Origin of the sequence: Pseudomonas sp. 7-41 (assembly GCF_021233075.1) — a bacterium.
Lineage (GTDB): Bacteria > Pseudomonadota > Gammaproteobacteria > Pseudomonadales > Pseudomonadaceae > Aquipseudomonas > Aquipseudomonas veronii.
In genome coordinates this window covers 5,152,435-5,209,770 of sequence record NZ_CP089551.1, presented here as the reverse complement: position 1 = coordinate 5,209,770, position 57,336 = coordinate 5,152,435, and the positions used below count along the sequence as shown (strand labels likewise).

The window sequence follows — 57,336 nt, the reverse complement described above, 5'->3', positions numbered from 1 at the left end:
GGTGTTTGGTGATGATGTTGTTCAGCCAGGTGCCGCGCAGGGTCAGGCCGGTGGCCAGGTCGACGCCCACGCCGATCGCGCCCTGGTGCAGGTTGGCCTTGCCGCCGGACTGGCGGGTCGGCAAGCGCAGCATGGCCATCACCGGGTAGCCCATCAGCACGATGATGCGGATATCCGGCACGCCTTCGTAGCTGATGCTCTTGAAAATCTGGTCGGGCACCACGCGGTACTCGATCAGCGCGCGGTCGCGGTGGCCGCCCAGGGAGTACAGGCCGGTGAGGATGCTGGAAATCTGATGCTCGATTTCCTCATGGCTGATGATCTTGCCGGAGACCGTGCGATAACGCCCCTCAAAGCGGTCGGCGATAACGAGGATGCCGTCACCGCCGGCGCCCTGGGCCGGCTTGATCACGAAGTCGTTGCGTCCACCGATGATCTCGTCGAGCTTGTCGATTTCCTTCTCGGTGGAAATCACCCCGTACATTTCCGGCACATGGATGCCGGCCGCCAGCGCGCGTTCCTTGGTGATGATCTTGTCATCCACGATCGGGTACAGGCTGCGCTTGTTGTACTTGAGCACGTAGTCCGCATTACGCCGGTTGATGCCCATGATGCCCCGCGCTTCCAGGGCCTTCCAGGTCTTCCAGAAGCCGAACATTACGAGTCAGCCTTGAGGAAGGCCTTGAAGCGCACCAGCTCGGTCAGGCGGTAGCCGCGATAACGCCCCATGGCCAGCATGAAGCCCACCAGGATCAGCAGGATCGCCGGGAAGGTGAACACAAAGTAGACCAGCTCCGGCACGCTCATGATCAGGTGCGCCAGGGACGCCGCGAACAGCGTGCCGATCGCCACTTTCAGCGCATGGCTGGCGCCGCGTTCTTCCCAGGTGATCGACAGGCGTTCGATGGTCATGGTCAGAATCACCATCGGGAACAGCGCCACCGACAGCCCGCGCTCCAGCCCCAGTTTATGGCTGAACAGGCTGATGGCCGCGATCAGCACCACCACGAAGGTCAGCACCACCGACAGCCTCGGCAGCATCTGCAACTTCAGGTGTTCCAGGTACGAGCGCAGCGACAAGCCCAGCGCGGTGATGATCGTAAACAGCACAATCCCGAAGCCCAACTGAGTCTCGCGGAACGCCAGGGCGATCAGCACCGGGGTAAATGTGCCCAGGGTCTGCAGGCCGATCAGGTTGCGCAGGATCAGGATCACCAGCACGCCGATCGGGATCATCACCATGATCATGAAGGTCTGCTGGGTTTGCAGCGGCAGGCCGTACAGCGAGTATTCGAGGAAGTTGGCGTCGGTGTTTTCGTCGGTCAGCTTGGCCAGGCGGATCGCGTTCATTTCGCTGTTGTTCAGGCTGAAGGTGACCATGGCTTTCTTGCCGCCATCGACGGTGATCAGGTTTTCATCGCCGGTCCACCACAGCAGGCGGTCGGCGGGCAGGCCTGGTTCGCCGGTTTCCGGGTTGAAGTACAGCCAGTCATTGCCATTGAAGCTGCGCAGCCACAGTTCCGGGGTTTGCGGCTGGTCGGCGACGAGGCGGATGGTGTGGACCTTTTCCACCGGCACGTGGGCGATGGACAGCAGCAGTTCGACGATCTTGGCCTTGTGCGGTGTCGACGGGTCGCCCGCCAGCAGCAGCTTGACGTTGTCGTCGTTGAGGTTGTTGGTGCGCTTGATGGCTTCGGTAATAAAGGTTTCCACATCGGCCGAGTGCTGGCGGATCGGCGCGAGCAGGGCTTCGGCGGCGATTTTTTCCGGGCCTTCCACGGCGATGCTGTCGCGGAAGGTCGGGCCCTTGATCTTGACCTTTTCACCGCTGTAACGCTTGGTCAGCACCAGGCGGTAATACAGGGTCTGCTTGCCCTTGGCCCGGCGCGCCGACCAGGTGACCTTGCGGTTGCCATCGATGCGGTTGACGCTGACCCCGTAGTTATTCGAGATGAAACTCTCATTGAGGCTGACGAAGTCGCGGCTCAGGGGCGGCACGAACATCTGGATCTTCACCGGGTCTTTCGGGTTGGCGACGAACTCGACCTTGGCGTCGATGTTCCACAAGTCGTCGGTGGCGTCCTCGGTGACGGGAATGCCCAGCACGAAGATCTGGTAGGCGGTGACCGAAATACCCAGCACCACCAGGAGGGTGATGAGGATTTTCAGGTGCAGGGTCAGAGAGCGCATTCGGTTTACTCGGCGGTATGAGCGTCGGCGGCGCAGGCAGGTTTGCCCGCTGCGTATTTAAGACTGGGGTCGACCAGCGCATCAAAGCGTTTCAGCGCTTCGGAGCCGATCAGCAGCGGGTATTGGAAAGCGCTGCGGTCAGTCAAGTTCACTTCGATGCTGCGTAAAGCGCTGCCCATGCAGATATCCAGGGCAATCACCGGACGGGCGGTGTAGTTCTTGTCCTCATCGGGGTCGTAATCACCGGCGCGGCGCTTGATCTTGCTGACGCGGGCCAGTGGGCGTTCGATGGGGTGGGAATGGGCAGTGTCGATGGCCAGGTAGAAGCGTACCCAGGATTCGCCGTTGCGCTTGAAGCGTTTGATATCGCGGGCGCTCAACGAAGCGGTCTTGGCGCCGGTGTCGAGTTTGGCCGCCACTTCCAGGTCGATATCCGCCAGCTTGGCGTATTCGTTGAGGCCATACACGGTCTTCTCGGCGGCAGCGCATAGCCCCGGCATAAGTCCTGGTATGAACAGTAGGCAAAACAATCGGGGGAAGGGCTTGAGTCTCATAAATCCTGAGGCGGTGCAGTGCGATGTTCAATTCAAGGCGACTGGCATTGCTGCGCAAGCTCCCTCGTGCGCCGTTTCATCAAGAGATGTCAGGCAAAAGCGGCGTCTATTCTAACATGATGCTTTTTTGGCGCCAGCGCTGGCAGGCGGCCATGCCCTTGTTGCTTATAACGGTGGTTATTAGACGATTGTCGACAATGTTGATTTATTCTTTGACTAAGTAGGGCTTATTGGCTAGTTTTTGCGGCATTGCTTTTAAAGGTGTCGACAATATGCTGGATCAATCGGAAGCTCCGGTGGTCTCCCCGGAAGAATCCCAGACAATGTCGGAGAACGTCTTTAGGCGTATACAGGCCGCTATCGTCAAAGGCGAGATCGCCCCCGGCAGCAAGATCTCCGAGCCGGAACTGGCGCGCACCTACGGCATCAGCCGCGGCCCGTTGCGTGAGGCGATTCACCGTCTCGAAGGCCAGCGCCTGCTGGTGCGCGTGCCCCATGTGGGCGCTCGCGTGGTGTCGTTGAGTCACGCGGAACTGATCGAACTCTATGAAATCCGCGAATCCCTCGAAGGCATGGCGTGCCGCCTGGCTGCCGAGCGCATGACCGATGCGGAGATCGAAGAACTGCGCCAGGTGCTGCACACCCACGAACGGGATGCGGCGTTCCAGGCGGGTGTCGGCTATTACCAGCAGGAAGGCGACTTCGACTTTCATTACCGGATCATCCAGGGTGCGGGCAACCGCACCTTGACCCAAATGCTCTGCGGCGAGCTGTACCAGTTGGTGCGTATGTACCGCATCCAGTTCTCCGCAACCCCCAATCGTCCACGCCAGGCCTTTGCCGAGCATCACCGTATTCTTGACGCGATCGCCGATCGCGACGGTGAACTGGCCGAGTTGTTGATGCGTCGTCACATCGGCGCCTCCAAACGCAATATCGCCCGCCACTTCCCAGGCGGTGCTCCCCAGACAGCCACTCAGCGAGGTGAGTCATGAGTTCCAATAACAACCGCACTCCAGGCCAGCGTTTCCGTGACGCGGTCGCCAGCGAACACCCATTGCAGGTGGTCGGCACGATCAATGCCAACCACGCACTGCTGGCCAAGCGCGCCGGTTTCAAGGCGATCTACCTGTCGGGTGGCGGGGTGGCCGCGGGCTCCCTCGGCGTGCCGGACCTGGGCATCACCGGCCTCGATGACGTGCTGACCGACGTGCGCCGCATCACCGACGTGTGCGACCTGCCGCTGCTGGTGGACGTGGACACCGGTTTCGGCTCCTCGGCGTTCAACGTGGCACGCACCGTCAAGTCGATGATCAAGTTCGGTGCCGCGGCCATCCATATCGAAGACCAGGTCGGCGCCAAGCGCTGCGGTCATCGCCCGAACAAAGAAATCGTGTCCCAGCAGGAAATGGTCGACCGCATCAAGGCCGCCGTGGATGCGCGCACCGATGACAGCTTCGTGATCATGGCGCGTACCGATGCGCTGGCCGTCGAAGGCCTGGAATCCGCCCTGGACCGCGCCGCCGCCTGCATCGAGGCCGGCGCCGACATGGTGTTCCCGGAAGCCATCACCGAGCTGGACATGTACAAGCTGTTCGCGTCAAAGGTAAAGGCGCCGATCCTGGCTAACATTACCGAGTTCGGTGCAACCCCGTTGTACACCGTCGATCAACTGAAATCTGCCGATGTTTCCATCGTGCTGTACCCGCTCTCGGCCTTCCGCGCCATGAACAAGGCCGCCGAAAACGTCTACACCGCGATCCGTCGCGACGGCACCCAACAGAACGTGATCGACACCATGCAAACCCGCATGGAGCTTTACGATCGCATCGACTACCACACCTTCGAGCAGAAGCTCGACGCGCTGTTCGCCGCCAAGAAGTAACGAACGCGCCTCCCGGATAACTACAAAATTGGAGAGTAACCATGGCTGAAGCAAAAGTACTGAGCGGCGCTGGCCTGCGTGGCCAGGTGGCCGGGCAGACCGCACTGTCCACCGTGGGCCAGGCCGGTGCCGGCCTGACCTATCGCGGCTACGACGTGCGCGAACTGGCCGCTGATGCGCAGTTCGAAGAAGTCGCCTACCTGCTGCTGTACGGCGAATTGCCGACCAAGACCGAACTGGCTGCCTACAGCGCCAAGCTGAGCAAGCTGCGTGACCTGCCCCAGGCGCTCAAGGAAGTGCTCGAGCGCATCCCGGCCGACGCCCACCCGATGGACGTGATGCGTACCGGTTGCTCGTTCCTCGGCAATCTCGAGCCGGAGCAGGACTTCAGCGTACAGCGCGATGTCACCGACCGTCTGCTCGCTGCCTTCCCGGCGATCATGTGCTACTGGTACCGCTTCAGCCATGACGGCAAACGCATCGACTGTGTGACCGACGAACCTTCCATCGGCGGTCACTTCCTGCACCTGCTGCACGGCAAGGCGCCGAGCGAGTTGCACGTCAAAGTGATGAACGTGTCGCTGATCCTGTACGCCGAGCACGAATTCAACGCGTCGACCTTTACCGCGCGTGTCTGTGCGTCGACCCTGTCTGACTTGTATTCGTGCATCACCGCCGCCATCGGTTCGCTGCGCGGCCCGCTGCACGGCGGCGCCAACGAAGCGGCGATGGAAATGATCGAGCGCTTCTTGTCGGCCGAGGACGCCGTCGACGGCACCCTCGCCATGCTGGCGCGCAAGGACAAGATCATGGGCTTCGGTCACGCGATCTACAAAGACAGCGACCCGCGTAATGAAGTGATCAAGGGCTGGTCGAAACTGCTCGCCGAAGAAGTGGACGACAAAGTGTTGTTCCCGGTCTCCGAAGCCATCGACAAGGTCATGTGGGAGCAGAAGAAGTTGTTCCCCAACGCCGACTTCTACCATGCCTCGGCGTACCACTTCATGGGCATCCCGACCAAGCTGTTCACCCCGATCTTCGTGTGCTCGCGCCTCACCGGCTGGGCCGCGCATGTGTTCGAACAGCGCGCCAACAACCGCATCATCCGTCCAAGCGCTGAGTACATCGGCGTCGAACAGCGCAAGTTCGTGCCAATCGAACGTCGCTGAAGGCCGACGATTCCAGGATTGAAATGAGGTCAAAAGGTGGGAGGGGGCTTGCCCCCTCCCACATTTGAATCGCATTTCAAATCTGGATCAGTGGGTTCCTTTTGTAATCACCGTGACCGAGTCCTGACGATGAACACTGAATTTCGCAAATCGCTCCCCGGCAGCCGCCTCGATTACTTCGACGCCCGCGCGGCTGTCGATGCAATCACCCCCGGCGCCTACGCCACCTTGCCTTACACCTCCCGCGTACTCGCGGAAAACCTGGTGCGTCGTTGCGACCCGGCCACCCTCAACGCTTCCCTGAGCCAACTGATCGAGCGCAAGCGCGACCTCGACTTCCCTTGGTTCCCGGCGCGGGTGGTGTGCCATGACATCCTCGGCCAGACCGCCCTGGTCGACCTCGCCGGCCTGCGCGATGCCATCGCCCTGCAAGGCGGCGACCCGGCCCAGGTCAACCCGGTGGTGCCGACCCAACTGATCGTCGACCACTCCCTGGCCGTCGAAGCCGGTGGTTTCGACCCGGACGCGTTCGAGAAAAACCGCGCCATCGAAGACCGCCGCAATGAAGACCGCTTCCACTTTATCGAGTGGACCAAAAAAGCCTTCAAGAACGTCGACGTGATCCCGCCGGGCAACGGCATCATGCACCAGATCAACCTGGAGAAAATGTCTCCGGTGATCCAGGTGCGTGACGGCGTGGCCTTCCCCGACACCTGCGTCGGCACCGACAGCCACACCCCGCACGTGGATGCCCTCGGCGTGATCGCCATCGGCGTCGGCGGCCTCGAAGCCGAGAGCGTGATGCTCGGCCGCGCCTCGTGGATGCGCCTGCCGGAAAGCGTCGGCGTGGAGCTGACGGGCAAGCTGCAACCCGGTATCACCGCCACCGACATGGTGCTGGCGCTGACCGAGTTCCTGCGTCAACAGAAAGTGGTGGGCGCATGGCTCGAGTTCTTCGGCGAAGGTGCATCGGCACTGACCCTGGGCGACCGCGCGACCATCTCCAACATGGCCCCGGAATACGGCGCCACCGCGGCGATGTTCTACATCGACCCGCAGACCATCGCCTACCTGAAACTCACTGGCCGTGAAGACGCACAAGTCGCCCTGGTCGAGCAATACGCACGCCAGACCGGCCTGTGGGCCGACGACCTCAAGGGCGCGAAATACGAGCGCGGCTTGACCTTCGACCTGTCCAGCGTCGTGCGCAACATGGCCGGCCCGAGCAACCCGCACGCCCGTGTCGCCACCAGCGACCTCGCCGCCAAAGGCATCTCCGGCCAGTGGGAAGAAGTACCGGGGCAAATGCCCGACGGTGCGGTCATCATTGCCGCGATCACCAGTTGCACCAACACCAGTAACCCGCGCAACGTGATCGCCGCCGGCCTCCTGGCGCGCAACGCCAACAAGCTGGGGCTGAGCCGCAAGCCGTGGGTCAAGTCGTCCCTGGCGCCCGGTTCGAAAACCGTGGCCATGTACCTCGAAGAAGCCGGCCTTGGGCACGAACTGGAAAAACTCGGTTTCGGCGTGGTGGCCTTCGCCTGCACCACCTGCAATGGTATGTCCGGTGCGCTCGACCCGGTGATCCAGCAAGAGATCATTGACCGCGACTTGTACGCCACCGCCGTGTTGTCGGGTAACCGCAACTTCGACGGGCGTATCCACCCGTATGCTAAGCAAGCGTTCCTGGCTTCGCCGCCGCTGGTGGTGGCCTATGCGATTGCCGGCACCATCCGTTTCGATATCGAGAAGGACGTGCTGGGCCTCGACGCCAACGGCAAGGAAATCCGCCTGAAAGACATCTGGCCGAGCGACGAAGAAATCGACGCGGTGGTCAAGGCGTCGGTCAAGCCGGAGCAGTTCCGCAAAGTGTATATCCCGATGTTCGCGATCCACGAAGACACCGGCCCGAAAGTCGCGCCGCTGTATGAGTGGCGCCCGCAAAGTACCTATATCCGCCGTCCGCCGTACTGGGAAGGTGCGCTGGCCGGTGCGCGGCCGCTCAAGGGCATGCGCCCGCTGGCAGTGCTGCCGGACAACATCACCACCGACCACCTGTCGCCGTCCAACGCGATCATGCTCGACAGCGCCGCCGGCGAATACCTGGCGAAAATGGGCCTGCCGGAAGTCGACTTCAACTCCTACGCGACCCACCGCGGCGACCACCTGACCGCGCAACGCGCGACCTTCGCCAACCCGAAACTGTTCAACGAAATGGTCGTCGAGAACGGCAAGGTCAAGCAGGGTTCCCTGGCGCGCATCGAGCCGGAAGGCAAGGTCACACGCATGTGGGAAGCCATCGAAACCTACATGGAGCGCAAGCAGCCGCTGATCATCATCGCCGGCGCCGACTACGGTCAGGGTTCGTCCCGCGACTGGGCGGCCAAGGGCGTGCGCCTGGCGGGTGTGGAAGCGATTGCCGCCGAAGGTTTCGAACGCATTCACCGCACCAACCTGGTGGGCATGGGCGTGTTGCCGCTGGAGTTCCTGCCGGGCACCGACCGTCACACGTTGAAGATCGACGGCAGCGAAACCTATGACGTGGTCGGCGAACGCACCCCGCGCGCGCAGTTGACCCTGGTGATCAACCGCAAGAATGGCGAACGTGTCGAAGTGCCGGTGACCTGCCGCCTGGACACCGCTGAAGAAGTGTCGATCTACGAGGCGGGCGGCGTGTTGCAACGTTTTGCCCAGGACTTCCTGGAATCGGCGGCGACCGCCTGAAGAGGATAACCATGTCACACGTACCGCAAATCAAGATCCCCGCCACCTACATGCGAGGCGGCACCAGCAAGGGTGTGTTTTTCAGCGTCCAGGACCTGCCCGAGTCGGCGCAGGTCCCGGGTGCCGCACGCGATGCCCTGCTGTTGCGGGTGATCGGCAGCCCCGATCCCTACGACAAGCAGATCGACGGCATGGGCGGCGCCACGTCGAGCACCAGCAAAACCGTGATCCTGGCCAAGAGCAGCCGCGCCGAGCATGACGTGGATTACCTGTTCGGCCAGGTCGCCATCGACAAACCGTTCGTCGACTGGAGCGGTAACTGCGGCAACCTGTCGGCGGCGGTGGGTTCCTTCGCCATCAGCGCGGGCTTGGTCGACCCGGCCCGCGTGCCGCGCAACGGCGTGGCCGTGGTGCGGATCTGGCAGGCCAATATCGGCAAGACCATCATCGCCCACGTACCGATCACCGACGGCGCGGTGCAGGAAACCGGCGACTTCGAACTGGACGGCGTGACCTTCCCGGCCGCCGAAGTGCAGTTGGAGTTCCTGGACCCGGCCGCTGAAGAAGAGGGCGGCGGTGGTTCGATGTTCCCCACCGGCAACCTGATCGATGACCTGGAGGTGCCGGGCGTCGGCACCTTCAAGGCCACGCTGATCAATGCGGGTATCCCGACGATCTTCATCAACGCGCAAGACCTGGGCTATACCGGTACCGAGCTGCAAGGCGCGATCAACGGCGACCCGAAAGCCCTGGCGATGTTCGAGACGGTGCGGGCCTATGGCGCGTTGCGCATGGGCCTGATCAAGCATCTGGACGAAGCCGCCCAGCGTCAGCACACGCCGAAGGTGGCCTTCGTGGCACCGCCTGCGGACTACGTGGCTTCCAGCGGCAAGGCGATCAAGGCCGGCGATATCGACCTGCTGGTGCGTGCCTTGTCCATGGGCAAGTTGCACCACGCGATGATGGGCACCGCAGCGGTGGCGATCGGCACGGCGGCGGCGATTTCCGGGACCTTGGTCAACCTCGCGGCGGGCGGCGTGGAACGCAACGCGGTGCGCTTCGGGCATCCGTCCGGCACCTTGCGGGTCGGCGCTGAAGCCACCCAGGTCAACGGCGAATGGGTGGTGAAGAAGGCCATCATGAGCCGTAGCGCGCGGGTGTTGATGGAAGGCTTTGTACGCGTCCCAGGCGACGCCTTCTAAAACCCAACACCAATCCCCTGTGGGAGGGGGCTTGCCCCCGATAGCGGTGTGAAGTCGACACATTCATTGACTGACCCACCGTCATCGGGGGCAAGCCCCCTCCCACAAGGGATCTCTATTCCAAGGCAGGCATCGAAGATCTGCTTCCAGTAACCGTGAGCCCGAGGACTGACCCCCCACCCACTTTGGAGAACAGCCATGAGCGCCAACGTCGACCAGAACACCCGCCCCGACTACGACCAGGTTTTGCAGGACATCGCTGACGGCGGGCGGCGCTGAAGCCACCCAAGTCAACGGCGAATGGGTGGTGAAGAAGGCCATCATGAGCCGTAGCGCGCGGGTGTTGATGGAAGGCTTTGTACGCGTCCCAGGCGACGCGTTCTAAGGCTCGATACACATCCAATGTGGGAGGGGGCTTGCCCCCGATAGCGGTGTACCAGTCGACACATTCATTGACTGACCCGCCGTCATCGGGGGCAAGCCCCCTCCCACAAGGGATCTCTATTCCAAGGCAGGCATCGAAGATCTGCTTCCAGTAACCGTGAGCCCGAGGACTGCCCCCCCCACCCACTTTGGAGAACAGCCATGAGCGCCAACGTCGACCAGAACACCCGCCCCGACTACGACCAGGTTTTGCAGGACATCGCTGACGGCGGGCGGCGCTGAAGCCACCCAGGTCAACGGCGAATGGGTGGTGAAGAAGGCCATCATGAGCCGTAGCGCGCGGGTGTTGATGGAAGGCTTTGTACGCGTCCCAGGCGACGCGTTCTAAAACCCAACACCAATCCCCTGTGGGAGGGGGCTTGCCCCCGATAGCGGTGTACCAGTCGACACATTCATTGACTGACCCACCGTCATCGGGGGCAAGCCCCCTCCCACAAGGGATCTCTATTCCAAGGCAGGCATCGAAGATCTGCTTCCAGTAACCGTGAGCCAGAGGACTGCCCCCCCACCCACTTTGGAGAACAGCCATGAGCGCCAACGTCGACCAGAACACCCGCCCCGACTACGACCAGGTTTTGCAGGACATCGCTGACGGCGGGCGGCGCTGAAGCCACCCAAGTCAACGGCGAATGGGTGGTGAAGAAGGCCATCATGAGCCGTAGCGCGCGGGTGTTGATGGAAGGCTTTGTACGCGTCCCAGGCGACGCGTTCTAAAACCCAACACCAATCCCCTGTGGGAGGGGGCTTGCCCCCGATAGCGGTGTACCAGTCGACACATTCATTGACTGACCCACCGTCATCGGGGGCAAGCCCCCTCCCACAAGGGGTCTCTATTCCAAGGCAGGCATCGAAGATCTGCTTCCAGTAACCGTGAGCCCGAGGACTGCCCCCCCCACCCACTTTGGAGAACAGCCATGAGCGCCAACGTCGACCAGAACACCCGCCCCGACTACGACCAGGTTTTGCAGGACATCGCTGACTACGTCCTCAACTACCGGATCGACTCCCCAGCCGCGCTAGACACTGCGCGCAACTGCCTGATGGACACCCTCGGTTGCGGCCTGCTGGCGCTGCGGTTCCCGGAATGCACCAAGCACCTGGGGCCGCTGGTCGAGGGCACGGTGGTGCCGTTCGGCGCGCGGGTGCCGGGCACGTCGTTCCGGCTCGACCCGGTCAAGGCCGCCTGGGACATCGGCTGCATCGTGCGCTGGCTCGACTACAACGACACCTGGCTCGCCGCCGAATGGGGCCACCCCTCGGATAACCTCGGCGGCATCCTCGCCGTGGCCGATCACCTCTCGCAACGACGCGTGGCCAATGGCGACGCGCCGCTGACCGTGCGCGCAGTGCTGGAGGCGATGATCATGGCCCACGAGATCCAGGGTGTGATTGCCCTGGAAAACGCCTTCAACCGTGTCGGTCTCGACCATGTGCTGCTGGTGAAAGTCGCCTCGACGGCGGTCACCGCCAAGCTGATGGGCGCCAACCGCGAGCAACTGCTGTCGGCGCTGTCCCACGCCTTTGTCGACGGTCAGGCATTGCGCACCTATCGGCACGCACCGAATGCCGGTTCGCGCAAATCCTGGGCGGCGGGCGATGCCTCCAGTCGCGGTGTGCGGCTGGCAGACATCGCGCTGCGCGGCGAGATGGGCATCCCCGGGGTGTTGAGCGCGCCGCAATGGGGCTTCTACGATGTGCTGTTCAGCCACACCAACAAGGACCTGGCGCTCAAGCCCGAAGACAAGCGCACCTTCAGCCTGTCCCAACCCTACGGCACCTATGTGATGGAAAACGTGCTGTTCAAGATCAGCTTTCCCGCCGAGTTCCACGCGCAAACCGCCTGCGAAGCTGCGGTGACCTTGCACCCGCAGGTTGTGGATCGCCTGCACGACATCGAACGCATCGTGATCACCACCCATGAGTCGGCTATTCGGATCATTTCCAAGGTCGGCCCATTGGCCAATGCGGCCGACCGCGATCACTGCCTGCAATACATGACCGCCGTGCCGCTGGCCTTCGGCACGCTGGTGGCCGAGCAGTACGAAGATGAGTTCCACGCTGCGCACCCGATCCTCGACGAGCTGCGCGAAAAGATGGTGATCGTCGAAGAGCCCCGCTACAGCCGCGAATACCTGGAGGCGGACAAGCGTTCCATCGCCAACGCGGTGCAGGTGTTCTTCAACGATGGCACCCACACCGAGCAGGTCGCGGTGGAGTACCCGATTGGGCATCGTCGGCGCCGGGTGGACGGTATTCCGTTGCTGGAAGACAAGTTCAAGGCCAACCTGGCGACGCGCTTTACGGCCCAGCGCAGTGCCGAGATTTTTGCGTTGTGCAAGGATCAGGCGCGGCTTGAAGCCACGCCGGTGAATCGCTTTGTGGATTTATGGGTGATATGAACGCGCCGTGGTTGCGCACGCTCGCGAAGGGCAGGTTTTGACACAGACATACTTTGCGATTGATGCGTCCTACATCTTCGGAACCGTTTTCAGATAGAAGCCAATCAGGTGTCAGATGCCCTGCAGGCGCGGGTCATCTGGCAAGCGATGCTTGTGGATCAAACACCTGAATCTGAAAAGGCCCTTTTATGAATAGCGTAAACAATCGCCCGCCAATGCCCAACACCGTCGGCTATGACATGTCGCCGAACGCCAGGCTCCGTCGCGCCGACGAGAGCCTCAGAGTACCTGACAGTCCTCTGGCCAAGGCGTCGTCTGCGGCAAAAAACGCGGTACCCGCTCATCTGGAACACCTCTCTGGCCAGAACAAACAGTTGGCCGAAAAATATGATCAGATGGTCGCCAAGTTAACGCCGCAAATCATGAAGCTTCAGGAGCAAGTGAACCAGCTTGCGCAGCACCCCAAGGTGAAGGCAGCGTCTGGAAAAGAGGCGGCACCGTCGAACCCCAGTACTCGTGGTGATCCTGCGGCGAAGCAGAACGGCACGTCGCCTGAAGCGCGCGGCCGTATGGACAATACACAAGGGGCCGGGCGGGATGCTCCTCCCTCCCTTGAGCGCTTGACTGCCGAAAATAAGCAACTGGGCGATAGGCTCAATAAGTTGGAGTCCGGTTTCAATTCGGTCGTTAAAGGGCTTCAAGACCAGATCGGTGATTTGAGTAAGAGGTTGGGCGCGGATACTCCCCAGACCCGGATGCCTCCCGCAGCGCAGGGGCAGGGGCAGGGGCAGGGTCAGGGTCAGGGTCAGGCCAATCAGGGAGCTTCTTCCGGTCAGGGCAAGCAAGGCGCGGCGCAGGGTCAGGGGCAGGCCAATCAGGGTGCTTCTTCCGGTCAAGGCAAGCAAGGCGCGGCGCAGGGTCAGGGTCAGGGTCAGGGTCAGGCCAATCAGGGTGCTTCTTCCGGCCAGGGCAAGCAAGGCGCAGCGCAGGGTCAGGGTCAGGGTCAGGGTCAGGGTCAGGCCAATCAGGGGGCTTCTTCGGGCCAAGGCAAGCAAGGCGCGGCGCAGTCCAACGAAAGCAACCCGTCGGCCCGGTCCGATGAATCAAACCAGGCGCCTCGTACCCTCGAGGATCTCGCACGCGACAATGAGCAACTTCGCACACGCATCGACCAGATGATGGCTGAATTTTCCAAGGTGATTTCCGAACTGCAGAAGCAAATCGAGCAGCTGAATAACCAGATCAAAGCGCTGAAGGGTTAAGTTCAGCGATAGAAAAACGGGTCAATGTGGGGCGGTAAGCCCGCACCTGCATCGACCCCGTTCTGCTGAACATTCATTCAAAGCGCAAAATAACCCGACGGTTATGCTTGCTCTTCTTCTCGATCTTCTCGCAAAACACCCGGCCGATTTCTTCGGTGTTGATCACATGGGTGCCGCCGCATGGCTGGATATCGATTCCGGCAATTTCAATTACGCGCACCGAGCCCTGGATCACGGGCGGAGCTACCGCTTGGGTGCGGGTGATCTGCAGCAGGGTTGCGTACTCCGACGCGGGCATCGACAGGGTTTTCACCTGATGAGCCTGTTCGATCAGCGCGTTGATATCGCGGGTGATGCTGTCTTTGTCCAGGGTCATTTCCGGCAGGTCGAAATCCAGTCGCCCTTTGTCGGCGCTGATGCTGCAGCCGGTGACCGGGGCGTCGATGAGCGAACACAGCAGGTGCAGGCAGGTGTGCATTTTCATGTGCTGGTAGCGCCGTTCCCAATCGAGGCTGGCATCCACCTGGACCCCGGCGCTCAACTGCTCGGGACAGTGTTCCACCTGGTGCCAGATGATCGAGCGCTGCACCGGGTCGCGCACCGTGCCGAGGATGTCCACGCGCGTGCCGTCGTCCAGGGTGAAGTGGCCGCTGTCGCCGGGTTGCCCGCCGCCGGTAGGGTAGAACAGCGTGTGCTCCAGGGCGATGCCGTGTTCGCTGACGGCAATCACCCGGGCGCTGAAGGCGTTCTGGTAGGGCGCGCTGTCAAACAGCGCCAGGGTTTCCATGGTGTGCACAGACATGTTCAACCTCCGACAATCAATGGGCTGGCTTGCAGCAGGTGACGCACCATTGCGCTCAAGCCAGGGGGGGAAAGCAGGGTGATTTCAAATTCCGGCCCGCAGACTTTCAGGTTCAGCGGCAGGCGTGGCAGGCGGTCGCCCATTTCGATGTGGCGCAGGCGAAATTGCAGGTGATGGCGTTCTTTCACCGTGGGTTCGAGCATCAGCCCCTGCAACGGGTGAAAGTCGGCGTCCAGCACCGTGACCTTGTGGTTGGCGTTGATCTCGCCGACCACGTGCAGGCGCTCATCGAGAGCGAAGGCGCCGAGGTAGCTGCTGTGCTCCGATTCGTCGTTCTTTTGCAATTGGATCTGGTTGACCACCTTGACCTTGGTCCCCGCCGGTACGTCCTGGGTGATCACGCACGCTGGGCTGATGAACACGTTGTCGCCGATCTGCACGTAGCCCAGCACGCGGGCGCCGGAGCCGATTTCGACGTTGTTGCCCAGGCGCGGGTGGCGCTTGCCGTCGGGGTTGTTGGCGATGCCGCGAGCGCCGAGGGTCACGCCGCAGAGGATGTAGCAGTCGTTGCCGATCTCGCAGGTTTCACCGATCACCGTGCCGTAGCCATGGTCGAGCACAAAGCGCCGACCGATGCGCGCTGCCGGGTGAATCTCCGCGCCGGAGAGGATCTTGCCCTGGTTGCTGAGCTTGAGGGCAATGCGCGAAAACATCCCGTTGGTCTGGTCGGGAAAATGCCACACCCGGTGCGCCAGCCGGTAGAACAGCACCGCCTTGAACGAGGCATAGGATTCCAGGATCAACTCGCCGCGTCCGCGCGACGCCGGGTCGCGGTAGGCGTAGGCAATCAGGTCCTCGGCCACCGCCTGGGCGGCGCTCTGGACCAACGGCGCCAAGTGCGGCTCCAGCTGCTTCATCTGCGTGGGCGTCAGGGTCTTGATGAGGTGGGTAAGCAATTCATCGTGCAGATGTTGCATGTCGATAAAGCCGCCCATGGAGGCACCCCCGCATTCTGGATGGTTGGATAACCGGTTATTCGAAACTGGGCAGGTAGCTGTCGGCATTGTCGTAGACCATGGTCAACACCACCGTTTCGGGCGGTAACTCCGGGGCGAGCTTGGCGATGGCCACCATATTGGCGGCCGAGGACAGGCCCAGGCTGATGGCATCGGTACGCATGATGCGTTTCATCATGTCGAGGCATTCCATGCGCGACACCTTGAGCATGCCGTCCAGCACGTCCAGGTTGAGGATGCTCGGGATCAAGCCGATCGACAGGCCCTGGATATGGTGGGGTGCGTGCTGGTTTTTCAGCAGGTCGCATTCCTCCGGTTCCACGCCCATCACGCGCAGGGCCGGCCAGGCGGCCTTGAGGGTTTCGCCGATGCCGGTGATATGGCCGCCGGTGCCGATGCCGCTGACGAAGTAATCCACGCGCTGCTCACCGAAGGCGCTGAGGATCTCCGGCGCGGTGGTGTCGCGGTGGGTCTGCGGGTTGGCGCCGTTGCGTTGCTGGTTGAGCATCACGTAGCTGGGGTTTTCCAGTTGCAACTCCATGCATTTCTCGCCATGGGAATTGTTGCCGAGGCGGCTGTCCGACAGCACCACCTTGGCGCCATACAGGCGCAGCAGTTTCTGCTTTTCGGGGCTGTAGTTATCCGGGATCACCAGCACCACTTTGTAGCCGAGCACGTTGCCAGCCATCACCAGGCCAATGCCGGTGTTGCCGCCGCTGGGTTCGATAATGGTTTGCCCGGAGTCGCGCATCAGCACGCCGCGACGCTCGGCGTCGAGGATCATGCCCAAGGCGATGCGCGCCTTGTGGCTGCCGCCGGGGTTGAGCGATTCCAGTTTGGCGTAGACCTCGATGCCGAGGTCTTCGGAAAACTGCGCCAGGCGCACGATCGGTGTGTGGCCGATGGCGTCGAGAATTGAGTTATGCAACATCAGGTCGTTACCCAGGGCCGTGATCAGTACAAAGGCATATCGGGTTCGACGTCGCGAACCCAATGTTTCATGCCGCCTTGCAGAACTTTGGTGTTGGCGAAGCCGGCCGCCAGCAGGGTGCTGGCCGCTTGCTCGGCGCGGGTTCCGGCGTAGCAGATCAGGTAGTGGGTGTTGTCTCGGCTGAGACTGTCGAGCTGACCGTCCAGTTCAGCGAGGGGGATATGCACCACGCCCGGCAACTTGCAGACCTCCAGTTCGCTGGCGTCGCGCACGTCCAGCAGTACGTCGGCGCTGCTGTGGCGTTCGAGCAGTTGTTTGAGTACCCGCGGCTTGATGTAGCGCTCTTCGGCCAGGCTGGGCTTGCTCGGTACGGCGTCGGCGCAGACTGTCGGCGCGAGGGGTGCGCTGTGGCGCAGTTCCGAACAGCACGGGCAGTCGGCGCGGCGCTTGAAGCGGATCTCGCTGAATTTCATCGCCAGCGCATCGAAGCGCATCAAGCGGCCGGACAAGGGTTCGCCGATGCCGATCAGCAACTTGATCGCCTCGGTCGCCTGGATCATCCCGACTACCCCCGGCAGCACGCCGATCACTCCGCCAGCGCTGCAATTGGGCGCCAGTTCCGCCGGTGGTGCCTTGGGGAACAGGCAGCGGTAGCAGGGCCCGCCTTTGTAATTGAGCACGCTGATCTGCCCGTCGAAACGGTAGATGGCGCCGAACACCAGGGGTTTGCCCAACTGCACGCAGGCGTCGTTGACCAGGTAGCGCGTGTCGAAATTGTCGGTGCCGTCGATCACCAGGTCGTAGGCGCCGACCAGTTCCAGGGCGTTGTCGGCGGTCAGCGCGGTGTCGTGGGCATTGATCTGGATGTGGCTGTTGAGGTCTTGCAAGCGTTGCTTGGCGGACGCGACCTTGGACATGCCCAGGGTGCTGTTGCCGTGGACGATCTGGCGTTGCAGGTTGCTGCTCTCGACCACATCGAAATCCACCAGCCCCAGGGTGCCGATGCCGGCCGCCGCCAGGTACAGGCTGATGGGCGAGCCCAGGCCGCCGGTGCCGATGATCAGCACCTTGGCTTTTTTCAGGTTCAACTGGCCTTCGCGACCGACGCCGGGCAGGGTGATATGGCGCACGTAACGCTGCACTTCTTCATTGCTCAGGCTGTCGACGTCGATGCCGCCGGAGGTGGCGAGCAACACTTCGATCCTGGCCTTTTCCGGTAGCCGGTCGTCCGCTTCGATCAATGCTTCCTCGGCGGTAAACAGGAAGTGTTCCTTGAGCTGGTTGTTGTTCTCGTGGAACAGGTGCATACGCAACTGCGGGTGGCTGTCGCAGAGGTTTTCAATGACTTCGCGCAATGTCGATCCGGTGCCCTCAAGGGTCGATTCCGGCAGCTTGGCCACGCGAACCAGAATGTCGGGGAAAGAGACAGCGTTCATGGACAACTCCGTGTGCAGGTCGTTGAAGGGTTGAAGGGCGAAATGCTTGCCATCCCAGGCAAACAGCTTCGAGCCCAGGGCCTGGCCCTGGCGAACATCCACCACCAGGTAGCTGACGGGGTAGATCGGCTCGCCCATGAACAGCGCCTTGTCCTGGTCTTCGTCGCTGAAATAGGCACCGACGTCAGGGTGGGAGTGGTAGATCACCACCACCGGGTTGTCGCTGCGAAGTGCCTTGTTCAGCAGCAGCGTGTCGGCCACGGAAAAGGTGTAGCCGTTGGCCGCGCTGCGCGGGTACATCTCGGGGTTCTTGCGGTGCAGCTCGTTCTGGATATTGCGGCCCAGGTACACGCTGCCGTCGGCGAAGACGAAGCCACAGCATTCCTCGGGGTAGCTGCGGCTGGCGTGGGCATAGATCTGTTCCAGGGCTTCTGGGCGGAGGACGTCCATGTTTCTCTCGCGTTCAAAGAGGCTCAATTTTTCTTGGCCATGAGTTTTTCGATGGGCAACTTGGTGATCGCAAAACCGGCCAGCAGAATGGCCGAATACAGCATGAGGTCGCGGGAAATCGCCACGCCTTCGTACCAGGCGCCGATGATCACCGCGAACACCGGGAAGATGATGAACACGAACGAGAGGATGATCGGGCTCAGGCGCTTGAGCAGCATGAAATACACGATGAACCCGCCCACCGATGCGACCAGGCCCAGGTAGAACAGGGCGCCCCACGAACGCAGGGTGATGGCTTCGAAAGTCGGTGTTTCAAACCACAGGCCGGCGACGAACAGCATCAGCCCGGCGATCCCGATGGGCAGTGTGTTGTAAGTGATCACGCTGATGGCGCTGCCTTTTTGCTTGGTAATGACGTAGCACAAGGCATGCATGATCGCGGCGCTCAGAATCGCCAGTACCCCGAAGAACTCAGCGTGGTCCAGGTGCAGGCCCTGGCTCCTGATGATCATGTAAAGGCTGCCGAAGCCGATACCGATGCCGACCACCTGGGAAAAGTAGATGCGCTCGCGCAGGAACAGCGCGGAGAAAATCAGGATGAACACCGGCATGCAACTGAACAGCAGCGCGGTGAGGCCGGACGAAACATGCATTTCGCCGTAGTTGAGCAGGTAATAGGGCACGCTGAAGTAGGACAGGGTCACGAACACGAAGAACCAACGGCTTTCCCGGGGGAACAGGATCGGCTCGCGACGCACCATGGCAAAACACAGGAACAGCGGGAACGCGATCAGGAAGCGCAAGCCGGCGGAGGTCAGCGGCGGCACGCTCTCCACGGCGATTTTGATGCCGAGCCAAGTGGTACCCCAACTCAGGCAAACGATGAGAAACATCACACTGGTCACCAGGCCGGCCAACCACTGTTTTTGAGTTTTGGTTTTTGCAGCGTTTTCGAGAACGGCGGACATTGGCATCGTTTATTGCTTCCCTGAGCCGGAATTGAACTCTATATTGAACTTGTAATGAGTTATTTTTTTCGGCGATTGAACCCGTAAAAGCACACTATTAGGGCTAAAGATGGCTGTCAAAACAAATATTGACATGGTGTCAATTATGCGTGAGGGGTTGTCCAATGGGCAGGGCGTCAAGTACAAGCGCCTGTCCGATGTCATGGAACGGGGCATCCTCGAGGGCTTGATTGAACCGGGACGGAAACTGCCGCCCCATCGGGTACTTTCCGACAATCTGGGGGTGACCATCGGCACCATCAGCCGGGCCTACGGCGAGCTGGAACGCCTGGGGTTGGTGGTGGCACGGGTAGGTGACGGCACGTTCGTGCGCAAGCGTGGGATGGAGCGCCAACGGGATGAAGGTTTCCGCAACTTCAGCGAGGAGCCGCGCCAATACTTCGACATGAGCCGCAACATGCATATTCCGGGGCAGGAGACGGTGTTCCTGGCGCAGAGTTTCCAGACCCTGTCGACCAACGCCAAGTTTCTCCAGGACATCAGTGCCTACACGCCGGACGCCGGCCTGCCGCGTTACCGCGAAGCGGGTGCGCAGTGGCTGGTGCAGCGCGATTTTCATCCCATCCCCGAGCAGGTCATTTGCGTCAACGGCGGCCAGCACGGGTTGCTCTGCGCGATGATGGCGCTGCTGCGCGCTGGCGACACGGTGGTCACCGAGCAACTGACGTATCCAGGGCTGATCACCGCCGCGCGAATGCTCGGTGTGCGCCTGATCGGCCTGGAGATGGATGACGAAGGTGTGCTGCCCGGGGCACTCGATGAAGTCTGTCGCAATCACAGGGTTTCGGCGTTGTACTGCACGCCCACCATCCAGAACCCGACCACTGCCGTGTTATCGGTCGCACGCCGCGAGGCGCTGGTCAAAGTCTGTCGTGAGCACAACCTGCTGATTCTTGAGGATGAAGCCCACGGTGTGCTGGTGGAAGACCGACCGCCGCCCCTGAGTTATTTCGCGCCCGAGCGTACGATTTTGATCAGCAGCTTGAGCAAGGCCGTGTCGGCGGGGCTGCGTGTCGGCTATGTGCATGCGCCGCCGGCATTGGTCAGCCGTATTTCAGCGGCGCTGCGTTCGACCTGCTGGATGGCCACGCCGGTGACCCTGGAGTTGGCGACCCAGTGGATCGAGAACGGCACGGCGGAATACCTGCTGCGCCAGCAGATCAACGAGATCAGCCGACGCAAGGCGTTGGTGCAGGGCCTGTTGGCCGGCCTGGAATACCGCACGCACCTCAATAGCCCGCACTTCTGGATTGAAGTCCCGGAGCCTTGGCGAGCGTCGGAAATCGAGGCCGAACTCAAGCAGAATAATTACCTGATCGCCACCGCCGAGGCGTTTGCCGTGGGGCAGACCGCAGTGCCGCAGTTTATCCGGGCGAGTATCTGCAATACGTCGGGAGATGATCAGTTGTTGCGGGCGGGGTTTGATGCGCTGGCCACTGCGTTGGGGCAGGGCGGTGGGCGCTTCCACCTTTAGGCGGGTTCGCCGAGTTATCGTTCATCGTGAGCACGCCAGCTCCCACCTTTGGAATGCATTTTCCTGTGGGCGCGGGCTTGCTCGCGATGGTGTCGGTTCAGACAAACAGATTATTTAAAGCGGCGTTCGACGCCTTTCTCCACCAGAATTTTCGCCGAGATCTCTTCCACCGAGAAATGCGTGGAATTGATGTGCGCAATGTTCTCTCGACGGAACAGATTTTCCACTTCGCGCACTTCGAATTCGCACTGGGCATAGCTGGAGTAGCGGCTGTTGGGCTTGCGCTCGTTGCGGATGGCCGTCAGGCGGTCCGGGTCGATGGTCAACCCGAACAGCTTGTGCGAATGCGCGCGCAGGGCCGTCGGCAGCGTCAGGTGTTCCATGTCGTCTTCGGTCAGCGGGTAGTTGGCCGCGCGGATGCCGAATTGCATGGCCATGTACAGACAAGTCGGGGTCTTGCCGCAGCGCGACACGCCCACCAGGATGATGTCGGCCTTGTCGTAGTAGTGGGTGCGGGCTCCGTCGTCGTTGTCGAGGGCGAAGTTCACCGCCTCGATACGCTCCATGTAGTTGGAGTTATGCCCAATGGAATGGGACTTTCCGACGGAATAGGAGGAATGTTCACTCAACTCTTGTTCCAGCGGCGCCAGGAAGCTCGAGAAAATGTCGATCATGAAACCATTGGACGTAGCAAGGATCTCACGAATGTCTTGATTGACGATGGTGTCGAAAATGATCGGACGAAAGCCGTCTTTTTCTGCCGCCAGATTGATTTGTTGTACCATGGCCCGCGCTTTATCCGCGTTGTCGATATACGGCCGCGTGAATTTGGCGAAAGTAACGTTTTCGAACTGCGCGAGCAGGCTTTGGCCCAGTGTTTCGGCTGTGATGCCGGTGCCGTCGGAAATAAAGAAAGCAGATCGTTTCATTTGAGCCCTGGGCCTTAAGCTGATGGCGAATCTTGGATATGATAGGCGCGATTTTGCCGTCCCTCTGTGGGCCGCATTCTCACTTATTTTCCAGGTCCAGGCCACAAGCGCTGGCGAATGCTCCTACTGAGCAGCCGGCGTCCTGAGCTTTTCCAATACAGAAAGTGGAGAGATCACCTTGGTAGAGTACGTAGTTTCCCTCGATAAGCTCGGCGTCCATGATGTGGAGCACGTAGGGGGCAAGAACGCATCCCTCGGCGAGATGATCAGTAATCTTGCAGGCGCTGGCGTCTCGGTGCCAGGTGGTTTTGCCACCACCGCCCAGGCTTACCGTGATTTTCTCGAACTGAGCGGCCTCAACGCCCAGATCCACGCCGCGCTGGACGCTCTGGACGTCGATGACGTCAACGCCCTGGCCAAGACCGGCGCCCAGATCCGTCAGTGGATCATGGAAGCCGAGTTCCCCGAGAAACTCAACGAAGAAATCCGCACGGCGTTCGCCACGCTGTCGGCCGGCAACCCGGACATGGCTGTCGCCGTGCGCTCCTCGGCCACCGCCGAAGACTTGCCCGACGCCTCTTTCGCGGGCCAGCAGGAGACCTTCCTCAACATCCGCGGCGTGGAAAACGTGATCCGCGCAGCCAAGGAAGTGTTCGCTTCGCTGTTCAACGATCGTGCCATTTCCTACCGTGTACACCAAGGTTTCGACCACAAGCTGGTGGCCCTGTCTGCCGGCGTGCAGCGCATGGTGCGTTCGGAAACCGGCACCGCCGGTGTGATGTTCACCCTGGATACCGAATCGGGCTTTCGTGACGTCGTGTTCATCACCGGCGCCTACGGCCTCGGCGAAACCGTCGTACAAGGCGCGGTAAACCCGGACGAATTCTACGTACACAAGGGCACCCTCGCAGCGGGTCGCCCGGCCATCCTGCGCCGTAACCTGGGCAGCAAGGCCATCAAGATGATCTACGGCGACGAGGCCAAGGCCGGTCGCTCGGTGAAAACCGTCGACGTGGATAAGGCCGAGCGCGCGCGCTTCTGCCTGACCGACGCTGAAGTCAGCGAGCTGGCGAAACAGGCGATGATCATCGAGAAGCACTACCAGTGCCCGATGGACATCGAGTGGGCCAAAGACGGCGACGACGGCAAGCTGTACATCGTGCAGGCGCGTCCGGAAACCGTGAAGAGCCGCACTTCGGCCAACGTCATGGAACGCTACCTGCTCAAGGAAACCGGCACTGTGCTGGTGGAAGGCCGCGCCATCGGTCAGCGCATCGGCGCCGGCAAGGTGCGGATCATCAAGGACGTGTCCGAGATGGACAAGGTCCAGCCCGGTGACGTGCTGGTCTCCGACATGACCGACCCGGACTGGGAACCCGTGATGAAGCGCGCCAGCGCCATCGTCACCAACCGTGGCGGGCGTACCTGCCACGCGGCGATCATCGCCCGTGAACTGGGGATTCCTGCGGTAGTCGGTTGCGGCAACGCCACCCAACTGCTCAAGGATGGCCAGGGTGTGACCGTATCCTGCGCCGAAGGCGATACCGGCTTTATCTTCGAAGGCGAGCTGGGCTTCGACATCAAGCAAAACTCCATCGATGCGATGCCTGACCTGCCGTTCAAGATCATGATGAACGTCGGCAACCCGGACCGTGCCTTCGACTTCGCGCAACTGCCGAACGCCGGTGTGGGCCTGGCTCGCCTGGAATTCATCATCAACCGCATGATCGGCGTCCACCCCAAGGCCCTGTTGAACTACGACGGCCTGCCGCCGGAAATCAAGGACAGCGTCGACAAGCGCATCGCTGGCTACAACGACCCGGTGGGCTTCTATGTCGAGAAGCTGGTGGAAGGCATCAGCACCCTGGCCGCGGCGTTCTACCCGAAAAAGGTCATCGTGCGTCTGTCGGACTTCAAGTCCAACGAATACGCCAACCTGATCGGCGGCAAGCTCTACGAGCCGGAAGAAGAAAACCCGATGCTGGGTTTCCGTGGCGCCTCGCGTTACATCAGCGAAGCGTTCCGTGATTGCTTCGAACTCGAGTGCCGCGCCCTCAAGCGCGTGCGCAACGAGATGGGCCTGACCAACGTCGAGATCATGGTGCCGTTCGTCCGTACCCTGGGCGAAGCGAGCCAGGTGGTGGACCTGCTGGCCGAAAACGGCTTGTCCCGTGGTGAAAACGGCCTGCGCGTGATCATGATGTGCGAGCTGCCATCCAACGCCATTCTGGCCGAAGAGTTCCTGGAGTTCTTCGACGGTTTCTCCATCGGCTCCAATGACCTGACCCAACTGACCCTGGGCCTGGACCGCGACTCGGGGATCATCGCGCACCTGTTCGACGAGCGTAACCCTGCGGTCAAGAAGCTGCTGGCCAACGCCATTCAGGCCTGTAACAAGGCCGGCAAGTACATCGGCATTTGCGGCCAAGGCCCTTCCGATCACCCTGACCTGGCCAAATGGCTGATGGAACAGGGCATCGAAAGCGTCTCGCTGAACCCCGATTCGGTGCTGGAAACCTGGTTCTTCCTGGCGGAAGGCCAAGCGTCCGCCTAAGGTCGACGCGTCAAAAGTGCCGGTCAATCGTCAGGTTGGCCGGCATTCTTATCTGTACAGGGCGGAACTCCTTCCGGACGCCGCCCTTTTTTGTGCAAGAGCATTATGCAAAGCAGCAGCAACCTGTTTCCCGTCGCCCTGATCAGCGCTGAACGTCGTGGCGACCTGAGTGAAGATGTGTACCGGCTCAAACCCGGCAACAGTCCCGACGGCACCGTCGAGCTGGCCGTGACGCGTCTGGGCCTGGCCGATGTCGCGCAAAACCGCGGCATCCCTGTGATTTTGTTACATGGCAGCTTTTCCAACCGGCGCTTCTGGTACTCGCCCAAAGGCGTCGGCCTGGGCGCCTACCTGGCACGCCAGGGGTTCGATGTGTGGATACCGGAAATGCGCGGCCACGGCCTGTCCAAGCGCAATCAGGACTACACCCGCAATCGGGTCGCGGACTACGCCCGCTACGATTTGCCGGCCATCGGTGCGTTCGTGCGCGAACAGAGCGCGCAGATTCCCCACTGGATCGGGCATTCCCTGGGCGGCACCACCCTGGCGGCGGCCTTGGGTGGCCAGTACCTCGGTGCGCCGGCGGTGGCTTCAGTGGCGCTGTTCGGCAGCCAGGTCAGTCGCACCTACTGGCCGTTGAAAATTCCACCGCTGGAGTGGGGCGCTCGCTTGCTCCTGAAGCGCTTTGGCCAGTTGTCCGGCCCGCGGCTCAAGCGCGGCCCCGAGGACGAGCCGGTGGGCGTAATGATCGAGAGCATGCGCTGGCATGGCCTCTTCGGCCGGTTTGGCGAGGCTGGTCGTGATTGGTGGAAAGGCCTGGCGGAAGTCGACGTGCCGCTGCTGGTCGTCAGTGCCGCCGGCGACCAGCAGGACCCGGACTGGGCCTGCCGCAAGCTGTACGAACAAGTCGGCTCGGCGCCGCGGCAATACCTGCGCCTGGGGCGCCAACAAGGTTTTACCGGGGATTTCGGGCATGTGGAGATGTTGGTCAGCAAAGCGGCCCAGGCCGAGGTCTGGCCGTTGGTGGCGCAATGGCTGAAAGATCCGCTGACACCATTGTTGGGTGCTCAGGCTGATGCATTGGTCGTAGTTTGACGCAGCGCTCTGCCAAGGGCGTTTCGCTCGTCTTTGGTTGCGGCTAAGATATGACGCGTTAAATGCTTCTGGTCATATTCAGTCGCGCAGTGGCTATTGCGTAACGGCGAAACGGATGGGATGTTTTGCTGCTGCTTCGGCCGGCGCCTCTTTCGAAAGACACGTCTTTGACAGAAAGGAAATTTTCAATGAACCACTACGTCACTCCCGATCTTTGCGACGCCTACCCGGAACTGGTGCAGGTGGCCGAGCCGATGTTCAGCAACTTCGGCGGCCGCGATTCCTTTGGCGGCGAGATCGTCACCATCAAATGCTTCGAAGATAACTCCCTGGTCAAGGAGCAGGCCGACCAGCCAGGCGCCGGCAAGGTGCTGGTGGTCGACGGTGGTGGCTCCCTGCGTCGCGCGCTGCTGGGCGACATGATCGCCGAGAAAGCCGCGAAAAACGGTTGGGAAGGGCTGGTGATTTACGGTTGCATCCGGGATGTCGACGTCGTCGCCCAGACCGACCTCGGCGTGCAGGCGTTGGCTAGCCACCCGATGAAGACTGACAAGCGCGGCATTGGCGACTTGAACGTGGCAGTGACCTTTGCCGGTGTGACATTCCGTCCGGGTGAATACATCTACGCCGACAATAATGGCGTGATCGTGTCGCCCAGCCCGCTGAAAATGCCTGAATAAACCGCAATAACCGACAGGGGTGAGGATGTTCGAGGAAGAAAACGCGCAGTGGGGCCTGGTGCATGCCCTGGTGCTGGATGGTAAAGGCGGTGCGCGTTCGATTGCCCGAACTGAGCTTGACCAATTGCAACTGCAGCCCCAGGAAAGCCTGTGGCTGCATTGGGATCGCAGCCACCCGCAAACCCAGACCTGGCTGCGCAAGGCCAGTGGCTTGAGTGAGTTCGCCTGTGACCTGCTGCTGGAGGAGAACACCCGCCCGCGCCTGTTGCCGTTGCCGGACGCGGAACTCCTGCTGTTCCTGCGCGGGGTCAACCTCAACCCTGGCGCCGAGCCGGAAGACATGGTTTCGGTGCGTATCTTCGCCGCTGCCAGCCGGGTGATTTCCCTGCGCTTGCGCCCGTTGCGCGCCACCGATGAGTTGCTGGTGCAGTTGGCGGATGGCAAGGGGCCAAAAACCGCGTCTGAACTCATCCTGTATATGGCGCAGTACCTGACGCACAAAGTCCAGGACCTGGTGTCCGACCTGTCTGAAATCGTCGACGTAGAGGAAGAAAAACTCGATACCGACGAACGGTATACCCCGGAGCATGGCAGCATTTTGCAGATCCGTCGGCGAGCGGCCGGGCTCAAGCGATTCCTGGCGCCGCAGCGGGATATCTTTGCCCAACTGACGCGGATCAAATTGTCGTGGTTCTGTGATGACGATGCCGACTATTGGAACGAATTGAACAACAGCCTGACCCGCTACCTGGAAGAACTCGAATTGACCCGGGAGCGCGTGGGGCTTGTGCTGGAGGCCGAAGATCGGCGCTTGAGCGTACGCATGAACCGTACAATGTACCGCTTCGGGATCATCACCGGGATCTTCCTGCCGATGAGTTTTCTGACCGGCTTGTTAGGTATCAATGTGGGGGGCATACCGTTCTCCGCCAGCCCTTATGGATTTGTGATTGCCTGCCTGTTGATGGTCTCGGTGGCGCTCGGACAATGGTGGCTATTTCGACGATTGCGCTGGGTTTGAGCTGAATATGACCTGAACGTAGGAAGGGGCCGATGTGACCTCAGGAATTTAACCCTCGTCTTTTAAAACACTTGCGAGAGGTCTTTATGCACGATCCGTTCGAACAGTCTTTGCGTGACATGCTCAATGCTTCGCCATCCAACCGGGATGACGATGCCTGCCTGGGCCGCGTGTTGAAAACCGCCAACCGTCAGGTCGGGGCGGGGGATCTGTTCGGTCTGCTCGGTCGTTGGCTGCCGGCGTTGATGATGGCCCTGAACAATGGTTCGGCCCACGTCTCGCCGGTTTCCCGTCGTAAACCTCTTGCTCGCACTGCTGATAAGGCTGATTGAATATGGAACTTGATCTCTGGACCCAGAGCCTGGTCACCGCGATGACCGCATTGTGGACCAAGGTGGCGAATTTCATTCCCAACCTGTTTGGGGCGCTGGTCCTGGTATTGCTGGGTTTTGTCGTGGCCAAGCTGCTCGACACCCTGCTGTCCAAGCTGCTCGCCAAACTCGGTCTGGACCGTTTGATGGCAGGCACCGGCCTGACCAAGCTGCTCGGCCGCGCCGGGCTGCAAGTGCCGATCTCGACCTTGATCGGCAAGATCGTTTACTGGTTCGTTTTGTTGATTTTTCTGGTTTCTGCGGCTCAATCCCTTGGCCTTGAGCGAGTTTCAGCTACGCTGGACATGCTGGCACTGTATTTGCCGAAGGTATTCGGCGGCGCGCTGGTGCTTCTCGTCGGCGTTTTGCTCGCACAATTAGCCAACGGGTTGGTACGCGGGGCCGCTGAAGGGGTCGGGCTGGACTATGCGGCAGGCCTGGGGCGAATCGCCCAGGGGCTCGTGATCATCATCAGTATTTCCGTCGCGATCAGCCAGTTGGAGGTCAAGACTGACCTGCTCAACCACGTGATTGTGATTGTTTTGATTACCGTTGGTCTGGCCGTTGCGCTGGCCATGGGTCTGGGAAGTCGGGAAATTGCCGGTCAGATTCTGGCGGGAATCTATGTGCGTGAGTTGTATCAGGTAGGGCAGCACGTGCGTGTGGGCGAGGTCGAGGGGCAAATCGAGGAGATCGGTACGGTCAAGACAACTGTGCTGACCGATGACGGCGATCTGGTGTCGCTGTCCAATCGGATTCTCCTGGAGCAGCAGGTCAGTAGCCGCTAACCCGGCAAACCCTGCTAATGTACGCCGCCGCGAACCCGGGTGACCGGGCTGTGGCGGACATTGACCTGACTGTCGGCACGACTTGTTTTGAATAAAGCCCAAACGCTGTCCACGCGCTATGACCCCCGTGAGCTCTCTGATGAGGAGTTGGTCGCGCGCTCGCACACGGAGCTGTTTCACGTAACACGCGCGTATGAAGAATTGATGCGCAGATATCAACGCACTCTGTTCAACGTTTGTTCAAGGTATTTAGGGAACGATAGAGATGCGGATGATGTCTGTCAGGAAGTGATGCTCAAGGTGTTGTATGGCCTGAAGAACTTCGAGGGCAAATCGAAGTTCAAGACCTGGCTCTACAGCATCACGTACAACGAGTGCATCACGCAGTATCGTAAGGAACGGCGAAAGCGTCGCTTGATGGACGCCTTGAGTCTGGACCCCCTTGAGGAGGCGTCTGAAGAAAAGACGCCGGCACCCGAGGAGAAGGGCGGACTTGATCGCTGGTTGGTGCATGTGAACCCGATTGACCGCGAAATTCTGGTGCTACGTTTTGTCGCAGAGCTGGAATTTCAGGAAATCGCTGACATCATGCATATGGGTTTGAGTGCTACAAAAATGCGTTACAAACGTGCTCTTGATAAATTACGTGAGAAATTTGCGGGCGAGACTGAAACTTAGTGCGTGGCAAATATCTCTTACGTGTAGGCAAGTTCTGTTAGACTTGTCGCCGAGTTGTCCCCCGGTTTGTGGGACTGCTTTACAATCACCAGATGGGGATTTAACGGATGAAACTGAAAAACACCTTGGGCTTGGCCATTGGTTCTCTTATTGCCGCTACTTCTTTCGGCGTTCTGGCACAAGGCCAAGGCGCAGTTGAAGGCGAGCTGTTCTACAAGAAGCAGTACAACGATAGCGTCAATCATATCGAAGACGGCTTCAACCCAGGCGCTCGCATTGGTTATTTCCTGACCGACGACCTGTCGTTGGACTTGTCCTACGACAAGACCAACCACACCCGTTCGAACGACGGTACCGGTAGCCAGAAGATCAAAGGCGATACCACCAGCCTCGTGGCCCAGTATCACTTCGGTCAAGCTGGCGTCGACTCCCTGCGTCCATACGTAGAAGGCGGTGTCGGTCACCAGAGCCGTGGCAACGTTCGTGCTGACGGCCACAGCGGTCGCGACCAAACTACCCAGCTCATCGCTGGTACTGGCGTGAAGTACTACTTCACCAACAACCTGTACGCTCGTGCCGGTGTTGAAGCTGACTACGCACTGGACAACGGCAAGTGGGATTACTCCGCACTGGTCGGCCTGGGTGTGAACTTCGGCGGTAACGCTGGCGCAGTTGCTCCAGCTCCTACCCCAGCACCAGCTCCAGAGCCAGTTGCAGAGCCAGAAGCACCGGTTGCCAACGTTGTTCGTGTTGAGCTGGACGTTAAGTTCGACTTCAACAAGTCCGTGGTTAAGCCTAACAGCTACGCCGACGTGAAAAACCTGGCTGACTTCATGAAGCAGTACCCAGCTACCCACGTAGAAGTGGCTGGTCACACTGACTCCGTGGGCCCAGACGCCTACAACCAGAAGCTGTCCCAGCGTCGTGCTGACGCTGTTAAGCAAGTCCTGGTTAAAGACGGCGTAGCTCCTAGCCGCATTAGCTCGGTAGGTTACGGCGAATCCCGCCCAGTTGCTGACAACGCAACTGAAGCTGGCCGCGCTATCAACCGTCGCGTAGAAGCTGCTGTTGAAGCTCAAGCTGCTCAGTAATTACTGAGTAGTAGAAAAAAACCCGGCTTCGGCCGGGTTTTTTTTCGCCTGGGGTTTGCCTCAGGCGCTGGCTGCCGCTGCGACGCTCGCTGCTTGCGAGGTGGCGGCGACACTGCCGATCACCAGGATCGCCGGGCTCTTCAGGGCGAACGCCTGTGCATCCTCGTGCATCTGCGACAAATGGCTACGGCACTCCCGCTGCTGCGGCAATGAGGCATTTTCGATCATTGCCACGGGCATATCCGCGGCCATCCCGCCTTCCAGCAACTGCTGACGAAGCTCTTCCAGCTTCGCCACCCCCATATAGATCACCAGTGTCGTCCCGCCTTCCGCCAGCGCGCGCCAATTAAGGCTGCTGTCGTCCTGGGTGTGCGCTGTGACCAGCGTCACGCCGCGGCTGACACCACGCAAGGTCAGTGGAATCGCGCAGTTCGTCGCGCCCGCCAGCCCGGCTGTGATCCCGTTGACCAACTCGACTTCGACGCCGCGTTCGCGCAGCCACATCGCCTCTTCGCCACCGCGCCCGAAAATGCACGGGTCGCCGCCCTTGAGCCGCACCACGCACTTGCCCTGGCGGGCGTAGCGCAACATCAGGCGGTGGATGAAGTCCTGCGGCGTTGAGCGGCAGCCCCCACGTTTACCGACGGTGATCACCCGCGCTGCCGTGCAGTGTTCCAGTACCTGCGGGTTGACCAGATCATCGATCAGCACCACATCGGCGCAGTTCATCGCCCGAACCGCCTTGAGGGTCAACAGCTCCGGGTCGCCAGGGCCCGCGCCCACCAGCCAGACTTTTGCGTTCATGTGTTTTCCCTCGTCTAGAGATGACGTCAGCGGTGAAAGAGTAAGTAAAGAAGCGTCAGATTGATCAGCATCGAGAGCAACCCCAGGGTGCGCCAGACCTTCAAGGGTTCCCGCTCCAGCAACGGCCGGGGGCGGACACTCAGTTCCCGTCGGTCTGCCTGCTCCAGCACCAGCAGCCATTCTTCGGCGGTTTCATAGCGTTGTGCAGGTTGAGCCGCCACCGCGCGTTCGAGGCTGAGCGGTAACCAGTCCGGCAGGTCGGGGCGGTAGCGGCTGGCGCTGACCGGTTGGGTGAATCTGGGCCGTTGGAAAGCCTCAATTTCACCGTAGGGGTAATGCCCAGTCAGCAAGTAATACAGGCTGACACCTACGCTGTATAAGTCTTGTTGGGCTGTGGGACGGTCGCCCTGGAACGCTTCGGGCGCGATAAAGCTTGGTGTGCCGGGCAGTACATGCGCGCGATCCTCGGAGAGACCCGGGCAGTAGGCCAGGCCGAAATCCAGTACGCGCAACTCACCATCGTCACCCAGCAGCAGGTTCTCCGGTTTGATGTCACGGTGCAGTATTTGCCGACGATGCAACAGACCCACCGCCCGCAGTAAACGTTCGGCCACGAATTGCCATTGCGCCAGGGGCAATGGGCCCTGTTGCAGGAATAATTGCGCCAGGGTTTGCCCCGGATATTCACGCATCACGTAGTACAAGTGCTGACGCCCGCTGGCCGCGTGGACTTCAGGAAACGCGCGCCCGGCCACCCGCCGCAGAAACCATTCCTCCGACAGCAAGGCTTGACCGGCGTCGTTGTCATCGTCACGGCTGAGGGGCAGGGTTTTCAGCAACCAGGGTTGCTGCTGGGCATCGCGGACCCGGTACAGCAACGACTGGCGGCTCTGCGCCAATACGCTTTCCACCTGCCAGCCTTCGAACTGTTGCCCGGCTTTCAGCGCGGGTGGCAGCGGCCATTGCTGCAATTGCACCAGCGCGTCGCCCAGGGTCGCGGCGCCGAGTTTATCGATGCGTACCAGCAGGGCACTGGCGTTGTCCTGGCTGCCGGCCAGGTGTGCGGCGGTGACCAGGGTGTGTACCGCCAGATCGAGGTCGGTCTGCTCGCGCAGGATCGCACTGATGCTGTGATCACCCAAAGTCGCCCACACACCGTCGCTGAGCAGCAGGAAGCATTCGCCCTCGCGCAATTGGCCGTCGAGAAAATCCAGCACCAGGTGTTGATCCAGGCCGAGCGCGCGCTTGAGCACATGCTGCATGCCCGGCTGTTCCCATACATGATCTTCGCTGATGCGCTGCAATTCGCCGTCCAGCCAGCGATACGCCCGGCAATCGCCGACGTGGGCCAAGGTGAAGCGTTGCCCGCGAAACACCAGGGCACTGAGGGTGGTCAGCAACGGCTGGCCACCGCCATTGGCCCGCAGCCAGCGATTCTGCGCGAGCAATAGACGTTCGAGCGCCTGGGCCACACCCCAGGTTTGCGGCGTGGCGTAATAGTCCAGGGCCAGCGCCTGCAAGGTCGAGCGTGCGGCCAGACCGCCGTCGGCGCATTGGCTGACACCGTCGGCGATGGCGCACAGGTAACCCTTGCTCGCGGCCAGCTCCGCCAGGGGCGTGACCACGCGCAGGGCGTCCTGGTTCTCGGCGCGCGGGCCGATGACGCTGGCCTGGGCGACGCTCAGGTGCAGGCTCATCAGACGCGCGCGGCGGTCACGGCAGCCGAGCCCCAGGTGGTTCTCCAGCGGCGCTTGACGCCGTGCAGGCCGAACCAGGCCAGTACGCCAAGGCTGGCGAACAACCACAGGGCCAGTTGATAGCTGCCGGTGCTTTGTTTGATCGCACCCATGCCTGCTGCCAGGGCGAAACCGCCGATACCGCCGGCCATGCCGATCAGGCCGGTCATTACGCCGATCTCGCGGCGGAAACGCTGGGGCACCAACTGGAACACCGCGCCATTACCGGCGCCAAGGCCGAGCATGGTGCAGACGAACAGTGCCAGGGCCGCGTAGGAGCTGGGCAAGTTGAAACCCACCGCAGCGATGCAGATCGCCGCCACGCTGTACATGCCCAGCAACGTGCGAATCCCGCCGAATCGGTCGGCCAGGGCGCCGCCGAGTGGGCGCATCAGGCTACCGCCGAACACGCAGGCGGCGGTGTAGTAGCCGGCGGTCACCGGGCTCAGGCCGTATTGGTCGTTGAAGTAGCCGGGCAGGGCGCTGGCCAGGCCGATAAAGCCGCCGAAGGTCACGCTGTAGAAAAACATGAACCACCAGCTGTCACGGTCGCCGAGGGCCTTGAAGTAATCGGCCATGGATTTGGCCTTCGGGCGTTCGGGGGCATTGCGCGCAAGCCAGGCGAAGATGATCAGGGTCAGGATCAACGGAATCAGGGCGAAACCGAACACATTGCTCCAGCCGAACGCCGCTGCAAGCACCGGTGCCAATATGGCTGCGAACACAGTGCCCGAGTTGCCGGCGCCGGCGATGCCCATGGCTTTGCCCTGGTGCTCCGCGGGATACCACTGGGACGCCAACGGTAGGGCGACCGCGAAGGACGCTCCGGCCATCCCCAGGCACAGCCCCAGCAACAGGGCTTGTTCATAGCTGTGGATGCCGAGTTTCCAGGCGCCGAAGAGTGCGGCGATCACAATCACCTGGCCGATCAGCCCGGCGGTCTTGGGCGAGAGTCTGTCCGCCAGCATGCCCATCAGAAAACGCAGCACTGCGCCTGCCAGGATGGGGGTCGCCACCACCAGGCCGCGTTGTTGCGTGGTCAGGTGCAGGTCGGCGGCGATCTGCACCGCCAGCGGGCCCAGTAGGTACCAGACCATGAAGCTCAGGTCGAAATACAGGAACGCGGCAAACAGGGTCGGGGTGTGCCCGGATTTCCAGAAGCTTGATTTCATCACGCACCTCAACGGTTGGGAGTCTTGTAAGAAGGCCTGGTGATGGAACAGCCGGCTACGGCCGCCCCACCGGCCCCGTGTCAAAGGGCCAAAACAAAAAAACGCCGCCACCGGGTTCGCGAGGGCAAACCGGGTGTGCGACGTCTTTGTCGTGAAGGGGCAACCGCCGTTGGTTACCTGTGTTGAATACTTAGCAAGTCCTGGGCCAATCTGCCGTAGCCGCTGTCGAGGAGGGTTAGCCCAGCAACTCGCTCATGGCGATGATCTGCTCCGCCACCTGGATCAGTTTCTGCTGGCGGCTCATGGCCTGGCGGCGCATCAGGGTGTAGGCCTCTTCCTCGTTGCAGTTCTTCATTTTCATCAGCATGCCTTTGGCCAGTTCGATGCGCTTGCGCTCGGCCAGCTGTTGATCGCGGGCCTGCAGCTGGGCGCGCAGGGCCTGGTCGCTTTCGAAGCGGGCCATGGCCACGTCGAGGATCGGCTGCAGGCGTTGGGCCTGGATACCTTCGACAATGTAGGCGCTGACGCCGGATTTGATGGCCTGGCGCATGACGTCCGGGTCGTGCTCGTCGGTAAACATCACGATCGGATGCGGTCGGTCGCGGCTGACCAGCACCACTTGCTCCATCACATCGCGGCCGGGTGACTCGGTATCGATCAGGATTACGTCCGGCCGCACCGTTTCGACGCGCGCAGGCAGATCGATGGTCAGGCCCGACTCATCGATCACCTCAAACCCGGCCTCGGTCAGTGCCGCCTTGAGGCGCCCGACCTTGCGCGGTGTGTCGTTGATCAACAGGATTCGCAACATATTGGTCCTCCTGTCAGCGCAAGGCGTGGCGGCTGGTGTGGTCAGCCAGGGCATGCAGGCGGAAGCTGCGGGCGTAGGCGGCGGGGGCGGAGCCATCCCAGATCTTGCCGTCGATCAGTTGGCTGCTGCGCATGTCCTGGGCGTTCGCGGTGACGCCGACGGCATCGGCTGCCTGGCGATACAGCTCCAGTTGCTGCACTTGGCGGGCAATGCCGAGGTAGTCCGGGTCTTCGCGCAACAGGCCCCAGCGGCGAAACTGGGTCATGAACCACATGCCGTCGGAGAGGTAGGGCACGTTCACCTCGCCATCGGCGAAAAAGCGCAGTGCGTGGGGATCTTGCCACTGGTTGCCAAGCCCATCGTCGTAAGTCCCGAGCAGACGCGGCTCGATGCAGTCGAGTGGCGCGTCGAGGTACTCGCGGGCGCTGAGCAGCTGCGCGGTGGAACGGCGGTTTTCGTGGCTCGCCTCGATAAAGCGGCTGGCCTCCAGAATCGCCATCACCAGTACGCGGGCGGTGTTGGGGTATTGGTCGACGAACGCTTGGGTGCAGCCGAGCACCTTTTCCGGGTGGTCCGGCCAGATCGCCTGGCTGGTTGCCAGGGTGAAGCCCTGGTTCTGCTTCACCGCACTGGCGCTCCAGGGTTCGCCGACACAAAAACCGTCGATGCGCCCGGCCAATAGGTGCGCCACCATTTGCGGTGGCGGTACCACCACACTGTTCACATCCTGCAATGGATGGATACCTTGGCTCGCCAGCCAGTAATACAGCCACATGGCGTGGGTGCCTGTGGGAAACGTCTGGGCGAAGGTCAGTTTTGTTCGGCTTTGGTGCACGTGGCGATCCAGTGCCTCAGGAGTGACCACCCCTTGCTGTTGCAGGTCGTGGGACAGGTTGATGCTCTGCCCGTTCTGGTTCAGCCCCATCAGTACCGCCATATCGGTGGCGGCCACGCCGCCGATGCCCAGGTGTACGGCGTAGATCAGCCCATACAGGCTGTGGGCGGCATCCAGTTCGCCGCTGACCAGTTTGTCGCGCAGGTTGGCCCACGACGACTGACGCTTGAGGTTCAGTGTCAAGCCATAGGGTTGCGCGAAGCCCTGGGTGGCCGCGACCACCAGCGAGGCGCAATCGCTCAAGGCCATGAAGCCCAGGTCGAGGCTGCTCTTTTCCGGGGCGTCACTGCCGTTGACCCAGGCCAGCGGGTCGTTTATCGGGCTGTTGCCGTCCGAATCGTTCATCAACACCTACCTTTTCGTTCAAAAAAAAGCGTCGCTCCCTCAGATGGCGGCGCGAGCCATTGCGGGTAACGACGCCTTTGTCCGTAAGCCCGCTCCGACGTTGGCGCGCGCTCTGATACAGAGTGCATAGCAAGGCACATGCCACGGGCGGAACGGCGTGTTACGCCGTCAACTTTCCATCAAGATTGAAACGCCACAGGCTTTCAGTATGGCCGCTTCCCTATGCCAGACTGCCCAGGAAACCCCACGGTGTACGCTGATTCTCCGACAACGATGGCCGCCCATCGGCTGTGCCGCTGGCTGTTTTACGCGGTGTTGATGCTGGGCTGTGCGTCTGCCCGGGGTGAGACTTACCAGGCGCGGGACGAAAGCCTGCACACGTTTTTCAGCGCGTTGTCGCTGCCTCTCGGCCTGCCGGTCGTTGTCAGCCGGGCGGCGGCTCGGCAACGCGTTGACGGAACCTACGATTTCAGCCGGGCGCAGCAGGTGCTGGAGGCGGTAGCCGAGCAGCATCACCTGATCTGGTACAGCGACGGGCAGGTGCTCTACCTCTACGCAGCAGATGAAGCGAAGAGCTCGGCGGTGACGCTGCGGCATATTTCCGTCTCAAGGCTGCGCGAGTTCATGCGTCGCTCGGGGCTCGATGAGTCCCGCTACCCGCTGCGGGAGAGCGGGGGCCGGATGTTCTATGTGTCCGGGCCGGCGAACTATGTCGACCAGGTGCTGCACCTTACGCAATTGATGGACCGCCAGCGGGCCGCGCTCCGTGTGGGCCAGCAGGCGTTTGGCGTGGTGCAGGTGCTCAATACCCATGTGGCGGACCGCGAGTACGTCATGGGCGAGGAAAAGGTCAATGTGCCGGGCATGGCGTCGCTGATCGAGACCGTGCTTTCCCGCGAACAACAGGCGCCCGCGCAACGGCCGCCCGGCTTGCTGGCCGACAAGAGCCTGGCCGTGATTCCTTACCCGGATACCAACAGCCTGCTGATCAAGGGCAAGCCTGCCCAGGTGCGTTTTATCGAGCAATTGGTGGCGGAGCTGGATGTGCCCAAGCGCGCGATCGAGGTTTCGCTGTGGCTGGTGGATGTGGACCGTGACGAACTGAAGAAAATCGACCAGGCCTGGGCCGAGGAAACCCACACATCAACTTCGGCGACCCGGGTGCTGGAGCCGTTGGAGGACAATCGCCTGATGGCGCAGATCGCCGTGCTGGAGCGACGACGGCGCGCGCGGGTGGTGACACTGCCGGTGATTCTCACCCAGGAGAACGTTCCTGCGGTGTTCCAGGATAACCACACACTCTACGTGCCGGGGCCCGCCGCCGCTCGCACCGACTGGAAACCCATACGCTATGGCACCCAGGTCAGCGCGTTGCCGCGGTTTGCCGAGGCGAACGAGATCGAGATGCTGCTGAGCCTTGAGGATGACCGCCAGATGGGCGAGGCGGGGCGGCGTCAGAAAATGACCGCAGTCGGGCGGGTCAGCGTCAGCAGTGTCGTTCGGATGCCACAGGGGAAACGCCTGTGGTTGGGCGGGTTTCGCCGGGATGTTGATGCGCAGGGGCGTGCCACTGCGCCTGGCCAGCGTGCCGAAGTACGGCTGTTTGTGATTCAGGCCCGGGCCGTGGGCAACGAGCTCAAGACCCTGGATGGCACCGTCGGGCCGCCACCGCTGACTCAGCCGCAATACGAACGGGTGCACCGTGCGTTTGCGCGGTCGATTCGCGATGTCGATCAATGAGGTAGGCGCTCGTCATGCATCTGGAAATTCTTTTGCAGGAACAACTGATCACGCGCAAGCGGCTGGCGTTGTTTGCACCGGGGAAAGTGCTGCCGCTGGCACCGGAGGTCATCCATTGCGTGGAAGTGCGCGTCAACGGTCAGTTACTGGCTCTGGGCGAGCTGGTGCAGTTGGAAGACCGCCTGGGGGTTGAGCTGCTTGAGGTCTACCAGGAGTGGGTATCGCCTTAGTTATCAGTTCCAGTGAGATTTCTTACAAGGCGATTCCGGAAAGCCCTGCTGATATGGGCTTTCTCCTAGGGTGGCTCGGGGAGGCTTTTTTTATAGTCGTGCAGTCGGCGTATGCGCCATTTCTGGAAATCAGGATTTCAATGTCAGTGGTTGGATGCAGAGGTGTGTATGGCCGTGGTGAATGATGGAGGGATGACGATTTCCCTGGTCTTTGGCCGCTGGACCCTGCATGGCGATGGACGCTTGACCGGCGAGGACGCGGATATCCAGTTGCCGCCCAAGGAATGGCAAGTGCTGCGCTTGTTGTTGGTGTCCGGTGGTGCGCTGATGACCAAAGACTGTTTGCTTGAAATGGCTTGGCGCCAGGGGGAGGTGTCGGAGGAATCGCTGACACGCTGCATTTATTCGTTGCGTAAACATCTGCGCGCCGACAAAGGGTTTATCAAGACGATCTATGGCAGGGGCTATCGCTTTACATGCCCGGTGCGGCCAGCCGAGCGCGCCTCGTTGCAGCCTATCGATGTTTGTTCGGCCTGTGGCAGGTAGCCCCGGGATGCGCAATGCGTGGCGCAAGGGCCTGTTGCTGGTGGTGCTGATGGGCAGCAATAAGGCGCTGGCGTATTGTTGGGACGAGGTGGCCAGTCGCTACGATCTTGAGCCGGAATTGCTGCAGGCCATTGCCGCCGTAGAGTCGGGTTACCGTGCGGGCGCGATGAATTACAACAATCGCAACGGCACCCGCGATATCGGCCTGATGCAGATCAACAGCATTCACTTGCCCCGCTTGCTCAAACTAGGCATCACCGAAGACCGGCTGTTGAGTGAGCCGTGCCTGTCAATAGAGGTCGGGGCCTCGATTCTTGCCGAGTTCGTTCAGCGCTTCGGCTATAACTGGACGGCCATCGGCGCCTATAACGCAGGCCCGGGGCCTGGTCCACAGCGTGAGGCGTTGCGCTTGCAGTACGCACAGAAGGTCTGGGCCCGTTACGAAGCGTTGGTCGCGCATCGCTACTGACGATTGGGCGGCACGCCTCGCACGCAGGCCGCCAGCCCGGCTATAATCGCCGCCACTTATCGCCGCCATCCGAGTCTAGCCCGCCCATGTATACCCTGGCCCGCCAGCTGTTGTTCAAACTCTCCCCGGAGACTTCCCATGATCTGTCCCTGGACCTGATCGGTGCCGGTGGCCGCCTGGGGCTCAATGGCCTGGTATGCAAGGCACCGGCGAAAATGCCGGTTTCGGTGATGGGGCTCGACTTTCCCAACCCGGTCGGGCTGGCTGCCGGCCTGGACAAGAACGGTACGGCCATCGATGGCTTTGCGCAGTTGGGTTTCGGTTTCGTCGAAATCGGCACCGTGACCCCGCGCCCTCAACCGGGCAACCCCAAGCCGCGCATCTTTCGCCTGCCGGAGGCCGAGGCGATCATCAACCGCATGGGCTTCAACAACCTCGGTGTCGATCACCTGCTGTCGCGGGTCCAGGCGGCGAAGTACAAGGGCGTCCTCGGGATCAACATCGGCAAGAATTTCGATACGCCGGTGGAGCGCGCGGTGGATGACTACCTGATCTGCCTGGACAAGGTCTACGCCCACGCCAGCTACGTCACGGTGAACGTCAGCTCGCCCAACACCCCGGGCCTGCGTAGCCTGCAGTTCGGTGACTCCCTCAAGCAATTGCTCGAAGCCTTGCGCCTGCGCCAGGAAGACCTCGCCGTGCGCCATGGCAAGCGTGTGCCGTTGGCGATCAAGATCGCCCCGGACATGACGGATGAAGAAACCGTGCTGGTCGCCCAGGCCCTGGTGGAGTCAGGCATGGATGCGGTGATTGCCACCAACACCACCCTCAGCCGTGTCGGCGTTGAAGGCCTGGCCCATGGCGACGAGGCGGGCGGCTTGTCGGGCGCTCCAGTGCGTGACAAGAGCACGCACATCGTCAAGGTGCTGGCCGCCGAGCTGGCCGGGCGTTTGCCGATCATCGCGGTCGGCGGTATCACCGAAGGCAAGCACGCGGCCGAGAAGATCGCCGCTGGTGCGAGCCTGGTGCAGCTGTATTCCGGCTTTATCTACAAAGGCCCGGCGCTGATTCGCGAGGCGGTGGACGCGATCGCGGCATTGCCCAAAAAGGCCTGACACACGCCCAATAAAAAGGGCTCCTCAAGAGGAGCCCCTGGGCCGAAGCCCGCCGCCTGGATAGGGCGTGCGTGGTTAAGTCGTTAGCTATATTCGTGCTGGTGTCGGAATTGAATGCCCTTGATTAGCCGACCGCGTGAAGTTCGTTGAGTCTGTGGATGCCCGCAGTGCCTGTCATACCGTCCCAGTTGTCGCCGCGTCCTTCTCGCCAGCCGTTGATCCAGGCTTGGCGTACCGACGGTAGAGTAAATGGGCAAAGCTCACGGGATTTGCCATGAACGCCGTATTGATATCCGCGTAAAAATGCTCTTTCCAACGGATCACGCTTAAGTCTTCTCATAGGGTGTTTCCCTCACTTGTTGACTGTCTTGATATCCTTCGGCCTCGTCTGAGGCCGGGCAGAGTTTTTCTGCCGTTGGTGCGGCCCGCTGCCGGCGTGGCGAGCCAATGTGCCAGTGCCGTTGTGGCGCTGACCTGTGTTGAGTTCTAACCAATAGGTCACATGGATTCAATGATCGTTTTGTCATAAGCACGTAACAATAACGATGTTATAGCCATAAGCTGGGATGGCTTTTCGCCCCTTTTATTGGGCAAAGCCGGCTATGATGTGCCTTACGAAGAGAATGGCTTAATCCCTTGCTGAAAAAGCCCGCCCGTTGCAGTCGGTTATTATTCGACGAAGGGTCTGAATATTTCTTTTTGTTGCATAACTTATCTCTCTGCCCCGTCAATCAAGGCCCACAGGCCCGCCAGACGGGGTGGGACGGCACATTCGTGCCACGCGGGCACTCTTCAAGAAAAGTGCTTGATTGAAAACCGAGCCGGCGATGCGTCGCCCGTTCATTTATTGCTGAAAAGCCTGGATTGCCCATGTCGGACCGTTTTGAACTCTTCCTCACCTGCCCCAAGGGCCTCGAAGGCCTGCTGATCGAGGAAGCCGTCGGGCTTGGCCTTGAGGAAGCCCGCGAGCACACCTCGGCCGTGCGCGGCATGGCCGACATGGAAACCGCCTACCGCCTGTGCCTCTGGTCGCGCCTGGCCAACCGCGTGTTGCTGGTCCTCAAGCGCTTCCCGATGAAGGACGCCGAAGACCTCTACCATGGCGTGCTGGATATCGACTGGGCCGATCACATGGTCCCGGACGGCAGCCTGGCGGTGGAGTTCAGCGGTCACGGCTCGGGCATCGACAACACCCACTTCGGCGCGCTGAAGGTCAAGGATGCGATTGTCGACAAGCTGCGCACCCCGACCGGCGAGCGTCCGTCCATCGACAAGATCAACCCGGACCTGCGCATCCACCTGCGCCTGGACCGTGGCGAAGCGATTCTCTCCCTCGACCTGTCCGGCCACAGCCTGCACCAGCGCGGTTACCGCCTGCAGCAGGGCGCGGCACCGTTGAAGGAAAACCTCGCTGCAGCCATCCTGATCCGTGCCGGCTGGCCGCGCATCGCTGCGGAAGGCGGCGCGTTGACCGACCCGATGTGCGGCGTCGGCACCTTCCTGGTGGAAGGCGCGATGATCGCCGCCGATATGGCGCCCAACCTCAATCGCGAACTGTGGGGTTTCACCACCTGGCTCGGTCACGTCCCGGCGTTGTGGAAGAAACTGCACACCGAGGCCAGCGAGCGCGCTGCCATCGGCATGAACAAGCCGCCGTTGTGGATTCGTGGCTACGAAGCCGATCCGCGCTTGATCCAGCCTGCTCGCAACAACATCGAGCGTGCCGGTCTCAGCCATTGGATCAAGGTGTACCAGGGCGAAGTCGGCACGTTCGAGCCGCGCCCGGACCAGAACCAGAAAGGCCTGGTGATCTGCAACCCGCCCTACGGCGAGCGGCTGGGCGACGAAGCGAGCCTGTTGTACCTCTACCAGAACCTCGGCGAGCGTCTGCGCCAGGCGTGCATGGGCTGGGAGGCGGCGGTGTTCACCGGCGCGCCGGACCTGGGCAAGCGCATGGGCATCCGCAGTCACAAGCAGTATTCGTTCTGGAACGGCGCTTTGCCGTGCAAATTGCTGCTGATCAAGGTCAACCCGGACCAGTTCGTCACCGGCGAGCGCCGCACCCCGGAGCAGCGCCAGGCCGAACGTGAACAAGCCGCCTACGACCAGGCCCCGACCGAGCCGCAAGAGCGTCAGTACAACAAGAACGGCAACCCGATCAAACCTGCACCGGCGCCGGCCCCTGTGGTCGAACAGGCGCGCCTGAGCGAAGGCGGGCAGATGTTTGCCAACCGCCTGCAAAAGAACCTCAAGCAACTGGGCAAGTGGGCCAAGCGTGAGGGCGTGGATTGCTACCGCGTCTACGATGCCGACATGCCGGAATATTCCATGGCCATCGACCTGTATCACGATTGGGTCCATGTGCAGGAATACGCCGCGCCGAAATCCATCGACCCGGAAAAAGCCTCCGCGCGCATGTTCGACGCATTGGCGGCCATTCCCCAGGCGCTGAACATCGACAAGAGCCGCGTGGTGGTCAAGCGCCGCGAGCGTCAGAGCGGCACCAAGCAGTACGAACGCCAGAGCGCCCAGGGCAAGTTCACCGAGGTCAGCGAAGGCGGCGTGAAGCTGCTGGTCAACCTCACCGACTACCTCGACACCGGCCTGTTCCTCGACCACCGGCCGATGCGTATGCGTATCCAGAAAGAGGCGGCCGGCAAGCGTTTCCTCAACCTGTATTGCTACACCGCCACCGCCAGCGTGCATGCGGCCAAGGGCGGCGCGCGCACCACGACCAGCGTCGACCTGTCCAAGACCTACCTGGACTGGGCGCGCCGCAACTTCTCCCTCAACGGTTTCTCCGACAAGAACCGCCTGGAGCAGGGTGATGTGATGGCGTGGCTGGAAGCCAGTCGCGATGAGTTCGACCTGATCTTCATCGACCCGCCGACCTTCTCCAACTCCAAGCGCATGGAAGGGATCTTCGACGTGCAGCGCGACCACGTGCAACTGCTCGACCTCGCCATGGCGCGCCTGGCACCGGGCGGCGTGCTGTACTTCTCGAACAACTTCCGCAAGTTCGTGCTTGAGGACAACCTCAGCGAACGCTACGCGGTCGAGGAAATCAGCGACAAGACCCTCGATCCGGATTTTGCGCGTAACGCGAAGATCCATCGGGCCTGGAAAATCACTGCTCGCTGATTGCTCCACCCATCAGCCGCAAGCCTGGAATTATCCGGTCTTGCGGCTTTTTTACGCTGGTCAAACGGAGGGCCGCTCGCTATAACTAAATGTCCGGCCAAAGTGATCCCCCACACGCTGGCGTTGTGAGTGTTGCCTATGCCGTTGCAAGCCGTTCGCCCGAAGATCCTAGGTTTTATCAATGAGCAGGTATCGGCTTGGTTGATGGCATTGGTGGTGTTTCTGGGCGGTAGCGCTTTGACGATCATCGTCGCCTGGGCGACATCCGATCTCTATCAACAGCAGGGGCGCCAGCGTTTCCAGCTGTTGGTCAATGAGCGATTCACCCGTCTGCAGGAGCGTTTCGAGGACCAGGAGCAACGCCTGACCAGCCTGCAACGCTTCTTCGTCAATTCCAATGATGTGTCCCGCGACGAGTTCGACGGTTTCGCCCAGCCTTTGCTGCTGCGTTCCCGGGCCTATGCCTGGGCGCCGCGGGTTATGCGTGATCAGCGCGCTCAGTTTGAACAGGACGTATCGCGCCAGCGCGGTCTGCCGTTCAGCATACGGGAACTGAATTCACGCGGTGAGTTGGCCCCGGCGGTGGAGCGCGATGAATACGTGCCGGTCCTGTACAGCCAGACCCGAAGCCTGCTCGGTTCGCCGCTGGGCTTTGACCTGCTGGCCCAGCCGTTGCGACGCTCGACCCTGGAGCGCGCACAAGCGAGCGGCAAGCTGGCCGTGTCCCAGCCCATGCAGTTGGTGGGGGTGGAACCGGCCTATGCCACCGGGGTGTTATTGGTCGCGCCGGTCGTCTCCCCGGGCGGAACGGAACCCTACGGCTTTGTGATGGCCGTGATCAGCATGCGCCAGTTGATGGCCGACGGCTTGCCCAAGTCGGATCGCGATAATCTGGTGACGCAGATCGTCGACACTTCCGACCAGCAAGGGCGCCTGTTGTACGAATCCAGCAATGCCCTGGCCGACAGCGATCTGGTCGCCGCGCGTCGCCTCACCCTCGGCGATCATGTCTACGCCCTGAACCTGCGCCCCAGCCAGGTGTTCGAACAGGGCAACGGCTCGTCGTTGGTCCCGATCCTGGCCGTGGGCGGGCTCTTCAGCCTGTTGCTCAGTGTCTTGCTCTATATGTTGGTCAGCCAGCGTCAGCGCGCCTTGAAACTGGTGGAGCAGCGTACCGTGCAGCTACGCCTGCGCGAGCAGGAACTGCGCAGCGCCCATGGCCAGTTACGCAGTGTGCTGAACGCCGCGACGCAGGTTGCGATCATTGCCACCGACTTGCACGGCGTGATCAACACCTTCAACGCCGGTGCCGAGCAGATGCTGGGGTTCAAGGCCGAGCACATACTCGGCCGCTCGACCCTGGAGAGCCTGCATGTGGCGGCGGAGCTGGATGTGCGTGCGGCGAGTCTGAGCATTGCATTGGGCCGGCGAATCCCGCCGAGCCAGGCGATGCTGGTGGAGAGCCCGGGCAGCCCGCACGAGGCGCGCGAGTGGACCTTGGTGCGCGAGGATGGCAGCCGTTTGACGGTGAATATGTTGGGCACCGTGTTGCTGGATGACCATGGCTTATGGGTCGGGCACCTGGCGATGTACCTGGATGTCACCGAGCAAAAACGCGCCTATGAGGCCCTGGCCGTGCGCGACCGTCTGCTGAAAAAGCTCAGCGCCCATGTCCCGGGCGGGATCTTCCAATTCACTCTGGAACCCCAGGACAAGTGGCGGTTTGTCTACGCCAGTGATGGCATGCGCGATATCTATGAGATCGACACAGGGGTGCTGCAACGGGATGCAACGCAGGTCTTGGAGCGCATCCACCCGCTGGACGTCGAGCGGGTGCGTGCGTCGATCCGCTTATCCGCGCTGCAATTGAGCCACTGGCGCGAAGAGTACCGCGTGCAACTGCCGCAACGGGGCCTGCGCTGGATTCGCGGTGAGGCCACGCCGGAAGAACTGCCGGGCGGCGGTACGCTGTGGCATGGCTATGTGTCGGACATTTCCGATCTCAAGCGCGTGGAAGAAGAACTGCGCGCGCTGTCCATCACCGATGCCCTCACCGGGATCCATAACCGTCGGTATTTCCAGGATCGTCTCAAGGCTGAGATGGTCCGCCTCAATCGCACCTCGGGGGCGTTGTCGGTGATCATGCTGGATATCGATCACTTCAAGCGTATCAACGACCAGTACGGCCATGCGGTCGGCGACGGGGTGTTGCAGGAACTGTGCAAGCGCATCAGCCAGCGTCTGCGCCGCACCGATGTGTTCTGTCGCCTGGGTGGCGAGGAGTTCATGGTGTTGTGCCCCAACACCGACGGCGCCCAGGCCTACGGTTTGGCGATGGAGCTTTGGCGGGCGCTGCGCGATGCGCCGATGGGGACGGTGGGAGTCGTCACCGCCAGCTTCGGGGTGGCCAGTTGGCGGGTCGATGAGGGGATCGACGGGTTACTGCTGCGCGCGGATTCGGCGGTGTACGTGGCCAAGCAGGCGGGCAGGGATCGAGTCGAAGCGGAACGCTTGCCGGTGTGAATGTCGACGTCGTACACAACCTGTGGGCGCGGGTTTGCCCACAGGTTGTGGCGGTGTCTAGAGGACTGGCGCCGCTGCCGCCAGCTTTGGCTGGCGGTACAGGTCCAGCAGCACCTGGTCGAGCACCGACGACGCACCCCACGGCTTCGGATCGTTGAGGATCGCCACCACCACCCAGGTATTGCCGTTGTTGTCGCGGCTGAACCCGGCGATGGCGCGCACGGTGTTCAAGGTACCGGTCTTGACGTGGGCTTCACCGCGCATGGCGGTGGTCTTCAGGCGTTTACGCATGGTGCCGTCGGTGCCGGCGATTGGCATCGAGCTGATGTATTCCGCGGCGTAGGGGCTTCTCCACGCGGCTTGCAACATGGCCGCCATCTCACGCGCGCTGACGCGTTCGGCACGGGACAGGCCCGAACCGTTCTCCATCACCAGGTGCGGTGAGGTGATGCCTTTTTTCGCCAGCCACTGGCGTACCACGCGTTGCGCGGCCTTGGCATCGTCGCCGTCGGCGTCGTTGCGGAACTGCGCGCCCAGGCTCAGGAACAACTGCTGGGCCATGGTGTTGTTACTGTATTTGTTGATGTCGCGGATGATTTCCGCCAGGTCCGGCGAGAAGGCCCGCGCCAGTACCTTGGCGTCCTTGGGCACCGGTGCCTGGATGTCACGGCCCTGGATGGTGCCGCCCAACTCCTGCCAGATCGCCCGCACGGCGCCGGCGGTGTACGTGGCGTGGTCGAGCAACGACAAGTAGGTCTGCGAGCTGCAGCCATCGCCCAACTGGCCGCTGACGGTCACGGTGATGCTGCCATCCGCCGCCGTCACCGGGTTGTAGCGCACGTCGCCGGTACATTGCTTGGCGTTGGACGCCTTGACCTGATTGTCGATGCGAATGCTGGCGATCGGCGGCTCGACCGACACGATCACGCGTCCCGAATCGTTGCGGGTCACGAAGCGCAGGGCCTTGAGGTTGACCAGCAAGGCATCGGGCTTGACCAGGAACGGTTTGTTCTCGTCATTGCCGTCGTCATTGAATTCCGGCAGTTGCGGCGGGATAAAGAAGCTACGGTCCAGCACCAGATCGCCGGTGACTTGCTGCACGCCATTGGCCCGCAGGTCGCGCATCAGCAGCCAGAGTTTTTCCATGTTCAGCTTGGGATCGCCGCCGCCCTTGAGGTACAGGTTGCCGCGCAATACACCACCGCTGAGGGTGCCGTCGGTGTAGAACTCGGTCTTCCACTGGTGGTTGGGGCCGAGCATTTCCAGGGCTGCGTAGGTGGTGACCAGCTTCATGGTGGAGGCCGGGTTCACCGAGACGTCGGCATTGAAGACGGTGGGGGTGCCGGGGCCGTTCAACGGCAGCATCACCAGGGACAATGCGGTGTTCTGCAACTTGGCCTTCTGCAGGGCCTGTGCAACGTTGGGTGGCAGGGTGTTATTGATCGGGGCGGCGGTGGCGGAAAAAGCCAGCGGCAGGAGAACGCCGGCAAGGAGCAATGGACGCAAAGATTTGATCATAAGGAATAAAACCCTACTGCTGAGGAGGGTGAAAAAGGCGAGGGGTATGTAAGAAAATCCCTCAGTAGTCATGAAAGTGTCGGCATTATGCCCCAAGCTGGAACCACTTGTAGCTGAACGATAGCTGCTAATCGGGGTTTTTTTTCCAGGCATTTCGCCGCCTGTCCCAGAGAGTCGGGCAATCGCTGCCTTAAGCTGCTAAAGTGCCGCCCGTTATTACTTATGAGGATTGTTCCAATGGCGACTAACCGTTCCCAGCGTCTGCGCAAAAAACTGTGCGTTGATGAATTTCAAGAGCTGGGTTTCGAACTGAACCTGGACTTCAACGAAGGCCTGAGTGAAGAAGCTATCGACGCTTTCCTCGAAGCATTCATCAAAGAAGCCATGGAAGCCAACGGTCTGGGCTATGTCGGCGGCGATGACTACGGTCTGGTTTGCCTGCAGAAGCGTGGCTCGGTCTCCGAAGCGCAGCGTGCTGCCGTTGACACCTGGCTGAAAACCCGTTCCGAGCTGACCAAGGCTGAAGTCAGCCCGTTGATGGACGTGTGGTATCCGGAAAAGCCGATCAACGCGGCTAAGTGATACTAAACAAAACGGCGACCTGAGGGTCGCCGTTTTTTTATGCCTTGCGCCAGTTCAGAATCAGCAGCGTCAACACCCCCGCCACGATCCCCCAGAACGCCGACCCGATGGAAAACAACGTCAAGCCTGACGCGGTGACCATAAAGGTGATCAGCGCCGCTTCCCGTTCCTTCGGCTCATTCATGGCGATGCTCAAGCCATTGATGATCGAGCCAAACAACGCCAACGCCGCAATCGACAGCACCAGTTCCTTGGGCAATGCTGCGAACAAGGCCGCCAATGTGGCGCCGAACACCCCGGCAATGCCGTAGAACACGCCACACCAGACTGCCGCCGTGTAGCGCTTGTTACGGTCTTCATGGGCGTGGGGCCCGGTGCAGATCGCCGCACTGATCGCCGCCAGGTTGATGCCGTGGGAGCCGAACGGCGCCAACACCAGCGAGGCCAGGCCGGTGACGGTGATCAGCGGCGACGCTGGCACGTTATAGCCGTCGGCGCGCAACACTGCGACGCCCGGCATGTTTTGCGAGGTCATCGCTACCACGAACAGCGGGATGCCGATGCTGATGGTCGCCGCCAGCGAGAAGTGCGGTGTGGTCCAGACCGGCGTTGCCACTTCCAGGTGAAAGCCGCTGAAATCCAGGAGCCCCATCAGCCCGGACAGCACGCTGCCGATCACCAGCGCGGCGAGTACCGCATACCGCGGCGACAGGCGTTTGATGAGCAGGTAGGTGAAAAACATCCCCAGCACCAGGCCGGTGCGATGCTGCGCGGCGACGAAAATCTCGCTGCCGATCTTGAACAGAATCCCCGCCAGCAAGGCCGCCGCCAGCGACGCCGGGATGCGTCTGACCAGTTTTTCGAAGCTGCCGGTCAGCCCGCAGAGCGTCACCAGCACCGCGCAGGTGATGTAGGCGCCGATGGCTTCGCCGTAACTGACGCCGCCGAGGCTGGTGATCAACAGCGCTGCGCCGGGTGTCGACCAGGCAATGGTGATCGGTGTGCGGTAGCGCAGGGACAGGCCGATGCTGCACACCGCCATGCCGATGGAAATCGCCCAGATCCACGAGGAAATCTGCGCGCTGGTCAAACCGGCGGCTTGGCCGGCCTGGAACATGAGCACCAGGGAGCTGGTATAGCCGGTCATCATGGCGATGAAACCGGCGACGATGGCCGAGGGAGAAGTGTCGGCCAGTGGGCGCAAGGGCGCTTGGGTGGCGTCGGTCATGGCGAGGTGTTCCTTTTACCTGGGAGTTTGCCAGTGAAGGCGCAGATTCAAGCCTAAACTCAAACGTAACGACTCATTGCAATACAGCCGGGCTCGCAAACAGCCGTACAGTGTGTTGGCGCATGGGGTTGTGTACAATGTGCGCTGATTTTAGCTGATACTTGCCAGCGCCTCTTTGTTGCCGTATTACCGTTAATTCGCCGCCGTTCTCCCGATCCGAGTGCCCATGAACGAACAGTTGCAACCTCTCAAGAAACAACCGCGAGCCAGCAAGACCGGCCGCAGCGGAACCCAGGACGATATCGTCTACGCGCATATCTTCGAGGCGATTCTCGAACAACGCCTGGCACCCGGTACCAAATTGAGCGAAGAGGCACTCGGCGAAATCTTTGGCGTGAGCCGCACCATCATTCGCCGCGCGCTGTCGCGCCTGGCCCATGAAGGCGTGGTACTGCTGCGGCCCAATCGCGGCGCGGTGGTGGCCAGCCCGAGTGTCGAAGAAGCGCGCCAGGTGTTCCTGGCCCGGCGCCTGGTCGAGCGGGCGATCACGGAGCTGGCGGTGCAGCACGCCACGGCGGAGCAGTTGGCCGAGTTGCGGCAGATGGTCAACGACGAACGCGACAGCTTCTCCCGCGGCGATCGCGGTGCCGGTATCCGCCTTTCCGGCGAATTCCATCTGAAGCTGGCCGAAGCGGCGAAGAACGCGCCGCTGATCAGCTTCCAGCGCAGCCTGGTGTCCCAGACCTCATTGATCATCGCGCAGTACGAAAGCGGCAACCGTTCGCACTGTTCCTACGATGAACACAGTCAGTTGATTGATGCGATCGAAGCCCGAGACGCGGCGCTGGCAGTGAATTTGATGATGCATCACATGGATCATATCGACAGCAAGCTCAACCTCGACGAGGAAAGCGCGTCGGATGATTTGCATGCGGTGTTCTCGCATTTGTTGCAGAGCAAGAAGCCGGGGCGTTCGTCGGTCAAACTCTAAGCCCGATCAAAAATGTGGGAGGGGGCAAGCCCCCTCCCACATTTGGGTTTGTGGCATATCTGAAATTAGCGTTGGTGGACCAGATTACCGGCCGCATAGGTCTGCAACACCGCCCGGTCATCCCCCAACGTCATCAATACAAACAACCTCTCGGCAATGTCCTTGGCCTGCTTCATGCGATAGCTGAGCAGTGGCGTGGCGTTGTAATCCAGCACCAGGAAGTCCGCATCGGTACCCGGCTGCAACGTGCCGATCTTGTCCTCCAACCGCAGCGCCCGCGCACCGCCCAGGGTGGCCAGGTACAGCGACTTGAACGGGCTCAGTCGCGCGCCTTGCAGTTGCATGACCTTGTAGGCTTCGTTCAACGTCTGCAGCAACGAGAAGCTGGTGCCGCCGCCGACGTCAGTGCCCAGGCCCACGTTGAGTTTGTGCTTCTCGGCCATCGGCAGGTTGAACAGCCCGCTGCCGAGGAACAGGTTCGAGGTCGGGCAGAATGCGACTGCCGAGCCGGTCTGCGCCAACCGCGCGCATTCGTCATCGCACAGATGCACGCCGTGGGCAAACACCGAGCGTTCGCCCAATAGCTGGTAGTGGTCGTACACATCCAGGTAGCCGCTGCGCTCGGGGAACAGCTCGTTGACCCACTCGACTTCCTGCTTGTTCTCACTGATGTGCGTCTGCATGTACAGGTCGGGGTATTCGCCCAGCAGTTGCCCGGCCAGCGCCAATTGCTGCGGCGTGCTGGTAGGTGCGAAGCGCGGCGTCACCGCATAGTGCAGGCGGCCCTTGCCGTGCCAGCGTTCGATCAGCGCCTTGCTCTCCTGGTAGCCGGATTCGGCGGTGTCGGTCAGGTAGTCGGGGGCGTTGCGGTCCATCATCACCTTGCCGGCGATCATGCGCAGGTCGAGTTTTTCGGCGGCCTCGAAGAATGCCTGCACCGATTGCGGATGCACGCTGCCGAACACCAGCGCGGTGGTGGTGCCGTTGCGCAGCAGTTCCTTGATGAAAATCTCTGCGACGTCCTCGGCATGGGCCTTGTCGGCGAACTGGCGCTCGCAGGGGAAGGTGTAGGTGTTGAGCCAGTCCAGCAACTGTTCGCCATAAGCGCCGACCATGCCGGTTTGCGGCAGGTGGATATGCGTATCGATCAGCCCGGGGGTGATCAGCGCGTCCTGGTAGTGGGTGATTTCGACCTCGGCGGGCAGGTGCGGCAGCAGGTCGTGGGCGTGGCCCAGGGCGCTGATCCGGCCGTTGTCGATGACCAGCAGGCCGTCTTCGAAATACTCATAGGACGCCTCGATCCCCACTTCGGCGGGGTCGGCGAGGCTGTGCAGGATGGCGGCGCGGTAGGCTTTGCGAGTCGAAGGCATGGTGATCTCAATTTAGATAGCTTGGCTGCGACGCGAAGCCGGCAGCAGTTGGGCAATGGGTTCGGCGCTCGCGGTGTGCTGGCCGAAATGGGCGTTATAGGTGGCGATGATTTCGCCGGCGATGGAGATGGCGATTTCCACCGGCAATTTGCCCTTCACTTCGCTAAGGCCCATGGGACAGCGCATGCGTTGCAGTTGTGCGGCGTCGACGCCGCGATCCCGCAGGCGGTGCTCGAACTTGACGCGCTTGGTCTTTGAACCGATCAGGCCGAAGTAGGCAAAGTCATTGCGCTTGAGCAGGGCGGCGCTGAGTTCCAGGTCCAGCGCGTGATTGTGGGTCATCACGATGCAGTAACTGCCTACGGGCAGGTCGGCAATTTCGTCGACCGGTTCTTCGCTGACGATTTTGCGCACGCCTTGTGGGATGTATTCCGGGAACTCTTGCTCGCGCGAATCGATCCAGCGCACCCGGCACGGCAGGCTCGCCAGCAACGGCACCAGGGCGCGGCCGACGTGGCCGGCGCCAAATACGGCGATCTGTGCCTGCACCTGGCCCATGGGTTCGAACAGCAGCACGGTCGCGCCGCCGCAGCACTGGCCCAGGCTCGCGCCGAGGCTGAAGCGCTCCAGATGGGTGTGTTGCTGGCCGCGGGCGAGCATGTCGCGGGCGATCTGCATCGCTTTGTATTCCAGGTGCCCGCCGCCGATGGTGTCGAACGTGTGTGCGGCACTGATGACCATCTTCGAACCGGCATTGCGCGGCGTGGAGCCGAGCTCTTCGATGATGGTCACCAGCACGCAGGGTTCGCCCTGGTTTTGCAGGTTGGCGAGGGCGCTGATCCAGTTGTTCATGTCTACCTCAACATTTCTGTTGTCAGTTCTACCGTCATCGGGGGCAAGCCCCCTCCCACACTTGAATGTATTCACAGATCAAAAATGTGGGAGGGGCAAGCTCCTTCTCACACTTGAATGTATTCACAGGTCAAAAATGTGGGAGGGGCAAGCCCCTTCCCATACTTGAATGTATTCACAGGTGAAAAATGTGGGAGGGGCGGTGCGACGATTCGACTTGCCCCCGATGGCAGCACCTCGATTTACAGCGAAGCCATCTCGGTTTCAGCCTCAACCGCCTTCGCAGCCCCCAACTTCCGCATCTGCTCACAGCCCCACAACACCCGCTCAGGCGTCGCCGGCGCATCGATGTTCGGCTGGTGGCGATAGTCACCCAGGCTCGCCACCGCATCCTTGATCGCGCACCACGAGGCAATCCCGAGCATGAACGGTGGTTCGCCCACGGCCTTGGAATGGAACACCGTGTCTTCCGGGTTCTTACGGTTTTCCACCAGCTTCACGCGCAAATCCAAGGGCATGTCGGCCACGGCCGGGATCTTGTAGCTGGCCGGGCCGTTCGTCATCAGCTTGCCCTTGTCGTTCCACACCAGCTCTTCCATGGTCAGCCAGCCCATGCCCTGGATAAAGCCGCCTTCGACCTGGCCAGTGTCGATGGCCGGGTTCAGCGAAGCGCCGACGTCGTGGAGGATGTCGGTGCGCAGCATCTTGTATTCGCCGGTCAGGGTGTCGACGATCACTTCGCAGCAGGCCGCGCCGAACGCGAAGTAGTAGAACGGCCGACCGCGCGCCTGGCTGCGGTCGTAGAAGATTTTCGGGGTCTTGTAGAAGCCGGTGCTCGACAACGACACCTGGGCGAAATACGCCTGCTGGATCAGGCTTTCAAAGCTCAGGATCTGCTCGCGCACGCGCACATGGCCATTGTGGAATGCCACGTCCGCTTCGCTCACCGCGTAGTGGCGCGCGGCAAATTCCACCAGGCGTTGCTTGATGGTTTCGGCGGCGTTCTGCGCGGCCTTGCCGTTCAGGTCGGCACCGCTGGAGGCGGCGGTCGGCGAGGTGTTGGGCACCTTGTCGGTGTTGGTGGCGGTGATCTGCACACGGTCGATGTCCACCTGGAACACCTCGGCCACCACTTGCGCGACCTTGGTGTTCAAGCCCTGGCCCATCTCGGTGCCGCCGTGGTTCAGGTGAATGCTGCCATCGGTGTAGATATGGATCAGCGCGCCGGCCTGGTTGAGGAAGCTGGCGGTGAAGGAAATGCCGAATTTCACCGGGGTCAGCGCCAGGCCTTTTTTCAGGATCGGGCTGTGCGCGTTGTAGCGGCGGATCGCTTCGCGGCGCTCGGCGTATTGGCTGCTGGCCTCAAGCTCGGCAGTCATCTCTTCGAGCAGGTTGTGCTCGACGGTCTGATAGTAGTGGGTGACGTTGCGCTCGGTCTTGCCGTAATAGTTGGCCTTGCGCACCGCCAACGGGTCGAGGGCCAGATGACGGGCGATGGCGTCCATCACTTCTTCGATGGCGACCATCCCTTGCGGGCCGCCGAAGCCGCGATAGGCGGTGTTGGACGCGGTGTTGGTCTTGCAGCGATGGCCGTTGACCGTGGCATCGCCCAGGTAATACGCGTTGTCGGCGTGGAACATGGCGCGGTCGACAATCGAGTTCGACAGGTCCGGCGAGCAGCCGCAGTTACCCGCCAGCTCCAACTGGATGCCGTGCAAGCGCCCGCTGTCGTCGAAGCCGACGTCGTATTCGATATAGAAGGGGTGGCGCTTGCCGGTCATCAGCATGTCTTCGACGCGCGGCAGACGCATCTTGGTCGGCTGCCCGGTAAGGCGCGCGACCACCGCACACAGGCACGCCGGGCTGGCGGCCTGAGTCTCCTTGCCGCCGAAACCACCGCCCATGCGGCGCATGTCGACGACGATCTTGTTCATCGACACGTCGAGCACTTCGGCCACCAGCTTCTGCACCTCGGTGGGGTTTTGCGTGGAGCAGTAGACGATCATGCCGCCGTCTTCGGTGGGCATCACCGAGGAAATCTGGGTTTCCAGGTAGAAGTGTTCCTGGCCGCCAATATGCAGCGTGCCCTGGATGCGATGCTTCGCGGCCGCCAGCGCTGTCGCCGAATCGCCGCGTTGATGGGTGTGGCTGTCCAGCACGAAATGCTGGTTGCGGTAGGCCTCGACCACGTCCAGCACCGGCTCCAGGTCTTCGTATTCGATCACTGCGGCCAGCGCCGCTTTACGCGCGGTTTCCAGGTCGCGGGCGGCCACGGCCAGCACCACCTGGCCGACGAACTGCACGGTGTCGATGGCCAGCAGCGGATCACCCGGCAGCAGCGGGCCGATGTCTTTGAGCCCCGGCACGTCTTCGTGGGTGATGACGATACGCACGCCGTCGAAGGCGTAGCAGGGCGCGGTATCGATGTTGAGGATTTTGGCGTGGGCGCGGTCGGACAGGCGCGCATACAGGTGCAACTGGTTGGGGAATTCCAGGCGGTCGTCGATGTACTGCGCTTCGCCGGATACGTGCTTGGCGGCGCTGTCGTGCTTGACGCTGCGGCCGACGCCGGAGGTCAGGTCCTGAGAAAACAGCTCGGCCAGTTCGGCCTGGGTTTTTGCCACGGCGTGATGGTTAGACATAAGCGGTCACCCGAGTTTCGATGTGCGGCGTTTGCAGCTCGATGAAGTATTTGCGCAGCAGGTTCTGCGCGCTGAGCAGGCGGTATTCCTTGCTGGCGCGAAAGTCCGACAGCGGGGTGAAATCCTCGGCCAGGGCGGCGCAGGCGTGCTCCACGGTGGCGGCATTCCAGGGCGCGCCGATCAGCACGGTTTCGCAGTGTTGTGCGCGTTTGGGCGTGGCGGCCATACCACCGAAGGCGACGCGGGCGTCGCTGATCACACCGTCGTCGATCTTCAGGTTGAACGCCGCGCACACTGCGGAAATATCGTCGTCCAGGCGCTTGGATACCTTGTACGCCCGGAACCGCGTGTGGCCCTTGGGCACGATGATCTTCTCGATGAACTCGCTGTCTTGGCGTGCGGTGACGCGGTAGTCGATGAAGTAATCTTCCAGCGCCAGGGTGCGACGGACGTTGCCCTTGCACAGCACGATCTGCGCGCCGAGGGCGATCAGCAGCGGCGGCGAATCGCCGATCGGCGAGGCGTTGCCGATGTTGCCGCCCAGGGTGCCCTGGTTGCGGATTTGCAGGGAGGCGAAGCGCTGCAGCAGTTCGCCGAAGTCCGGGTATTCGTGGCGCAGCGCGGTGTAGCAATCGGAGAGGGCGGCGGCAGCGCCGATTTCCAGGCGATCGTCGAACGTCTCGATGCGCTTCATCTCGTCGATATTGCCGACGTAGATCATCACCGGCAGCGTGCGGTGGAACTGCGTGACTTCCAGCGCCAGGTCGGTGCCACCGGCCAGCAGGCGGGCTTGGGGGTAGGCGTCGTAGAGGTCGGCCAGGTCGGCGACGGTCAGCGGCACCAGGCAGCGTTTGTCGCCGCTGTTGAGTTCAGCGGTGTGCGTCGGCGCGATAGCCTTGAGGCGGGCGATGGTCTGGGCCTCGCGGCTGTCGAACTGATCCTGGGGTTTGTTGCAGCAGGCCTGTTCGGCGGCGGCGAGGATCGGGCGATAGCCGGTGCAGCGGCACAGGTTGCCGGCCAGGGCTTCATGGGCTTTGTCGCGGTCGGGCGCGTCGCTGTTCTTTTGCAGGGCGAACAACGACATCACAAAACCGGGGGTGCAAAAGCCGCATTGCGAACCGTGACACTCCACCATCGCCTGTTGCACGCTGTGCAGTTGGCCCTGGTGCTTGAGGTCTTCGACGCTGATCAACTGTTTACCGTGCAACGACGACACGAACGTCAGGCACGCATTCAGGCTGCGATAGCGAATCCGCTCGCCCTGCTCATCGCTGTGCAGTTCGCCGACCACCACGGTGCAGGCGCCGCAATCGCCGCTGGCGCAGCCTTCCTTGGTGCCGGGTTTGCCCACATGCTCGCGCAGGTAGTTGAGCACGGTCAGGTTGGGGTCCAGGGCGTGCTCGCTACGGAGTTCCTGGTTAAGTAAAAACTGGATCACGGAAGGCCTCGCAGACTCATTATTGTTGTTAACCGCTTTGCGCCGAATCTAGTCATGTCTGACTTTTCGGTCAATGATTTTCTGACCTAAAGGTCAAGAAAATGCGGTCACAACCCTATCAATTATGGTCCAGTCTTCTGGAACCGGCGTTTTTGGGGGCTTCTGGCGGTTCATCGTTGCTTATTTCATGCCAAATTCTTGAAGGTGGGCCGAGCGCCATCAGCGGGCATTTGCGCTACACTGGCGCGCTTGTATCGATAGAAGATTTTGAAGGGAAAACATGACGTTCAAGGCGCCGGACAGTCTCGCCGAGCAAATCGCTCACCACCTCGCCGAACGTATCATTCGCGGCGATCTCAAGCCTGGGGAACGGATCCAGGAACAGAAGGTTACGCTGGCACTCAATGTCAGCCGCGGTTCCGTGCGTGAAGCCTTGCTGATCCTCGAACGTCGCCACCTGATCGCGATCCTGCCGCGCCGTGGCGCCCACGTCACCGAACTCACCGCGCACAAGGTGCAGAGCCTGTGTACGTTGATGGCCGAGCTGTACATCCTGCTCGGCAATGCGGTGGCGCAGGGCTGGCAGACCCAGGCCGACATGGCGCCGTTCGTGCAGATCCAGCAGCGCCTGGTGAGCAATTTCGAACGCCAGGACATCCGCGCCTTCGTCGCAGAAAGCTTCAATGTGATGCGTGCCGCGTACCCCTTCGCCAACAACCCGTATTTGCAGGAAACCGTCGAGAACCTGCAGCCGGCGATGAACCGCGCCTATTACCTGGCCCTGGATCAACGCAAGGCTTCCATGAGCGAATACCTCGCGCTGTTCGAGCAATTGCTCGCCGCCGTGCTCGCCCGTGACTTGCCGCAGATTCGCCTGGTGCTGTCGGCCTACGGCCAGCGCAGTTGCTCGCTGGTGATCGCTGCGTTGGCGGACGCCTAAGCGTGCGGCTCAAGTGCATCAAACTGGCGGGGTTCAAATCCTTCGTCGACCCGACCACGGTGAACTTCCCCAGTA

The 57,336-nt window shown here is 61.5% G+C and carries 48 protein-coding genes and 3 pseudogenes (2 of these 51 cut by a window edge); 30 read left to right on the top strand and 21 right to left on the bottom strand.

The window, feature by feature from the left end:
- The 3 genes in view from LQ249_RS23520 to rloA are tightly spaced (at most 5 nt apart) and all read right to left on the bottom strand, a layout consistent with a single transcriptional unit that may run on beyond the window.
- Window positions 1-658: the 5' portion of an alpha-L-glutamate ligase-like protein gene (locus LQ249_RS23520; RefSeq protein WP_079444515.1), read on the bottom strand. Its footprint begins 329 nt before the window's first position; the window shows 658 of its 987 coding nt (coding positions 1-658); it begins with the start codon at window positions 656-658; the stop codon falls past the left edge of the window.
- Complete coding sequence (gene rloB, locus LQ249_RS23515; RefSeq protein ID WP_046382414.1) at window positions 658-2,190, bottom strand: osmotic stress tolerance membrane protein RloB; 1,533 nt, start codon at window positions 2,188-2,190, stop codon at window positions 658-660. Before rloB ends, LQ249_RS23520 begins: the two co-directional genes overlap by 1 nt.
- A gap of 5 nt (window positions 2,191-2,195) precedes the next feature.
- A complete protein-coding gene (rloA, locus tag LQ249_RS23510) occupies window positions 2,196-2,744 on the bottom strand; it encodes a retropepsin-like aspartic peptidase RloA (protein WP_026140213.1) in 549 nt (182 codons plus the stop codon).
- Between the two features lie 272 nt (window positions 2,745-3,016).
- On the opposite strand from rloA, the gene LQ249_RS23505 reads away from it, so the two are divergent.
- The 10 genes and pseudogenes from LQ249_RS23505 (at window position 3,017) to LQ249_RS23460 (ending at window position 13,829) form a co-directional block, all read left to right on the top strand.
- Window positions 3,017-3,739 (top strand): GntR family transcriptional regulator, encoded by a 723-nt coding sequence (locus LQ249_RS23505; RefSeq protein WP_046382415.1) that lies wholly within the window; start codon window positions 3,017-3,019, stop codon window positions 3,737-3,739.
- A complete protein-coding gene (gene prpB, locus LQ249_RS23500; protein ID WP_017848474.1) occupies window positions 3,736-4,629 on the top strand; it encodes a methylisocitrate lyase in 894 nt (297 codons plus the stop codon). Before LQ249_RS23505 ends, prpB begins: the two co-directional genes overlap by 4 nt.
- 41 nt (window positions 4,630-4,670) lie before the next feature.
- The gene (gene prpC / locus LQ249_RS23495; RefSeq protein ID WP_046382416.1) at window positions 4,671-5,798 is read left to right on the top strand and encodes a bifunctional 2-methylcitrate synthase/citrate synthase; all 1,128 of its coding nucleotides are present in this window, start codon (window positions 4,671-4,673) and stop codon (window positions 5,796-5,798) included.
- 129 nt (window positions 5,799-5,927) lie between these two features.
- Window positions 5,928-8,522: a Fe/S-dependent 2-methylisocitrate dehydratase AcnD gene (gene acnD, locus LQ249_RS23490; RefSeq protein WP_046382417.1), complete on the top strand. Its 2,595-nt coding sequence runs from the start codon at window positions 5,928-5,930 to the stop codon at window positions 8,520-8,522.
- Window positions 8,523-8,533: 11 nt separating this feature from the next.
- Window positions 8,534-9,724 (top strand): 2-methylaconitate cis-trans isomerase PrpF, encoded by a 1,191-nt coding sequence (prpF, locus tag LQ249_RS23485; RefSeq protein WP_017848471.1) that lies wholly within the window; start codon window positions 8,534-8,536, stop codon window positions 9,722-9,724.
- 271 nt (window positions 9,725-9,995) lie between these two features.
- Window positions 9,996-10,109: pseudogene (locus LQ249_RS31560) on the top strand (PrpF domain-containing protein); the annotation flags it as partial.
- Window positions 10,110-10,382: 273 nt separating this feature from the next.
- Window positions 10,383-10,496 (top strand): annotated as a pseudogene (locus LQ249_RS31555) (PrpF domain-containing protein); the annotation flags it as partial.
- Between the two features lie 272 nt (window positions 10,497-10,768).
- A pseudogene (locus tag LQ249_RS31550) lies at window positions 10,769-10,882 on the top strand (PrpF domain-containing protein); the annotation flags it as partial.
- Window positions 10,883-11,082: 200 nt separating this feature from the next.
- A complete protein-coding gene (gene prpD / locus LQ249_RS23465) occupies window positions 11,083-12,567 on the top strand; it encodes a 2-methylcitrate dehydratase (RefSeq protein WP_169881335.1) in 1,485 nt (494 codons plus the stop codon).
- A 188-nt stretch (window positions 12,568-12,755) separates the two neighbouring features.
- The gene (locus LQ249_RS23460; protein WP_232565934.1) at window positions 12,756-13,829 is read left to right on the top strand and encodes a hypothetical protein; all 1,074 of its coding nucleotides are present in this window, start codon (window positions 12,756-12,758) and stop codon (window positions 13,827-13,829) included.
- Window positions 13,830-13,902: 73 nt separating this feature from the next.
- Here LQ249_RS23460 and LQ249_RS23455 read toward each other — a convergent pair whose 3' ends face one another.
- From LQ249_RS23455 to LQ249_RS23435, 5 genes are read right to left on the bottom strand one after another with little or no spacing between them, the layout of a single operon-like run.
- Window positions 13,903-14,631: an alanyl-tRNA editing protein gene (locus tag LQ249_RS23455; protein ID WP_104902640.1), complete on the bottom strand. Its 729-nt coding sequence runs from the start codon at window positions 14,629-14,631 to the stop codon at window positions 13,903-13,905.
- A 2-nt stretch (window positions 14,632-14,633) separates the two neighbouring features.
- Window positions 14,634-15,626 (bottom strand): serine O-acetyltransferase, encoded by a 993-nt coding sequence (locus tag LQ249_RS23450; RefSeq protein ID WP_046382420.1) that lies wholly within the window; start codon window positions 15,624-15,626, stop codon window positions 14,634-14,636.
- 37 nt (window positions 15,627-15,663) lie between these two features.
- Window positions 15,664-16,578 (bottom strand): PLP-dependent cysteine synthase family protein, encoded by a 915-nt coding sequence (locus LQ249_RS23445; protein WP_046385199.1) that lies wholly within the window; start codon window positions 16,576-16,578, stop codon window positions 15,664-15,666.
- 23 nt (window positions 16,579-16,601) lie between these two features.
- Window positions 16,602-18,464, bottom strand: a complete 1,863-nt coding sequence (moeB, locus tag LQ249_RS23440) for a molybdopterin-synthase adenylyltransferase MoeB (RefSeq protein WP_079444510.1) — start codon at window positions 18,462-18,464, stop codon at window positions 16,602-16,604.
- A 23-nt stretch (window positions 18,465-18,487) separates the two neighbouring features.
- Window positions 18,488-19,381 carry a DMT family transporter gene (locus LQ249_RS23435; RefSeq protein WP_162231523.1) on the bottom strand — a complete coding sequence of 298 codons (894 nt, stop codon included), beginning with the start codon at window positions 19,379-19,381 and terminating at the stop codon, window positions 18,488-18,490.
- A 160-nt stretch (window positions 19,382-19,541) separates the two neighbouring features.
- On the opposite strand from LQ249_RS23435, the gene LQ249_RS23430 reads away from it, so the two are divergent.
- Complete coding sequence (locus LQ249_RS23430; protein WP_026139808.1) at window positions 19,542-20,966, top strand: aminotransferase-like domain-containing protein; 1,425 nt, start codon at window positions 19,542-19,544, stop codon at window positions 20,964-20,966.
- 110 nt (window positions 20,967-21,076) lie between these two features.
- On the opposite strand, the gene ppsR is transcribed toward LQ249_RS23430, so the two are convergent.
- Window positions 21,077-21,895 carry a posphoenolpyruvate synthetase regulatory kinase/phosphorylase PpsR gene (gene ppsR, locus LQ249_RS23425; protein ID WP_046382423.1) on the bottom strand — a complete coding sequence of 273 codons (819 nt, stop codon included), beginning with the start codon at window positions 21,893-21,895 and terminating at the stop codon, window positions 21,077-21,079.
- Between the two features lie 178 nt (window positions 21,896-22,073).
- On the opposite strand from ppsR, the gene ppsA reads away from it, so the two are divergent.
- From ppsA to LQ249_RS23385, 8 genes are all read left to right on the top strand, one after another.
- Window positions 22,074-24,449, top strand: a complete 2,376-nt coding sequence (gene ppsA / locus LQ249_RS23420; RefSeq protein WP_026139809.1) for a phosphoenolpyruvate synthase — start codon at window positions 22,074-22,076, stop codon at window positions 24,447-24,449.
- Between the two features lie 105 nt (window positions 24,450-24,554).
- Window positions 24,555-25,544 carry an alpha/beta fold hydrolase gene (locus LQ249_RS23415; RefSeq protein ID WP_046382424.1) on the top strand — a complete coding sequence of 330 codons (990 nt, stop codon included), beginning with the start codon at window positions 24,555-24,557 and terminating at the stop codon, window positions 25,542-25,544.
- A gap of 188 nt (window positions 25,545-25,732) precedes the next feature.
- Window positions 25,733-26,224: a ribonuclease E activity regulator RraA gene (gene rraA / locus LQ249_RS23410; protein ID WP_017845207.1), complete on the top strand. Its 492-nt coding sequence runs from the start codon at window positions 25,733-25,735 to the stop codon at window positions 26,222-26,224.
- 25 nt (window positions 26,225-26,249) lie between these two features.
- Entirely contained in the window at window positions 26,250-27,245 is a 996-nt protein-coding gene (locus LQ249_RS23405; RefSeq protein WP_017845208.1) for a zinc transporter ZntB, read from the top strand.
- A gap of 86 nt (window positions 27,246-27,331) precedes the next feature.
- A complete protein-coding gene (locus tag LQ249_RS23400) occupies window positions 27,332-27,577 on the top strand; it encodes a hypothetical protein (protein ID WP_005790375.1) in 246 nt (81 codons plus the stop codon).
- A gap of 2 nt (window positions 27,578-27,579) precedes the next feature.
- Entirely contained in the window at window positions 27,580-28,404 is an 825-nt protein-coding gene (locus LQ249_RS23395; protein ID WP_017845209.1) for a mechanosensitive ion channel family protein, read from the top strand.
- A gap of 87 nt (window positions 28,405-28,491) precedes the next feature.
- Window positions 28,492-29,082 carry an RNA polymerase sigma factor SigX gene (gene sigX, locus LQ249_RS23390; protein ID WP_046382425.1) on the top strand — a complete coding sequence of 197 codons (591 nt, stop codon included), beginning with the start codon at window positions 28,492-28,494 and terminating at the stop codon, window positions 29,080-29,082.
- 107 nt (window positions 29,083-29,189) lie between these two features.
- The gene (locus LQ249_RS23385; RefSeq protein ID WP_046382426.1) at window positions 29,190-30,173 is read left to right on the top strand and encodes an OmpA family protein; all 984 of its coding nucleotides are present in this window, start codon (window positions 29,190-29,192) and stop codon (window positions 30,171-30,173) included.
- 60 nt (window positions 30,174-30,233) lie between these two features.
- On the opposite strand, the gene cobA is transcribed toward LQ249_RS23385, so the two are convergent.
- From cobA to LQ249_RS23360, 5 genes are all read right to left on the bottom strand, one after another.
- Entirely contained in the window at window positions 30,234-30,977 is a 744-nt protein-coding gene (gene cobA, locus LQ249_RS23380; protein WP_017845212.1) for a uroporphyrinogen-III C-methyltransferase, read from the bottom strand.
- A gap of 26 nt (window positions 30,978-31,003) precedes the next feature.
- A complete protein-coding gene (locus tag LQ249_RS23375; RefSeq protein ID WP_177029515.1) occupies window positions 31,004-32,674 on the bottom strand; it encodes a bifunctional protein-serine/threonine kinase/phosphatase in 1,671 nt (556 codons plus the stop codon).
- Window positions 32,674-33,885 (bottom strand): nitrate/nitrite transporter, encoded by a 1,212-nt coding sequence (locus LQ249_RS23370; protein ID WP_017845214.1) that lies wholly within the window; start codon window positions 33,883-33,885, stop codon window positions 32,674-32,676. The genes LQ249_RS23375 and LQ249_RS23370 overlap by 1 nt, the downstream gene beginning before the upstream one ends.
- A gap of 235 nt (window positions 33,886-34,120) precedes the next feature.
- Window positions 34,121-34,696 carry an ANTAR domain-containing response regulator gene (locus LQ249_RS23365; RefSeq protein ID WP_046382429.1) on the bottom strand — a complete coding sequence of 192 codons (576 nt, stop codon included), beginning with the start codon at window positions 34,694-34,696 and terminating at the stop codon, window positions 34,121-34,123.
- Between the two features lie 13 nt (window positions 34,697-34,709).
- Complete coding sequence (locus LQ249_RS23360) at window positions 34,710-35,936, bottom strand: CmpA/NrtA family ABC transporter substrate-binding protein (RefSeq protein ID WP_079444505.1); 1,227 nt, start codon at window positions 35,934-35,936, stop codon at window positions 34,710-34,712.
- Window positions 35,937-36,209: 273 nt separating this feature from the next.
- Between LQ249_RS23360 and sctC the strand changes: the two genes are divergently transcribed.
- The 5 genes from sctC (at window position 36,210) to LQ249_RS23335 (ending at window position 40,036) form a co-directional block, all read left to right on the top strand.
- A complete protein-coding gene (sctC, locus tag LQ249_RS23355; RefSeq protein WP_057003807.1) occupies window positions 36,210-37,676 on the top strand; it encodes a type III secretion system outer membrane ring subunit SctC in 1,467 nt (488 codons plus the stop codon).
- Window positions 37,677-37,690: 14 nt separating this feature from the next.
- Complete coding sequence (locus LQ249_RS23350) at window positions 37,691-37,906, top strand: FliM/FliN family flagellar motor switch protein (protein WP_017845218.1); 216 nt, start codon at window positions 37,691-37,693, stop codon at window positions 37,904-37,906.
- Between the two features lie 168 nt (window positions 37,907-38,074).
- Window positions 38,075-38,452: a winged helix-turn-helix domain-containing protein gene (locus tag LQ249_RS23345; RefSeq protein ID WP_057003808.1), complete on the top strand. Its 378-nt coding sequence runs from the start codon at window positions 38,075-38,077 to the stop codon at window positions 38,450-38,452.
- Between the two features lie 7 nt (window positions 38,453-38,459).
- The gene (locus tag LQ249_RS23340; protein WP_108524759.1) at window positions 38,460-38,921 is read left to right on the top strand and encodes a transglycosylase SLT domain-containing protein; all 462 of its coding nucleotides are present in this window, start codon (window positions 38,460-38,462) and stop codon (window positions 38,919-38,921) included.
- 86 nt (window positions 38,922-39,007) lie between these two features.
- On the top strand, window positions 39,008-40,036 hold the full coding sequence (locus LQ249_RS23335) for a quinone-dependent dihydroorotate dehydrogenase (protein ID WP_046382434.1): 1,029 nt from the start codon (window positions 39,008-39,010) through the stop codon (window positions 40,034-40,036).
- 124 nt (window positions 40,037-40,160) lie between these two features.
- Here LQ249_RS23335 and rmf read toward each other — a convergent pair whose 3' ends face one another.
- Complete coding sequence (gene rmf / locus LQ249_RS23330) at window positions 40,161-40,376, bottom strand: ribosome modulation factor (protein WP_002553055.1); 216 nt, start codon at window positions 40,374-40,376, stop codon at window positions 40,161-40,163.
- Window positions 40,377-40,906: 530 nt separating this feature from the next.
- On the opposite strand from rmf, the gene rlmKL reads away from it, so the two are divergent.
- Both rlmKL and LQ249_RS23320 read left to right on the top strand, forming a co-directional pair.
- On the top strand, window positions 40,907-43,177 hold the full coding sequence (rlmKL, locus tag LQ249_RS23325; RefSeq protein WP_017845222.1) for a bifunctional 23S rRNA (guanine(2069)-N(7))-methyltransferase RlmK/23S rRNA (guanine(2445)-N(2))-methyltransferase RlmL: 2,271 nt from the start codon (window positions 40,907-40,909) through the stop codon (window positions 43,175-43,177).
- Between the two features lie 138 nt (window positions 43,178-43,315).
- Window positions 43,316-45,700 carry a sensor domain-containing diguanylate cyclase gene (locus LQ249_RS23320; RefSeq protein WP_177029517.1) on the top strand — a complete coding sequence of 795 codons (2,385 nt, stop codon included), beginning with the start codon at window positions 43,316-43,318 and terminating at the stop codon, window positions 45,698-45,700.
- Between the two features lie 57 nt (window positions 45,701-45,757).
- Here LQ249_RS23320 and dacB read toward each other — a convergent pair whose 3' ends face one another.
- Window positions 45,758-47,218: a D-alanyl-D-alanine carboxypeptidase/D-alanyl-D-alanine endopeptidase gene (gene dacB, locus LQ249_RS23315; protein WP_046382437.1), complete on the bottom strand. Its 1,461-nt coding sequence runs from the start codon at window positions 47,216-47,218 to the stop codon at window positions 45,758-45,760.
- Between the two features lie 237 nt (window positions 47,219-47,455).
- Between dacB and LQ249_RS23310 the strand changes: the two genes are divergently transcribed.
- Entirely contained in the window at window positions 47,456-47,800 is a 345-nt protein-coding gene (locus LQ249_RS23310; RefSeq protein ID WP_232565933.1) for a YggL family protein, read from the top strand.
- Between the two features lie 37 nt (window positions 47,801-47,837).
- Here the strand turns inward: LQ249_RS23310 and LQ249_RS23305 are convergent, their stop codons facing one another.
- Window positions 47,838-49,028 carry a benzoate/H(+) symporter BenE family transporter gene (locus tag LQ249_RS23305; RefSeq protein WP_046382439.1) on the bottom strand — a complete coding sequence of 397 codons (1,191 nt, stop codon included), beginning with the start codon at window positions 49,026-49,028 and terminating at the stop codon, window positions 47,838-47,840.
- A 226-nt stretch (window positions 49,029-49,254) separates the two neighbouring features.
- On the opposite strand from LQ249_RS23305, the gene LQ249_RS23300 reads away from it, so the two are divergent.
- Complete coding sequence (locus LQ249_RS23300) at window positions 49,255-50,019, top strand: GntR family transcriptional regulator (RefSeq protein WP_046382440.1); 765 nt, start codon at window positions 49,255-49,257, stop codon at window positions 50,017-50,019.
- Window positions 50,020-50,084: 65 nt separating this feature from the next.
- On the opposite strand, the gene guaD is transcribed toward LQ249_RS23300, so the two are convergent.
- The 4 genes from guaD to xdhA form a co-directional block, all read right to left on the bottom strand.
- Entirely contained in the window at window positions 50,085-51,389 is a 1,305-nt protein-coding gene (gene guaD, locus LQ249_RS23295; protein WP_057003812.1) for a guanine deaminase, read from the bottom strand.
- A gap of 12 nt (window positions 51,390-51,401) precedes the next feature.
- The gene (gene xdhC / locus LQ249_RS23290; RefSeq protein WP_108524751.1) at window positions 51,402-52,241 is read right to left on the bottom strand and encodes a xanthine dehydrogenase accessory protein XdhC; all 840 of its coding nucleotides are present in this window, start codon (window positions 52,239-52,241) and stop codon (window positions 51,402-51,404) included.
- A gap of 242 nt (window positions 52,242-52,483) precedes the next feature.
- Complete coding sequence (gene xdhB / locus LQ249_RS23285; protein WP_057003813.1) at window positions 52,484-54,883, bottom strand: xanthine dehydrogenase molybdopterin binding subunit; 2,400 nt, start codon at window positions 54,881-54,883, stop codon at window positions 52,484-52,486.
- Window positions 54,876-56,321, bottom strand: a complete 1,446-nt coding sequence (xdhA, locus tag LQ249_RS23280; RefSeq protein ID WP_017845231.1) for a xanthine dehydrogenase small subunit — start codon at window positions 56,319-56,321, stop codon at window positions 54,876-54,878. The genes xdhB and xdhA overlap by 8 nt, the downstream gene beginning before the upstream one ends.
- A gap of 280 nt (window positions 56,322-56,601) precedes the next feature.
- On the opposite strand from xdhA, the gene LQ249_RS23275 reads away from it, so the two are divergent.
- Both LQ249_RS23275 and smc read left to right on the top strand, forming a co-directional pair.
- Window positions 56,602-57,261 carry a GntR family transcriptional regulator gene (locus LQ249_RS23275; protein ID WP_017845232.1) on the top strand — a complete coding sequence of 220 codons (660 nt, stop codon included), beginning with the start codon at window positions 56,602-56,604 and terminating at the stop codon, window positions 57,259-57,261.
- Window positions 57,262-57,263: 2 nt separating this feature from the next.
- A protein-coding gene (gene smc / locus LQ249_RS23270; RefSeq protein ID WP_046489415.1) for a chromosome segregation protein SMC crosses the window boundary here: on the top strand, window positions 57,264-57,336 show its start. It continues 3,416 nt past the right edge of the window; 73 of the gene's 3,489 nt are visible here — the first part of the coding sequence; its start codon is at window positions 57,264-57,266; the stop codon falls past the right edge of the window.

Bases quoted from the DNA above. Each gene is read 5' to 3' on its own strand.
- rloB (WP_046382414.1), bottom strand. From the start codon at position 2,190: ATGCGCTCTCTGACCCTGCACCTGAAAATCCTCATCACCCTCCTGGTG.
- rloA (WP_026140213.1), bottom strand. From the start codon at position 2,744: ATGAGACTCAAGCCCTTCCCCCGATTGTTTTGCCTACTGTTCATACCA.
- LQ249_RS23505 (WP_046382415.1), top strand. From the start codon at position 3,017: ATGCTGGATCAATCGGAAGCTCCGGTGGTCTCCCCGGAAGAATCCCAG.
- prpB (WP_017848474.1), top strand. From the start codon at position 3,736: ATGAGTTCCAATAACAACCGCACTCCAGGCCAGCGTTTCCGTGACGCG.
- prpC (WP_046382416.1), top strand. From the start codon at position 4,671: ATGGCTGAAGCAAAAGTACTGAGCGGCGCTGGCCTGCGTGGCCAGGTG.
- acnD (WP_046382417.1), top strand. From the start codon at position 5,928: ATGAACACTGAATTTCGCAAATCGCTCCCCGGCAGCCGCCTCGATTAC.
- prpF (WP_017848471.1), top strand. From the start codon at position 8,534: ATGTCACACGTACCGCAAATCAAGATCCCCGCCACCTACATGCGAGGC.
- prpD (WP_169881335.1), top strand. From the start codon at position 11,083: ATGAGCGCCAACGTCGACCAGAACACCCGCCCCGACTACGACCAGGTT.
- LQ249_RS23460 (WP_232565934.1), top strand. From the start codon at position 12,756: ATGAATAGCGTAAACAATCGCCCGCCAATGCCCAACACCGTCGGCTAT.
- LQ249_RS23455 (WP_104902640.1), bottom strand. From the start codon at position 14,631: ATGTCTGTGCACACCATGGAAACCCTGGCGCTGTTTGACAGCGCGCCC.
- LQ249_RS23450 (WP_046382420.1), bottom strand. From the start codon at position 15,626: ATGGGCGGCTTTATCGACATGCAACATCTGCACGATGAATTGCTTACC.
- LQ249_RS23445 (WP_046385199.1), bottom strand. From the start codon at position 16,578: ATGTTGCATAACTCAATTCTCGACGCCATCGGCCACACACCGATCGTG.
- moeB (WP_079444510.1), bottom strand. From the start codon at position 18,464: ATGGACGTCCTCCGCCCAGAAGCCCTGGAACAGATCTATGCCCACGCC.
- LQ249_RS23430 (WP_026139808.1), top strand. From the start codon at position 19,542: ATGGCTGTCAAAACAAATATTGACATGGTGTCAATTATGCGTGAGGGG.
- ppsR (WP_046382423.1), bottom strand. From the start codon at position 21,895: ATGAAACGATCTGCTTTCTTTATTTCCGACGGCACCGGCATCACAGCC.
- LQ249_RS23415 (WP_046382424.1), top strand. From the start codon at position 24,555: ATGCAAAGCAGCAGCAACCTGTTTCCCGTCGCCCTGATCAGCGCTGAA.
- rraA (WP_017845207.1), top strand. From the start codon at position 25,733: ATGAACCACTACGTCACTCCCGATCTTTGCGACGCCTACCCGGAACTG.
- LQ249_RS23405 (WP_017845208.1), top strand. From the start codon at position 26,250: ATGTTCGAGGAAGAAAACGCGCAGTGGGGCCTGGTGCATGCCCTGGTG.
- LQ249_RS23400 (WP_005790375.1), top strand. From the start codon at position 27,332: ATGCACGATCCGTTCGAACAGTCTTTGCGTGACATGCTCAATGCTTCG.
- LQ249_RS23395 (WP_017845209.1), top strand. From the start codon at position 27,580: ATGGAACTTGATCTCTGGACCCAGAGCCTGGTCACCGCGATGACCGCA.
- LQ249_RS23385 (WP_046382426.1), top strand. From the start codon at position 29,190: ATGAAACTGAAAAACACCTTGGGCTTGGCCATTGGTTCTCTTATTGCC.
- cobA (WP_017845212.1), bottom strand. From the start codon at position 30,977: ATGAACGCAAAAGTCTGGCTGGTGGGCGCGGGCCCTGGCGACCCGGAG.
- LQ249_RS23375 (WP_177029515.1), bottom strand. From the start codon at position 32,674: ATGAGCCTGCACCTGAGCGTCGCCCAGGCCAGCGTCATCGGCCCGCGC.
- LQ249_RS23370 (WP_017845214.1), bottom strand. From the start codon at position 33,885: ATGAAATCAAGCTTCTGGAAATCCGGGCACACCCCGACCCTGTTTGCC.
- LQ249_RS23365 (WP_046382429.1), bottom strand. From the start codon at position 34,696: ATGTTGCGAATCCTGTTGATCAACGACACACCGCGCAAGGTCGGGCGC.
- LQ249_RS23360 (WP_079444505.1), bottom strand. From the start codon at position 35,936: ATGAACGATTCGGACGGCAACAGCCCGATAAACGACCCGCTGGCCTGG.
- sctC (WP_057003807.1), top strand. From the start codon at position 36,210: ATGGCCGCCCATCGGCTGTGCCGCTGGCTGTTTTACGCGGTGTTGATG.
- LQ249_RS23350 (WP_017845218.1), top strand. From the start codon at position 37,691: ATGCATCTGGAAATTCTTTTGCAGGAACAACTGATCACGCGCAAGCGG.
- LQ249_RS23345 (WP_057003808.1), top strand. From the start codon at position 38,075: ATGGCCGTGGTGAATGATGGAGGGATGACGATTTCCCTGGTCTTTGGC.
- LQ249_RS23340 (WP_108524759.1), top strand. From the start codon at position 38,460: ATGCGCAATGCGTGGCGCAAGGGCCTGTTGCTGGTGGTGCTGATGGGC.
- LQ249_RS23335 (WP_046382434.1), top strand. From the start codon at position 39,008: ATGTATACCCTGGCCCGCCAGCTGTTGTTCAAACTCTCCCCGGAGACT.
- rmf (WP_002553055.1), bottom strand. From the start codon at position 40,376: ATGAGAAGACTTAAGCGTGATCCGTTGGAAAGAGCATTTTTACGCGGA.
- rlmKL (WP_017845222.1), top strand. From the start codon at position 40,907: ATGTCGGACCGTTTTGAACTCTTCCTCACCTGCCCCAAGGGCCTCGAA.
- LQ249_RS23320 (WP_177029517.1), top strand. From the start codon at position 43,316: ATGCCGTTGCAAGCCGTTCGCCCGAAGATCCTAGGTTTTATCAATGAG.
- dacB (WP_046382437.1), bottom strand. From the start codon at position 47,218: ATGATCAAATCTTTGCGTCCATTGCTCCTTGCCGGCGTTCTCCTGCCG.
- LQ249_RS23310 (WP_232565933.1), top strand. From the start codon at position 47,456: ATGGCGACTAACCGTTCCCAGCGTCTGCGCAAAAAACTGTGCGTTGAT.
- LQ249_RS23305 (WP_046382439.1), bottom strand. From the start codon at position 49,028: ATGACCGACGCCACCCAAGCGCCCTTGCGCCCACTGGCCGACACTTCT.
- LQ249_RS23300 (WP_046382440.1), top strand. From the start codon at position 49,255: ATGAACGAACAGTTGCAACCTCTCAAGAAACAACCGCGAGCCAGCAAG.
- guaD (WP_057003812.1), bottom strand. From the start codon at position 51,389: ATGCCTTCGACTCGCAAAGCCTACCGCGCCGCCATCCTGCACAGCCTC.
- xdhC (WP_108524751.1), bottom strand. From the start codon at position 52,241: ATGAACAACTGGATCAGCGCCCTCGCCAACCTGCAAAACCAGGGCGAA.
- xdhB (WP_057003813.1), bottom strand. From the start codon at position 54,883: ATGTCTAACCATCACGCCGTGGCAAAAACCCAGGCCGAACTGGCCGAG.
- LQ249_RS23275 (WP_017845232.1), top strand. From the start codon at position 56,602: ATGACGTTCAAGGCGCCGGACAGTCTCGCCGAGCAAATCGCTCACCAC.